The following is a 57,671-nucleotide window of genomic DNA, read 5'->3' on the forward strand; positions in this document are numbered from 1 at the left end:
CATGTTTTTTATCCTCTATTACTTCGCTAAAAGTTAGAGTTCAATTAACATGAGTAGATATTCAGGCAAAGCCTAATTGATGATAACCACCTACTGAAGTAGGTGGTTTAGGGCTGAAAACAAAAAAAAGCATCCCTGTGGGATGCTTTTTTGTTTTTTTGCCTAACATGAATGCAGACTTGTTAGGCTTATCAAAGTTACCCTAGGGTAGCTTTATTGGTATCCGATAGTGTTCGCAAGAGTCGGATTGAAAAGTAGTCCGGTCGAAGCTTCTAATAGCAATGCCTCAGCACTGTCGAATCCGGCTCAGCCAGCGGAGCGGGCTAATGACGAACTCCCAGTTGATTGAGTCTTCGTTATATCAATGAAAACCTCGACCTAAACTGCTAAGTTCACCCTAGCAAAAAAATGTGACCTACGTCAAACTTTCTTCAAAATTGGGTCAAAGTAAGACTTACTCGTATTTAGAATTAGACTCATTTTTGTATGCTTCAGCACAACTCTTGTTGAGTTGATAACTGAAGTTGCAAGCTTCAAACACATTTCCAAATGACAAACCAGCCAGAAGCTAAAACAAAAGAATGTATTAAGCCTTCATTCGAAGGCTCTCAGCTTGATGGTAAACCCCACTATCTGCTCATACAGCCAACGCAATGCAGGGTCATTCATACTCTGCCTGTGCCACACCAAACTATAAGCGACCTCACCATAATCAAAGGGCAGAGGCTTAGTCACTAACCCATCAGCTTGAAAAGCGTTTTCAGCCCAACGTCGAGAGCAAGTGAACAGCAGTTCACTGTGGTGACACATTAAAGCAGCACTACCAAAATCAGCCACAGATATGGGCACGGCTCGGCTGTACTCTTGCTGCGCAAGTTGCATCTCAAAGAATGGGGTATTGAGATCGGTATCGCTAATACCGACATGACTGTAGTTTAGGTAATCATCGATAGAGAGCTTCGACTTAATAGCAAGTGGGTGCGAAGCACTCATTAAGCACACCATCTCATCGTTAATCAGCGCCTCCCACACTAACTCGTTACGGGCGATAGGAGGTTGGCTTAAGTCGTGGGGTAAGATAATAAAGTCCAATGTTCCTTTTACCAGTCCATCGAAACCAACCGTATTTTTAGAGTGGATATCCAAACGAATATTCGGAGCTAAGTTAAGCACATGGGCGCTCAATTTGGCCGCAAGCAGTTCAAAGGTGCTCTCACGCATCGCCAGAGAAAAGCTGCCCTCATATACCGCCGGATTAAAAACCTCCTGAGTCATGATCTGATTCATGTCGTTGATGATCTGATGCACTGCGGGGCCTAAACGGCGGGCTAACTGTGTTGCCACCAACTTGTTGCCATGACGATAGAACAGCTCATCATCTAGGTTCAATCTTAACTGGCTTAAGGTTTTACTGACCGATGACGGGCTTAAGCATAGTCGCTCGGCACTGGCGGTTACACTTAAGGTGTCTAACATGACATGCAGGGTGATCAGATGTTTCATGCTGATCCGTGAGAGTTTAGCGAGATCCATACCTGTTTTACCCCATTTACCGCAAGGTCGATTCCACCGATGAAATATAAACAGATACGTCAATTGATACAAACCCTGATATGGGATCTATCCCATATTTTACGTATAATCACGGCTCATTATTTTATAGGCAGATTTATAGGCAGATCCGCATGTTTCATATCGCACTCTATGAGCCAGAGATAGCTCCAAATACAGGTAACATTATTCGTCTTTGCGCTAACAACGGCTGTCAGCTGCACCTCATCGAGCCTTTAGGTTTCGATCTGGAGGAAAAGAAACTGCGCCGAGCAGGTCTTGATTATAATGATCTCACTCGTGTGACCCGTCATAAAGATTTTGAGAGTTTTCTACAGGCTATGGAAGGTAAGCGCATTATGGCCTGCACCACTAAAGGCAGCCGTCATCACACTGAGCTGAGTTTTGAAAAAGAGGATGTGCTGCTATTTGGCCCTGAAACTCGCGGCCTGCCCATTGAGATCATAGAGTCATTGCCAACCAGTCAGCGACTAAAGATCCCCATGACACCTAACAGTCGCAGTTTGAATCTTTCCAATGCCGTGGCGATTATCAGTTATGAAGCTTGGAGACAGTTAGGATTTGAAGGGGCGGTCTAAGCATTTTAGCTTAAAGTAGTTCACTGCTCTGCGGCTGGGAGCATCTCTATTCCTCGATAGAAGAGGTAGCTATCTGTGTCATCATCTAAGTATTGGATATTTTGCAACCAGAGCCAGCCAACCTCCTTTTGATCGAATCTGAGTTGAATCATTGCTGGACGACTATTCAACTCTCCCTCTCCCAACAAGGAATAACTCCCTTGATGATGATACAGGCTAAATAGCTGACTCTTGTCTTCATCAACGCCGTCAAAATAGATAAGAGAGATGGCCTCTCCCCTAGCCCTAAACCACCATGTTTCACTTAAAGGATGCTTAGCACTGGGGTTGACGGTGAAAATGAGCTGACGTCGATCATCTGAACAGTTAGCGTTAATCTTGGTCTGGACCGGTTTCTGTTTTGGCTTAGCCGAACTTCCCTGCCACTGGCCATCAAGTGCACTGCAAAACTCGTTAAAATTTGCCCTCTCGGCCCATGACGTCATGGGGAAACATAAAAATAAACAGCAAAGTAATCCGTATTTAAAACAACTCAATATCATCTTCAGCCTCTTGCTGATACTCCTCTTTATAAAGCTTTAATGCTTCATGAACAGGCGTTCCTTTAAGAAGAAGATCAAACATCTTCCTCTCACAGTCAAGAGAATAACTCTTCTGAATCCCCTCCTGCAGCTCCTTCCATGCATCTTGAGATGTACGACGCTCTTTACTGCTTAGCACCTCCTCCATCAAAGCTAAGCCCATGATCACATGTTGAAGACGTTGTGATATACGATCGTAGAACTGAAAAGCCACCACTCCCTCATTCACTTTATCCACCAAAATGGTGCTATGTGCCATCACGAGAACGGGAGTATCGCTATGGGTAGATAGGAACTCATTTACCTCACCAAGATGGTCAGCCATATCGGTAAACAGTGCTCCCAAGTTAGTCACATTATGTTCACCGTCGGTCAATGACAGCTCTATCTGTGCCATGGCTAATATCAATACTTTTATACTTTCCCTGATATGACACCAATCAATAGCATCATCACCTTCGAAAGCGTGTATGTTCTCAAACATACTATCTGAGCTTTTAGTTACCACGTCTTTCTCCAATCCTTCATCTCTTTGAATTAAAGTGTAGAACAGCAAAGCAGAAATAACAGGATCCATAAATATCACTGATAAAAATAAAAAGGCTTGAAGCGATATCACTTCAAGCCTTCTCTTACAACTAGCTGATAACAGCTAGCAATGAGTCATCATTAGCCGCCAAATCCAACCGCTTCAATATCCACTTGGGTCATTTCGCCATATTCACTTGCAATATGTTTAATTTTTTCGGCGTTACCGATTAAGACAAACTGCAGATTCTTCTGAGGGAAATACTTCCCAATAAGCCTCTGAGTTTCCGCTAAAGTTAGGCCATCTACGTTGGATTGAAAGTCATTGATAAAGCTGTCATCAAAACCATACAGGTACATATCTGAGAGTAAGCCTGCTAATTGACCACTGGTCTCATATTTAGGCGGGAACTGGCCTTTCACATACGCTTTTGCCGAGTCCAGCGTCTGTTGGTCGATCCCAGTTTCCCATAATCTAGCATAGGTTTTTAACGCCAGATCTATGGTTTCTTTAGTGGTTTCAGTCTTAGTAAAGGTGCTGATTTTAAATACTCCACCTTCTGAATAAGCAACAAAACCTGAACGGGCACCATAGGTTAAACCTGCATTCACCCTTAACTCATCATTGAGCCAGGAGGTAAACCTGCCCCCTAAAATAGTGTTGATCACCTGTAGGCCAACATAGTCTGGGTTATCTCTGGCGATCCCTTTGCCGCCAATAAGAAAGGTCGACTCAACAGCATCGCCTTTATTCACCAACAAAACCTGACTCTTATCTAACTTAGGCTGCGCTGACTTTAGTTCAGCTTTAACAATCGGCTCTGACCCCTTCCACTGACCAAATAGTGCCTCTATCTTAGCCTTCATCTGGGCGGCATCGAAGTCACCCACTAAGGTAATGGCGGTATTTGAAGGTTGATAATAGCTTTTATAGAAAGCCCTTAACTGTGAAGCCTCAAGTTCTGCAAGTGAACTGCGATTACCAGAACTGACATTTCCATAGGGATGCTTACCGAAGATCAGCTTATCAAAGTAGCGGCTAATCACAGAGCGAGGGCTCTCTTTAGCTTGAGATAGGCCACCAATCTCACGCTGGCGGAGCTTTTCAAACTCCTTCCTATCGAAATTAGGGGAGAGCAGCAGGTTTTGAATAAGAGGTAACATAGTCTCGCTATCTTTTGCCATAAAATCGACTTCCAGGTAGCTCCCCTCTTTACCCGCACCAGCATCAATAGAAGCGCCTAAGAAATCGACCATCAACTCGATTTCACTCTTGCTCTTTCCGTTCGAGCCCAATAACAGACTCTTTGCCGTCATACTGGCAACACCCGCAGTAGTATCATTGACGGCTCCCGCCCTGACAACGGCATTAACGGTAATAAGTGGCACCTCTTTTTGCGGCATAAGATAGAGGGTCAAACCATTGTCTAACACATACTGCTCGTAGCTTGGAACATTAAAGCTTCCGGTATCGACCACCTTGTTAGGAGCCGTACTAGTACAAGCCGACAACATCAAGATGCTACCCAGCGCCATTGCAACCATCAGCTTGTTTGAACGATTAGATAGATTAGTTAACGTGTTCATTCATCAGCTTCCTCTGTAGCGGCTAAAACAGCAACGGTGCGATTTGCACGGCGTAGATAGGTTTGTGCAACTCGCTGAATATCAGCGGTGGTGACTTTGTTATAAGCCTCTGGCGCATTAAACAGCTTATCAAAACTCCCAAAATAGAGCTCATAAGTACCGATCGTATTCGCCTTACCGTTAATCGTCTCCATCGAACGATAGAACTCCATCAACTTAATATTTTTTACCTTTTCAAGCTCCTGCTCAGTCACGCCATCACGGGAAACTCTGTTAATTTCAGCAATGAGATTCAGCTCTAACTCTTTAGCCGTCACCCCAGAATTTGCCACAGCCATAACATAAAACAGGTTAGGATCGATTGCCATAGGCAGGTAAGCCATCACCTCTAATGCCAACTGCCTCTCAACCAAAGATTGGTAAAGTCGTGAGCTATTGCCTGTCGATAAAATATTAGAGAGCAGATTTAACGCATAGTAATCTTGATGAGAGGTGGCTGGAACATGGTAGCCCAACATCACATTTGGTGTACTGACAGAGGCTTTCTGTACAAACACCCTACGCTCACCCTTCTGCAGTGGTTCGACTGTTTTCACCTCTTTAGGTGGTGCCTGTGAAGGAATAGGCGCAAAGTATTTGTCAGCCAAAGCTTTCACTTCCGCCAACTTCACATCACCCGCAATAACCACAACCGCATTATTCGGCGCGTAGTAAGTTTTATGATATTGAACCAGGTCGTCTAAGCTCCAAGCTGCAATATCAGACTCATGGCCAATCACAGACCAGCTATAGGGATGCGCCCTAAAAGCGGCCCCCTTTAGCTCCTCTTGCAGGGTGCGCCAGTTAGAGTTTTCCAAACCTGTGAGACGCTCAGATGCCACCACGCCGCGCTCACTCTCCACCATCTTGGCATCGATATCTAACTTGCCGATACGATCGGCTTCGAGATCGAAAATCGTTTCAATGGCGTTTGAAGGAAACCAGTCGGTATAAACCGTTAAGTTCTCTGTGGTGTAAGCATTATTGGCGCCACCGGCTGCCTCCATGGTTCGGTCAAACATCTTGGGTCCATATTTTTCTGAACCATTAAACATCATATGTTCAAAAAAATGGGAGATACCTGTGATCCCAGGTACCTCATTACGTGAACCAACTTTCCAAAATAGGTACATGTTTGCATTGGGAATTGACGCATCCTCCAACACCATTATTTTCATGCCATTATCCAGCGTAAAGCTAGATATATCTTTCGCTTCAGTTGCCTGTACAGCCGCTGAAGTAAACAATACTCCCGCCGCCATCACCAGCCCAGTTAATCGACCGATCATCTGCTACTCCCTTATTCATCAATATCTAAAAATTTATCGCCACTTACTACAAGGACGTCACCGCGAGCTGGGTCAAGGCTTCAACCCCCACCACTAACGCACTCTCATCAACATAAAATCGAGGCGAGTGATTACTTGGTGCCGTCGTATGATCAGTCCCCTTAGGTGTGACCCCTAAAAAGAAAAATAGACCAGGGGTTTCCAGCGCATAGTAGGAGAAATCCTCCGCTCCGGTGATCAAACCGGGCTCAATCAACATCTCATCACCTACCACACCAGCCAAAACAGGCTTCATCTGTGCTACCAACTCGGGGTTATTGACCGTCACAGGATAACCTTGGTCAATTTTTGTTGTCGCCGAAGCGCCCATGCTTTGCGCTATCATGGTTGCAGAGTTAGCGAGTCTTAACTTAATATCCGCGCGTATATCCTGATCGAACGTGCGTATTGTGCCTATCAGCTCCACCTCATCGGGAATAATATTTGAGCGTATGCCACCATTAATGGCACCAAAACTGACAACAGCAGGCGCTGCTGTCACATCAACCTGACGACTGACAATGGTCTGCACCCCATTGATGATCTGTGCCGAGGTCACAATAGGATCGACACCATTCCAGGGACGAGAACCATGGGTTTGCTTACCGTTAACTGTGATAGTAAAGGAGTCTTCACTTGCCATGGCAGGTCCAGCACGCAGGCCGATCATCCCTGTTGGCATACTAGAGGTAACATGGAGACCGAATATCTTTTCCGGTTTTCTGTTGGCAAACAGCCCCTCTTTAAGCATCAACTCAGCACCGCCCTCCTCACCTGCTGGCGCGCCCTCCTCTGCAGGCTGGAAAATAAACATCACGTCACCGCTTAACTGCTCTTTTATCTTCACTAGGTTTTGTGCCACTCCCATTAAAATTGCAACATGGGTATCGTGACCACAGGCGTGCATAACACCGACCTCTTGACCCCTATAGGTGTCGGTGGCTTTAGAGGCAAAAGGCAGATCCACCTCCTCTTTAACAGGCAATCCGTCCATATCAGCGCGCAGCGCAATTAAGGGGCCGGGTTTGCCCCCCTTCAATATGCCAACCACACCGGTATGAGCAATATTACTAGTCACCTCTAAACCTAATGATTCCAAGTGTTGCTTAATCACTTTACTGGTACGAAACTCTCGGTTAGAGAGTTCAGGGTGTTGATGCAGATCCCTGCGCCATTCGATCACCTGATGTTCGATATCTTGGGAAAGTTGTTTTACATCGATTTCGCTATCAGCTTGCACCCCGAAAGCACAGGAGAGTGCCGCTCCAGCTAGCAGTAATTGCTTAGATGCCGCAATCAAGTCAGATCTGTTCATCACTATAATCCCTTATGAATTGTTATTGTCATTTATAGCGTTACAAGGTCAGCGCCACTCAGCAGAGGCTAACCTTGCCTAAAATTCAATCCATATAAGAAGGTAAATAGAGTGTAAAATCAAGCTGCAAATAAAGATAAGATTGTAACTGAATGCTGACAAAAGCCACTCAAATAAGGGCGGTGGTGACTTTCGAGAAAAGCTGAGGATAGTGTAAAGCCGTTACCATCACCTAAGTGAGAGGCGATGACTGCTATAACTAATGTTTATGAAAAAAGACCACATCTGAGTCGACAGTCTCTAAACGCCAACCAAACTGCTTAGCGATCCAATCGAAGGTCTCCATTGAGTAAAAGCAGATATGGGTTGGATCTCCCTTATAATACCACTGGCCAAACTCCATCTCTTTCTCTACAAGCTTAGTCATCACCACTAAGATCCCACCCGGATTTAGCAGTCGTTCTAAGCGCATTAACAGCGATTTGGGCTCGGCAATATGCTCAATCACCTCGGTCATGGTAATAAAGTCATAGGTGCGTGCTAGATTTTGTGGGACATTGTGATAATAGAGGTCATAGTTTTCCATCGCGAAGCCTGCTTCGGCTGCCATCACACTGATTGTGGGACCCGAACCACAACCAAAATCTAACCCATCAGCTCCCTGTGGTAGTTGACTAAAAAGTGGATTAACGGCTCTGCCAAGAAACTCGCGATACCTCATATCCTGAGGATCATTCCTATGCTGATCATAAGTCTCCTTCTCCTGCTCATCACACAGCAGATAGTGTTTAGGCACGACCACAAGATGGCAATTATCGCACCTTAGATAAACTCTCTTCTTGTCTTGGTGAAAGTGAGAGAGTTCATCACACTCACATAGGGGGCATAGACTCACAATATCTCCTATCAGTTAATAAATAATACCAATCAGTATAAGGTTAAGGTTTGTGAATTTTTCGCTCTTTCGCTGCGGCTTCTTTGGCTTCTCTAAGGTACTTATCCTGACGTGACTCACGTTCATGAAACTGTTTCTGCGCTTTCTCTCTCTGCTCAGCTTCCCAATCCCCAGACTCCTGCCGCTTTAAAATCTTCTTCTCCCGCGCTTGGGTATCACGAGCAGCCTCTTTCGCCTTCTGTAGCTGCTCTGACTCAAGAGCTTGTGAAAGCTTATCCGCCGCATCGGCTTTTTCACTTAAGCTCAATTTATCTTTAGCCAGCAACGTACTGGAAAAAAACAAAGTTGTGAGTATTAATACTGGGAATAACTTAAGCCAATTATTGATCGAAAACTCCATCTTTCTCTCCTAAATAGTAATATAATCTTAAACTTAGTTAACTCTATACATAAAACGAAATTTGAATAAGTTTCCCCGAAACGGTTCAAAAAGATGTATAAAGAGAGTGTTTTACCCATAAACCATAGATGATTAATCTGCTTTTTATCGATAATGCAGATGCAAAACAGGTATTCCCATTTGTTATACAGAACAAATCAGGTTACTTTTAACACTAAATCAATCTTATTCTAATAAATACGTTGCATGCATCACTGAATTTTGGCCTAAATTTCCAAATAATAGGAAATAGGACTTGTGACTAGGAAGCATTAAAATGACATCGTGGTCCACTTTATTGTCTAAGCTTACTTCGAGTAAGCCAAGCTTAATTTACCAACTTAATCTTTGGCAGCAAGAAGATTCACCTCCATTAGCCTTAATTCAAGATCATCAATTTATCGGTGCTAATTCGGCCGCGCTATCCTATTTTCAAACTCAATCAGATGGCTTTATTCAAGCTAGCCCGTACGACTTCTCGCCTCGCATTCAATCATCAGGGCGAAGCAGCGTAGAGTATACTCGACAGATGATAGAGCAAGCGTCTAAAGGCGATATCACAGAGTTCAACTGGCACTACATTAGTCGACAAGGAACAGACCTTCCCACTAAGGTAACTCTATTTCCATTTAAGCTCGATAAGCTTAATGTGCTCATTGCACAATTTGAATCGAAAAATCGACGTAGCCGAACCAGAGTCAAAGCCAGCAACGGCTTAGATACGCTACCAAAAGAGTTGATGTCACTGATTTTAGAAGATAATGCGGAAGCTGTGTATATCACAGATAGTGCTCACTCTATCCTTGCGGTAAATAAAGCCATGTGTCGTATCTGTGGCTATAGTAGCGAGCAGTTGATCGGTAGCAAAACAGATCTTATCAATATCGATGATCACCCACTGAACGTAACAGCCGAGTATAACAAAGCCATTGAGGAGCGTGGTAATTGGCAAGGAGAGGTGTGGAAGCTCAGATCTGATGGCTCGCAGTTCCCAGCTTGGAAAAGCTGCCGTAAGCTCACGGTTGAAAATCAGGTCTATTTTGTCACCATCTTTAGTGATATCAGCTCTAAAAAGCAGTTGGAGAGTAAACTCACCGAACAAGCTATGTTCGACTCCCTCACAGGGCTACCTAATCGATTCCATCTCAAAAAGCTGCTAAATCAAGCGATAAAACAGACAAAAATGAGTCCCGATACACTTGGGGCTGTGATGTTTCTCGATCTCAATGGCTTTAAAAACATTAACGACTGTTTTGGCCATGCTACCGGTGACAAGGTACTGCAATTGGTATCGGCTCGATTAGAAGCCAGTTGTATCGAAAATGCTGAGATTGCCCGCTTAGGTGGCGATGAGTTCACCTTAGTCGTGCAAAACTGCACAAGCCGCCAGGAGATAGAGGCGCTCTCTAAGCAGATCATGTCTCTATTTGATACTCCGTTCGAAATAGACGATCAAAAGCTCTATCTGGGCACCAGTATTGGTATTGCGCTGTTTCCAGAGCACAGTAACCACGCAGATAAGCTACTAAGCCTTGCAGATACTGCGATGTACAGCGCCAAAAAGAGTCCTAGCCACCTACTCTTTTACGATAAAAAAATGCATCAAGAGGCTGAACAGAAGCTCCACACGCTAAGTGAATTGCGCCATGCCCATAACCTAGATCAGTTTAAGCTGGCCTATCAAGTCATCGTCAATCTAGAGTGCAACTCACTCATAGGCGTTGAAGCACTGTTAAGATGGCAAAAGCCCGATGGTAAAGTGATTAATGCCAGTGACTTTGTTCCCCTGCTTGAAGAGACAGGCCTACTTATCACTATAGGTCAGTGGGCTATGCAGCTGGCTTGTGAACAGATGCTAGAGTGGCGAAAGTACTCACCTGATCTGAAAGTCTGCGTCAATATCTCGCCGATGCAGCTTGAACATCATGACTTTGTACAACAAGTCACACAGGTACTCCAATCCAGTAAACTACCAGCCGAAGCCTTGGTGCTTGAAATTACCGAGCTTGCCCTATTAAGGCAGCCTGAGACCGTGACAAAAACCTTACTCGCCCTCAAAGCGCTTGGTGTCAGTATCGCCATTGACGATTTCGGTGCCGGACTCTCATCATTAAGTAAGCTGGGCACCCTTCCCATTGACAGCTTAAAGATAGATGCAGGCTTTGCCCAAAGACTCAGTGAGCCGCAAGGTAAAGAACTTTGCCAAGCGATGATACAGTTAGCTCAAGCATTGGATATCAGCTTTGTTGTTGAGGGAGTTGAAACCCAGCAGCAAAAAGAGATATTAGAGAAGATGGGCAAAGGTTTTGGCCAAGGTTTCTTCTTCGGACATCCAGAAGATGCGGCTAAGTTTACTTTAGATAACTTCTCCAGAGACAAAACAGCTTAGCCCTAAGATAAAGACTGTTTTATTAAAGAGGGAAAGCTGTGTCAGTAGCCACTAATAAATTACTGGTACTGCCTCCCTGCATGGACAGTTAACTAACACAGCTTTCACATCACCTGTCATACAGATGATTCCTTATATTAGATACTATTTAATCTAAAATAAGCGTGATCAGAATATTATTTCACTCATAACAGACTGATATACATCACAGTAACGCCAATTGTATAAACCAATCAGACCTTACTCGTAGCGTTTTCTTACCTCTAGAGGCATAGAGCGAATACGCTGCTGAACCATAGCGTCTAAGGCGTTGGTTAACGGGGTGATCTGCAGATCAGGTTCAATGGCTTTCAGCATCATGGCCGCCGCTTCCAATGTCGATAGACTGTCCGCTCTACTGGCTTTGCGTATCTTATAATTGGATGCCGATGTCAGATCTAGATGCAGCGCGGGGTAGCTCTGTAACCAAGGATTTAACTGCAGCAGTTTATAGGCTTTTCGCCAGGTACCATCCAGCAGTAGTAGTACAGCTTGATCGGTAAAACTTGTCTCGGCAACATCAGAGCTCGAATCCGACGGATAAACCAGAAAAATAGGCTTACCACAGCTATCAAGATAGTGACGTAATGCTTGAAAATCTTGCGGCGTTTCTCCCACATAAACTTGTGTCTCGGGGATCACCAACTCCATCAAGCGTACACTATTTTTAGCATGGCCCACTTCACTAGGATCCTGCAGCACAATCAGCTCTGTCGATACCTGCATCCGTTCAATACTCGAGCACAGACAAGCGTTTAATGGGTAATGGCATTTAGGGCAAACGGGACGCGCCACAGCACTCTCTTCTATCAATCATGAATGTCGACAGTTTATACCAATCAATATAAGAAAGTGATATTAACGTGAGCAAAAAAATGCCCACTTCCTGTGGTTAGCAGTCAGCGGGCAAAGGGTGTCTCGTTTAAACTTAAAAGTCGCTCTCTATCTCTAACTTAATGAGCGTACTGCTCTTGATGCCAGTGATCGAAGCGTGACATCGCCATCACAATAAGTAAGCCAGAAGTCAAGGCGCCCATCACAACTGCGACCGCATAGGGAGCGGTCAGCTCCGTTTGCTGTACTAGACCGGCGATCAAGGAAGCGCCACTCATCTGAATAAAGCCTAATATCGCCGTTGCCGTTCCCGCTCGCTCGCCGAAGGCTGCCAGTGCCATGCTAGTTGCAGGACCCAATAAAAGAGCAAAGCCAATACAAAGCAACATCATAGGTAACATAAAGCTAAATGCAGCCGCTAAGCCTTGAGTCGGCCCAACTCCTTGCAATAACACTTGAATAAGCGCTGACGCTAGCATAGTAACCAGAGCCAGTATTACAGTCGGACGGTTACCTAATCGATTGATCACCATAGGCGCTGCAAAGCAGGCTGCGATATTAACGACCGCATTGAGTCCAAACAGACCACTAAAGGTCAATTCTGATACGCCCAAATTATCGATAAGCCAAACAGGTGCATATGAAACATAGCTTAAAATTGATGCCATACCAGCCATACAACACAGTGCATAGAAAACAAAGTGAGGCTCAACAAGCACTGGCTGATAGCGTGACCAACGATAGAGTGGGCCAGTCGTTACCGTATTGGCAGGACGAGTTTCAGGAAGGCGATAGCCAATCAAGATCATCATCACAATGGCGTAAAGTGTCATAAATACGAAGGTTGAACGCCAACCAAACTGCAGAGCGAGTAAGCCACCTAATGTAGGCGCTAATGCCGGAATAACACAGATAACCCCATTGAGATAACTATAGTAACGGGCTCCCTCTTTAGGCGTAAAGCAGTCGCGAACGGCACTAAACACCACTATCGAGGTGGAGCAAGCAGCCAGCCCCTGTAGTACCCTTGCTATCTGTAACCAGTGGAACTCCATAGCAACAGCAGCCAATATGCTACTGGCGATATACAACAACACACCACCCAGTGCGATTGGACGACGACCAAAACGATCCGCTAAGGGACCTATCACTATCTGACCCACACCCATCGCAAACAGGAAAAGAACTAAAGTTGACTGCACATCGCTGGCAGACACGGCAAACTCAGTGGCCATAGCAGGCATAGAGGGTAGATAGATATCGATGGCTAAAGGACTTAACACCACCATAGACATTAAGATAGGTAACAGATTACGACGCATGGGTTCTCTCAAGATGGAACAATTTTCAATAGAGAAATTTTAACTGACTCATGTTATGAACAGAAATGGTATAATTTCAAGAATGAATTTCCTTTTAGGAATATCTAATGAGTTTAGATAATTTATCGAGAATAGATCTTAACCTGCTGGTTATTTTGCAGGTGCTACTTGAAGAGCAAAGCGTGACTCGTGCGGCTAGCCGTCTTCATGTGAGTCAATCGGCATTGAGTAAGAGCCTTAATCGTTTGCGCGAAGCCCTTGGCGATCCTCTGTTTATTCGTACATCCCACGGACTCAAGCCCACCTCACACGCCATGCAGCTCGGCACTAAGTTACCCGATATGCTGCAGGGACTCTATCAACTCACACAACCTCCTAGTTTCGTGCCCGCAAGCAGTGATCGTCACTTCTCATTTGCCATGGTAGAGAGTGCCTATGAGACCTTACTCCCCTACTTTATCGGGCCTATTCTCAATAATGCTCCTAACCTAAAGCTGGATAGTTATGTGTGGATGGAGCAATCGATACAGTCACTTCAGAGTGGTCAGATAGATTTTGGAATATCAGGGCGAGATCTCCATCCCCAATCAGACTTCCAGATAGATCACTTGCCAGATGGTATCGCGCACCAAACCCTGTTTACCGACCATCAGGTCTGCCTTGTTAGAGAGGAGCACCCTATTCTTGCCGCCGTAGCCGCAAAGCAGTGGGACCTTCAGGTCTATCTTGAGATGTCTCATGTGCAAGTACGTTGTGAAGGTAACGACTGGTGGGCGCTGGATTATCATCTCGCCGAGCTGGGGCATAGACGCAGATTGAGTACCACAGTGCCTGACTTTTACGGCGCAGCAAGTGTATGTGCCCATAGCGATCTTATCTTTACACTCCCCTCTAGCTTTGCTCGACATGCCATAAAGCTATATCCACTCATGGAGTTGGCATTGCCGTTTGAGTTTATTCCACTAGCTTATGTGTTGCTGTGGCATGAGAGAAATGATGAGGAGCCAGGGCACAGATGGGTTAGAGAGACTATTTGTAAGAGTGTGGCCAAGGCCTTTAACTAAAGATGAGCCTGATATCAGGCTCATCTAATACTACTTTTACTACTTTATAGAATAAAAGTGGCGACCTTAGCGTTTAAATCATTGGCTCTTTGCTTAAGCTGTTGAGCATGCTCCAATGTATCCATGGCCGAACCAGTAATATCATCGGTGACATCTTTAATCGCTATGGTATTTTGGGTGATCTCAGCGGTCACCTGAGTCTGCTCCTCTGCCGCTGTCGCTATCTGTCCCGCCATATCAGAGATAAGTGACACAGCTTGAGTTATCTCCTCTAATGCCAGTGCTGCCTCATCGGCATCATTCACACTATTACCCGCCAACTCCTGACTGGTTTGCATCAGCTGTACCGCTCGTGCCGTCATCTGCTGCAGGGTATCTATGGTAGCGTGGATCTCTTGGGTTGAATCTTGAGTTCGACGAGACAATACACGTACCTCATCAGCTACCACAGCAAATCCGCGCCCCTGCTCTCCCGCTCTGGCAGCTTCAATCGCAGCATTGAGTGCTAACAGGTTAGTCTGCTCTGCTATCCCTTGAATCGTCGACAAGATCCCTGAGATTGACTGGGCATGTTGACTAAGATCACCAATTACTTCCGTTGCTAGAGTCACTTCGCTGGCCAGAGAGTTAATCGAGTGACGTGTCTGATCAACCTGATTCTTTCCCTGCTCACTGCTCGATGAGGATTGCTGAGCAGCCGTGGCTGTATTTTCGGCATTTGATGCAATCTCCTGCGTGGCACTGGCCATCTCTGTCACCGCGGTGGCAACCATGGCCACCTCCTGCTGCTGTCTCTGCAACTCCTGTACAGCAGCCTGATTCGTGTTTAGGCTTCGCTCAGCATCGAGATCCAGCTCAGTTGCCAACTGACGAATATGAGTGATAAGTTCATGTTGGCTACCTACGAAGCGGTTAAAACTCTCAGCAAGTACGCCCACTTCATCTCGACTTTCTACCTCGATTCTCTGGGTCAAATCGCCATTACCATCGGCAATTTTAGCCAGCGCCTGTGACACTTTGGAGAGTGGCCCCAGCAAGATATTCACCAACGCAGAGATAGCTAATACACTGGCAATTAAGATAATAAGAGACAGGCCTAACTGCTTAATCAAGAGTGAAGATAACGGCGCTTCAAGTGTCTGCTTATCCAACACCAATACCAGTTCCCAATCGGTATCAGGAATAGTCACGCCCCAGAGTAACTTTTCGCGGCTTTCACTTTCAAAGTAAGCTGGCGTGAAAGCATTGCTTGATTGACTCATCGCTGGCAATCCATGTGATAGTTCATTATCAATCTCATAAGCTGGGCGCATCGCTTTACCCGTATCTTTATAAGCGATAACGGTACCATCTTTGTGCATTAGCACAGCATAGCCATCAGCTGGGAGCGCCATGCGCTCAATATCATCGACAATGCCCGCGATCGGCAGATCTCCACCTACAACACCACCTGTGGTTGACTGTGCCAGCGTCACAACCTGAATATTATAAGCGACATCAACATAAGGCTTAGTCACAATTAAGCCACCTTGATTCATCGCTTCCCGGTACCAACCACGGCTGCGAGGGTCATAACCATCACGGTTAATCGATGGATCTGAGTCATACATCACGCCATCGTTTGAACCAAAATAGGTCAGCTCAAACTCTCCCGATACCTGTGCCTGCTTTAAAGGGTTAAGCGGGTTATACAGAGATTGCGAGCCTAAGGCTTTGATTATGTTTTCACGAACAGCAAACCACTGTTGAATATTATGGGCTTGTTGACTCCCCAGCCTCTGAACCTGCTCTAGACTGCTCTGCTGTAGTTGCTCCTTCTGGCTCAAATAGCTTTGCCAAGAGAGCAAAACGATCACTAGCGAGAGTGCGATAACGACAGAAAACAAGATTTTTTTCTTAAGCGAGTGAGATTTCATAATTTATCTGCAGATAAGTGAGATTAACGAACGGACATGGAGCGACTACCAATCAATATAAGCCCCATAACGCTAAATTAGCTTTTACGGCGAAGCCGTATAATATGATCCCATAAACCCATTCGAGAAAGTAGCATTCTGACTAAAATCAGTCTTTAGACAGAAGGATATGCTGCTTAGTTAAGCGAGACGCACAAGTTTCACACGAAATAGAGACTAAAAAAGACAATAAAAGACTGAACCTTTCCTGAATAGAAACAGAAAATCGATTAGGTTAACTGAAATTAACGTGATCTTAGATTAAAATTTATGCAAACTAGGGATCAGTTAATTTTTTGGAGCTCTTATGATCTATAGCCAATTTCAGCAATCACCTTTCCAGACTAGATTCTCCGGTGCCAGAGGCTGGATGGCGTTTGCCATTGGACTCGCTGTTATTACACTGACCTTAATCGCGCTTCCTTTCGTACTGTTAATCGGCGCCATCAGCTTTATTTTACTTAGCCTATTTGGCCGTATCTTTATGAAGAGGCAGCTTGCTCGCTTCCGTCAACAACAGTCCCAAGCGGGTCAAGCAAAGCAAGAGAGTGGTTTCTACCAATCTGATAATGCTCAAGAGCAGAGTCCCTTTCAAGAGGCGAGGTTTGGCACTGAGCGCCAACAAGCTAAGCCCCATCAAGGGCGCACATTTGAACACGATCCTAGTTAATATTTAGATATATCTATGGATAACACTAAAACGCTTGCCTTGGCAGGCGTTTTTCGTTTTACCAAACCTATTGTGTTAACTCACAAATTGCGAAGCCATTAATGGTCGTTTTAGTAAGGATTCAAACCGCTTCCAGCGTTCATTTTTATCTGCTCCTCCTCGCTCAACCCAGCGCGCAACACTATCCTCACCATGATTGTAATTAATCACATAGGCTCTATTTGCTTGATAAAATTTGACTCTTTGCTTAGCGCGGGATGCACAGTACAAGCCAAACTGGATCAAGAGGCTCTCAGCTTCATTTGGTGAAATCTCGCCATCGGTCAACTGCTGACAAACCGTATTGTCTAGGTGTACCAGCTGCTTATAACACCTTAATACCCTATGATAATGCTCAATATCTCCCGTCATTCCAGCCAGTGGCATCAAATAATCACGCTCAAATTCAATCAGCTCACAATCTGACATGATAAGGCTCAAGCCATAGTTTGCGCTTCCCTCAGAAAGAAAAGAGATCGGGCTATACAGGGGATAAATGGCGTATTCAGGCCAGTGAGATTTCCTTACCAGCTCTCTCTCCTGTAGGAGGTTAAATAGATGGTGGCCGGGGTAGCCTTCATGACTGGCAAGCTGCATACAACGCTCTAGGTAGAGGGGTTGATCTTGATTCAGCTGAATTAGGCTCTGATAATCTCCCTGATACCAGTTATAAGCACTCCACACCTTGTCATTGACAAACTCGATACGAAAGCTCTCATCTTCAGGCAGGTTAATATAGGCCGAAGTGAGCTCACGGGACTTTTCAACCGCGGCAGAAAACACCTTAGGGATCTTATGTTCAGGCACAATGAACTGTGCCCGATAGGTATCGAAGCGCCCTGTTAGCTCTCCGCTGCCGGGCAACAAACTATCGATATCATCAAGCACAGGTTGAAAGCTCTCAGGAGAGAAGATCTCAGCTTGGGTGTCATACAGGCCTATTGACTCAACGGAAAAACAGCTTTCACTCCCCAACAGGTGGTTAATGTAATACTCAACCGAGGCGAGCTGCTTACTCAAGAACTCCTGACGCTCAAGCAAACATCTCCCCTCGCCAGTAAAATTAAGAGCACCAAGGCTATCTAGCAGAGCTGCAACATTGAGTTTAAGTGACGGTAATGGTTGCAGCTTGCACGCCTCACGCCAAGATTCAGGGCCATAGTAAGCATCAACATAGCTAGCATCATGCAAGCCAACAGCAAGCACCAGTTTGACATAATCCTTGGCAATATCATCAAGCTGCTGATTATCGAAGGTTCTGTTCACAATAGCCTCTTTCTCGGCCATTACGACCATGATAAATGAAAGCTTAATGTAATCATTTAGGATATTGCATGCAATACTTGTTTGACTTTTTCAACATGAATATGATGAAGCTAAGCCAGTATCTCTTGTGCCCGCTTTAACGCAACCAACTCAGCCTTGTTCTTAGTCACCGCAATCACATTTTCAACTTGCTGAGAAAGTGAGTGCCACAGAGGGGAGATCACAGATAGCTCATGCTCATTGCCATGTTCACGGGCCAACTTGAGCAAGGATGCACTTCCAACCACATCAATTCTGCCCAATACTCCATCAGCAAGGGCGATACTAAGCTCAATCATTGCCGGCACACTATGTCCATACTTGATCACCTCACGAAGATAAAGCTCAGCTTGAGAGAGATCGGTTCCAAATGCATTATCATCGTTTAGCATGGATTGCGCACGGGAGAACATGGCATCTACCTGACCAAGTTCAGCCGCTTCCGCCATCCACTGCTCACTCCCAAGGGGGTCGACTTCACAACCTTCACCTCTGGCGAGCATTAAAGCCAGATGGTATTGAGCATGAGGAAAACCTGCCTGAGCCGCTTTAGCAATAAATTGATAAGCCTGAGTCAATGCACCCTCTTGATAATAGAGTACACCAAGATTCGCCATCGCTTCTGATTGCTCAAGATCGGCGGCCCGTTGCAGATAATCAAGCGCCTTATTCTTGTCGACAGCTAAGCTCTTGCCTCCCACGAGATAGAAGTAACCCAGCAGCGCCATGGCATTCACAACTCCCGCTTCGGCCGCCTGGGCTATCGCCTCTTCTCCGGCTATAACATCAGGTTCACCGCTGTAGCCATGGATCTTAGCAACACCATACTCATATCGAGCATCCATCTCACTTGTTGATGCTAAGCCAAACCAATATTCCGCTTGTTTAAGGGTCTCAGAGGAGGAGCCTAGCTCAGCTCCCTTTTCATCATGTTCATCACCTAGAGCCAGCTCTTGCTCTCGCTGCATCAAGGCTCGCGTCTTGAGCGACATTCCCACAAGGTACTGAGCTTGGGGATCCGACTCCATCACCGCTCGGTAGCAGAGATCCCGTCCGGCCAAAGAGTCGAAGGCTTCAAAGTGGTATTTGGGAAGCGATTTTCCCGTTACTTGAACGAAGAGAGACTCGATTAAACTCAACACTCTCTCTATAGATTTCTCGCTTAATTGCTGTAACTGCTCAGAAGTGAGGTGGTATTTTTCTGGGTGTGCCCCACGATTCCCATCCCCGCGCAGCTTATGCATCGCCCTTGTAACACGGACATTGATAACCCGCCTACTGTTTAGGGTCTCAATTCTGTCATAAAGATTAGGACTATCAAAAGTAATCCCCATAGGTAGGGCCAGCAGCTCGGTGAGCTTATGGGTAAGACTACGTATTTGAAGCAGTGCTTGGGTTGGTACATCGGTCACATAACTTTTTGCAACACGATAATCCTGACCCAACTCAGGTGAGAAACGAGCAACGAATTCGACATCAGTTAGCAAAACAGACACTCCAGAGCATCCAGCTCCTGGGAACAGTGGCCCAGAAGCTCACTTTGACTTCTAAACCTGCTCTTCCACGTTAGGGCGTGAAACCATATACAGGCGAAACAGAGCAACATTAACGAACAGGCCGATAAACGCCACAAACACTTCAACAACCAGCTGTAGAGGGAAGCCAACAGATTGAGCCAGCGATGATAGTGACCCACCAATGAGAGAGATTGGAATATAAAGCATCAACACCATCAAGGTTTTAAATGCGATAGGTCCGCTGAATTTAAAACTTCCCTTAATCGCCTCCAGCGGAGTTAAACGCTCAACCACCACCATAAAGTTCACATAGGCAAGACGGGCAAAGATATAGATGCTCATGGTCAGTCCCACTAACCAGAGAGGACCAAAGGCTGCAAATAACATAACAGGCGCAAGAATCGCTAAACCAGAAAAGACACCAGCAAGCAGTAAACCTGGTACAAAACTCAAACTAGTTTTAAGGATCAGGGCCGTATTCGCCTCATGACCTTGTGAGCGAATCTCCAAAAAGATAGTTAATGAGGCGATGAGTAGCGAAAAAACCAATAAAAGTGCCATCACAGCAGCCATATGAATGCCGCCAAATTGCGGGTTTTCCATATCTGCATTAGCCATCTCCATTCCCAGCCATAACTGAATACCAACTTGAACAAATAAAATAGGTACGGTAAGCGCTGCTAACTGACTAATATGATTGCGAAAGAAGTTATAAGCTTCGGTAAATATCGCGGACAATGGCATGGGAGTTTCCAATAGATAAAAGTAAATATATTAATAGGCCAAATAGGATACCCAAAAATCAGTTTTTTTGCACAGGGGAATTGAACATTAGGTGAACTACATAACGTAAAATCGATGGGGACTGATTGTTAAAATTGATGCAATACCTATGTTAAAAAAGCTAGAATGTCTGCCACGACTGGATATATACACCACAGGAACCGGAAAAATGAAACTATCTGCTATATTTGGCTTACTAATAAGTAGCACTCTACTAACCGCACCAGCAACAGCGGGTTGGTTTGACGATCTCTTCGGCAAAGAGGAGGCGAAACCTGCTGTCACTCAGACCCAAGGCACTGATCTTGTAAGCAATGTGATGTCTCAACTCGATCTAAATCAATCTCAAGCAGAGGGCGGACTTGGCAGCCTGTTATCTTTAGCACAATCCACCCTTGGTGGAGATGATTTTGGTCCCATAGCCAATGCGATTCCTGGTATTGAGGGGTTACTCTCGGCTGCACCTGAAGTTGATAAAGACTCAGGAATGTCTGGACTGCTTTCAAAAGCTGGCGATCTGGGTGCATCACTTCAGGGCGGAGCTGAAGTTTACGATGCTTTCGAAAAGCTTGGGATCTCCAAAGAGCTTGCAGCTCCTATGGTAAACATAGTTAAAGGTTACCTAGATACCAATGCGGGTGAAGGCACCAGCGATCTCCTTATGAAAGGCTTAAGCGCTATTTTGTAAGGATTTAATCGCTAATTTGAGTTTATCCTATAGGATTGGTATTAACTTTTATTAATCAAGATAGGATGAACTCACCTCCCTTTTTTTACTCTAAACGTATAAGCTTATTTGTAGAATCACTCATTGGCGGGTCTAATTATGATCGCAAAACTAAAACAGTTTCTCACCTCACACTCTCAAGCCGTCACCCCAGAAGAGCAGACGCGCCAGCTTAATTTAGCGGCAGTGAGTTTGTTACTTGAAGTGGTTTTTGCCGATGAGACCCTCTCAAATGAAGAGGCTAAACTACTCCCCTCTATGTTGACCGATACACTCTCTTTAACTCAATCAGAGGCCGAAGAGCTTATAGAGGAAGCCACCAAGATACAGGGAAACTCCACCTCACTTTATGAGTTTACCAGCGAGATCAATGAGCAATGCAGTGTTGAGCAGAAACAGAAATTGATACTGGCGATGTGGAAGCTTGCCTATGCCGATGGCCAACTCTGTCGATATGAGGATCAGATAATTCGTCGTACTGCAGAGCTGCTTTACCTAAAACACAGTGAACTGATTCAGATGCGTAATATTGCAATGGAAAATAGGCCGTAGAGCACAGAGAACTTAATGATAATAAAACCAATAAAAAGATTAAGTTTTCAAGTTAACTGCTTAGCAATCTCAAAGCCTTTGCCTCTCAACTCTTCGAGTTTTTCACTCAAATTTCCCATCTCCATCTTTAATCCTGCTGAGGTTGCTTGTTGAGATAACCAGCATGTCTTCTCACTTGCCTCAACACCATCCCATTCAAGCAAAATAGTATGGGAGAGGTTCAATATGGCGGCTTGAAAGGAGAAAGGCTCAGCTTCCTTAGGTGCTTTTTGAAACTTAATCCCTTGCACTAATTCCAACGAAAATTTCCAGTTCTGCGCCAGTAGTGCAGCCACCTCTGAGGAGGTATAACCTAAGAGCTCAAGTTCAATCTTGGTTTTATCGGTGCCATTGGCGACAGAAACTTGGATCTGCGATGCTTTCTCCGGCTCCGTAATTGCAATCAAGAGATCACCGATATCATGGAGGATCCCGCAGGTAAATGCAGTTTCAGGATCTGCACCGCAACGCTTAGCGAACTCCTGACCATAGAGTGAGACCTCAAAACTTCTCCCCCAAAACTGACCGATATCAATCCCAGCGACCGTGGGAATAGTCCCAATAACAGCCGAAGCGATCACCAAAGTTCTTAGGGTTTGCTGCCCAAGTCTCACTACTGCTTCATCGATAGAACCAACTTCCCTGCTACGGCCATAGTGTGCAGAGTTAACCAAGCGTAATATTCTTGCACTCACCAGAGGATCACGAGAGATTTTTTCAGAAACTTCACCAATTGAAGCCTGCTCATCATTGACCACATCCAACAGCTCGCTCACCGCTTTAGGTAAACGTGGAAGCTTATCTATATTATTCAATAAAGCCGCTGTTCCCATCATCTATCTCCTGATCGCCGAGTATTCTATATGCTAAAAATATAGAACAGGATCTGAAACCTTGCAGTCAATGGACGCTCAATATTCTCACCTTAATTAAGGTTCCGAAAACTTCAGATTTGTAAGAAAAGATATCGAAATAGGAAAATATTCTGCTGTTTTATTAGCCAAGAAAGGAAATAAATGGTAACAATATTTAAGTGACTTCACTTGAGTAAGGATACTTTTATGATATCGATTTCACTTTTAAGAAGAACATCAATAGCTCTAGTAGCAGCCGTTATCACCCTATCTCTATTTGCATTTATGGCGAAAATTATAGATGCCGAACACCCACAACAGATAGAAACCGTTCAAGTTCCTGAGTTTGAAATAGCGCCAATTATCAAAGATAAAGAGCCCATTAAGAAACAGATCGAACTCAAACCGAAAGAGGAGCTTGTTGAGCCCACTATTCCGCAACGAACAGTATCAGGAACAGATACAGGAATAACAGCACAGACAATTGAAACCATCAAGATGCCGACGCTATCCACTGAATACAACAGAGATTCGATCACATCAGAAGCGCTCCCAATCGTTCAGGTATCTCCAAGATATCCGATAAGTGCAGCACAAAATGGCAAGGAGGGCTACGTTATCTTAGGGTTTGATATTACTAAGATGGGCACAGTCACTAACGTTAAAGTACTAGAAGCAAACCCAAAACGCATCTTCAATAAGGCTGCCATTCAGGCAATTAAAAACTGGAAATATAAGCCTAAAATGGAAAAAGGGGTTGCGGTTATCCAATCTAATCAACAAGTACAGCTCGACTTTACCTTAGAGCAGCAGATCTAATACCATCTATTCATCTGAGCAGGTAACCATGAGCCCAGACTTTCTGGGCTCAATACCTATCAGTATAAGAAGTTGATCTACTCAGAGTGTCTTTTGGCAAACTAATTCAAGGCGAATGGATAGATAACCAAGGCTAACGCCCCATATTACATAAGCTCCCCCTTTGCAGGGCGTAGCGTTTATTGAGCTGCTCCCATGCCTGCAGCACGCAGTTAGCCCTCTTAAGGAGCTCTGCTCTGGTTGGAAGCTCCTCTGCCATCTCCCCACTCTCGGCTTGTAGTAACGTCTTAGCCATTAACTCGCCATAATACCGACTAAGCTGCAAAATAAGCCTCTCAGCCTGACTCAGGTTGTTGTGCTCTAACTCCTTAATAAACAGCAGGTAGAAACTATCAAAGAAGAGAGAGAAAACCAGCTCCTCATCAAGCGTGTCAGATTGGAATCTTGCATCTCCCTCTTGAAAACTCAATGCAGCTAGTAGATTAGCCACAGTCGTTATCGAGGTGGCACCAGTAAACAACTGACGCACATCGGGGTCTTTATTCAAAAAGCCCTGTAGCCGATGCGCAAATTCCGCTTTGATATTTTGTTGGCCTATGGCTTGAAGAACACTCATATGAGGCTTAACGATGCAGACGAACTGGCATAGGGATCACTTGAAATAACACTGCCAACACTTGTTGAAAATCCAGCGCTAAGTGAGCAATACCTCGATAAAAATCAGTTTGGGCATGTTCAATCGCAAGTTCAAAACAGCGGTGTGACCAGGGCAACATATGCTGCTGCATAAGAACCGCCAAGGTGCGGCGCACAGACTCATCATCGGGTTTTAATACTAGCTGACCTAGAAGACTATCTATCACAGCAAAAAACAGTGCAATATGATCGAGAGGCTGGGCAAACTCCAGCTCAAAACTGATCCCTTGCTGCTTGTAAAACGCCATTAAGTCTAAGGTAGACTTGTCATTAAGTAGCTGCTGCTCACCTAGGTATACCGAGCCCCAAGGCATAGCATTAGGCTCACCAGGACCAAAAAACAACTGACCATAATCCAATTTCAACTCATTGAGCTGTTCAGCAGACCACTGAGACAAGTAGCTAGTCAGTGCAGCTCTGCCCGCGATATTGTCTGCTGAGAGACCAAACTCAGGCCAGCTTTGCGCTACGCTATGGGCTTTTAGGTTGTCTAAGGTCTCAACCGTCGGATAGTTAAGCAAAACATGGTGCAAAATCCGCGCTAGACCTTGACCCGCTTCAAAATCAAACCTGTTATCTAATGACATAAAAATCTCGATTAAAGGCGCCCTTAGGCGCCTTTTGTACAAACAAGAAGCGAGTTACACTTCTGAGAAGTTTAAGATCTGCCCTTCACCACTACCCGCTGGACGACCATTCACATTGGCCTTGATAATTAGGTTAGGAGAGGTGATTGAAGGTGATGGCAGCGGCGCAATATGACCATCTCCATCACCATATTTAGCACGTAGGTTATCCATGGTATCGAAATCCAGTGCTCGCAGTGGACAAGACTCTACACACACAGGCTTGCGACCTTCAGCGATACGCTCGAAACAACCATCACACTTGGTCATCACTTTACGCTCACTGTCGATCTGCGGTGCATCATAAGGACACGCACGAGCACAGCTTTCACAGCCGATACACAGGTCTTGAGCAACATGAACTAGACCATCTTGGCGACGCTTATGCATAGCACCGGTCGGACACGCTTTAACACACACAGGCTCAGAGCAGTGGTTACAGCCAATTGACATGTAATAAGCAAACACGTTTTGCTCAAAACAGCCATTGTTACCTACGGTCCACTCTCCACCACCATATTCATACACACGGCGCCACGTTACCCCTTCAAGCGTAGGTAGAGCGTTGCCTTCTGGGTTACTGTTGTTACGAATTTCATTACTTTGGCGATCTTTGCAAGACACATGGCAAGCTTTACAGCCAGAGCACTTAGTGCTGTCTACATAAAAACCATATTGAGTTGGTTGAGTCATAATTAACGAGTCTCTTAAATCTTTTTAATGGCAACACGGTTAGTGTGCTGTGGATTGCCTTTAGCGACAGGGCTTGGCTGATAGCGAGTTAGCGAGTTAATCGCGCCACCTTCATCGATAATATGGCCAGTACTGCCTAGTGTGTTACCAGGCTTGAACCAAGCTCCCTGCCCCAGCGCTAACACGCCAGGTGCAACACGTGGAGTGATACGTACCTTCACGGCAATCGATCCGCGATCGTTGTACATCTCAATCTCATCACCAGAGTTGAGGCCCTGCTCAGACGCATCCATTGGGTTAACCCAAACGGCATCCTCGACCGCTTCACGAAGCCAAGGCACATTGTGATAACTTGAGTGAGTGCGCCCCTTAGTATGGTACCCCGCTAACTGGAATGGAAAATCAGTGCTGGTATCCGTGTCTTCATAACCATCCCAAGTCACTGTGTACTGAGGAATAGCGGTAATGGTGTCGCCCTTAACTTGGGTGGTTGACTCTTGATCCCAGTTAGCAGCACGCCATGCAAGCTCAGCTGAGTAGATCTCAATCTTGCCACTTGGGGTCGATAGCGGCTTGCCACCTTTAATGTAGCTCTCAAGCGCAACATGCTTGTCGTTCATGTTCTTACGGAAGAAGCCAATCTCTTGCGCCTCTTTGTAAGTGGCAGGGAATGCAGGGTAAACCCCTAGATTGTTACTGTTATCTTTGGTTTTTTGGTAAAGCTCTTCAAGCCACTGCTCTTCAGTCTTGCCTTCGGTGAATTCAGCTTCACAACCCATATATTTAGCGATAAGAGCAGCCGCTTCATACATAGACTTGCAGTCCCACATAGGCTCAATCGCCGACTTCATCGCGGTGATATAACCCAGCGCACCAGATGCGTAACTGTCGTTAACGAGATCGTTTGACTCCAACCAGCTGGTATCAGGAAGAATAATGTCGGCAAATTTAGCACCCGGCGTCATCCAGCAATCACAGCTAACAATCAGCTCAACACCGGTTTCATCTTCTAAGATCTTGGCAGTGTTGTTGATCTCAGCATGTTGGTTCAGCAATGAACTGTCAGATGCAGAGATGATCACCTTGATGTTAGTGCCAAGCGGCGAGTCTAAACCGTCAGTGCCACGAACGCCGTGACTACGCGCCGTCATGGTTTCGCCATGGTGAATCGCTTCAGACCAGGTAAAGAAGGAGATACTCTCTTTAACTGGGTTGCTGCCTGTTGGGATACCCGCACGAGACATGCTGCTCATGTATGGCAACTCACCGTTAGATGAACCTAAAGTACCTAACTTACCCGTGAGTACCGACAGCATATACAGAGCACGCATGCTCTGCTCACCGTTAGCTTGGCGGTTAACACCCGCACCAACAACGATATACGGCGCTTTAGCATTCTGTAAGTCAGTGGCAATCTGCTCTAGCTGCACCGCTGGAATACCGGTGATCTTTTCAGCCCACTCTGGCGTTTTTAACGGCTGCCCCGCATAAATTCCTTGGCTTAGGATGTAATCACGGTAGTTCTCTTCAGGCTTCATCACCTTGGCGTATTCTTGCTTAGTCGCATCACCACTTGCTGCAAACAGCGCTTGCTGGGCTGCGATAGAATCGGCGTCGAAACCTACGGCATACTTGTTGATAAAATCAAGCGAGTTAGCATCAACCCAACCTGAGCTGATCATCTGATACGCAATCGCCTCAGCAAACGCCGCATCGGTGCCAGGACGAATTGGTAGCCACTTAGACTCTTTACCTAACATAGAGTCGGTATAGCGTGGATCGATCATCACCACTTTTAGACCCTTGCTCTTTTGCAGCGCCTTTAAGTAGTCATAACCTTCTCCTGAACCCGACTGGCGAATTTCGCTTGGGTTATAAGCAACGCCTAATAGGAAGTCACTGTTCGATAAAGTAACAGTTGAGGAGCCAGTGGTACTGCCTGTACCGAAGGTGTGTTTAGCCGCCTCCATCTGCTGAGCCCAAGAGTAGTTACCATAGGCATTTAAACAGCCGCCGTTTAGGTTAAACAGACGGTTGAAACACGCATTCGAGGCAAATCCATAGTAAGCACCAGAGCCGTAGCTACGGAAAATCGCTTTGTTACCATGCTCATTGATCACAGACGATAGCTTAGTACCAATAGTCTTAGCCGCTTCATCCCAGCTAATTGGCACAAACTTACCTTCACCACGTTTACCAACGCGCTTCATCGGCGTCTTTAAACGATCGACAGCATAGGTGCGCTGGCGCAGTGAACGACCACGAGCACAGGCGCGAACTTGGTAGATATCATCACCATCAAGCACATCGTGATCGGTTTCCACACGGGTAATAACGCCATCACGGCTGAACACTTTAACTGGACAGTTAGAACCACAGTTAACTAAGCAAGATGACCAAGTGATCTGCTCTTCACCTACTGGTGGTGTTGGCGGCACGACATTGGCGTCATCTGAACTGGTTTTACAGCCAGTCACACTTGCTGCACAGCCCAGAGCTGCACTCATTTTTAAGAAACTTCTACGTTCCATCAATATATCCTCTTGCGATTGCTCTAGCGCAATAAATAGCTAAACGACAACATCACTTGGTGCGCGTTATAGTCATGATTAAGCTCACCTAAAGTGGTTAGCCCTGGCACAGTGTTGATCCCCACTTGGGCGCCATCTGTGTCGTAATAACGCTCGTATTGATAGCTCAGCTTTAAGGCCATCTTTGGGCTTAAAGCGTAATCGGCATACATACGCACGCTGTGGTTATAGGAGAAGTAATCACCATATTGAAGATCGCTGCCAACAAGGGCGCTGCCGTCTAGGTAGGTATCACTGATTGAGTTACTGAACAGGTAATCACCGCCTAACGTGAGCTTGTCTTCCATCAGGCCGCTATAGCTAAAACCCGCTCCTAAGTTAATAAACTCATCTTGAATATCCGCTTGCCAATCGGGAGAGCTAAAGCTCTGGCTACCCGCTTGTGTTGAATCGATCCATTGCTGACCAGCAAACCCATACGCGGTTAAGTTTTTACTCAATTGCAAATTGATGTTGAGGTCGTAGCCATAGTCCTTAGACTCAGTCAAACCTATGATGGTGGCGTCATAGTCATCAAGAGCATAACGTCCAGTCAGATCGATACTCATCCAAGAGAGCGGTGAGTGGTTAAACTTAAGCTCAAGCGCATTTCGAGTTCTATCAGCCAAGTAGTACTTACGCATCAAGATATTATCTTCAGATGATGTCAGCTCATTGACCTGATACTCACTGCCACCACGAACCCCATGGCTCGCTTTCAGATTGATATTAACCTGATCGAATGCGGACACATTCAGCTTGGCCCACAGATTATTCTCATCTGTTTGCTCACGCTCGCTGTAGCTACGGTCCACCTCTTTTCTGTCAAATCCCGCTTGCACACGGTACCCACTAGCGAGCCTGTAACTGGCATTCAATTTATAGGTGTTACGCTTAATATCCTGTGGCACATTTTGCTTAAAGGCGCCGCTTAACGCGTTATAGCTGTATTGAGTGAACTCCCAACTTGAACTCTTATTGTCTCGCTTTGAATGATCGACACTGGCCCCAACACGCAAGCGGTTACTCAACATAGAGGTCACGGCAAAACGACCATCTAAGGTTTCAATCTCACCATCCCAGCTCTGTAGTGGATTACCACTCATCTGGATCAGAGAGTCATCTTGGATCATTCTCCCCGTCACTAAACGGCCTGACATTACCGTCCTATCGAGTTGATACTGACCCGAGAGCGACACTTGATGGGCTTGGTTATCAGGTGCTGCCGAGTAGACATCACTTAGATATGGCAGACTTAAGTCTTGAATATTGTTGCTGTAGTAACTGCCAAAATAGCTCAGCTCTGTTAGCCAGTTGTCACCCGCTAATGAAGCACCTGCATCAAGCTGTTTAGTGGTTGAGTCCACGGGCAAACCAAAGTTAGTTGGACGTGGCGCCACTAAGCTGGCTGATTGAGTGCCAGTTTTCTCCTCTTGGCTGTAGCGAAGGAAAGTGTTGTATCTCCCCTCGCCATAGTTCAAGCCGATAGCCGACTTTTCACGTTGCAGCGCAAGGTCGAATTGGTTTGGATAGACACTTGGGGTTAACATGCCATCGTTTTGCCAAAGCTGACTGCGGGCATCACCAGACTCATAGGTTTTTATGGCCTGATAATCCAGTTCCAGCTCATACAAACCTGACTTACCCACTTTGAGATTGGCAAAACCATTATCCAGTCCCAACTGATGCGCTTGCATACTCGCTTTATAGCCAGTGCTGTTGAGGTAGCGCAGCTCACCACTTATCGCGGCAATAGCACCATCCTCTGCAGTACCTAATGCATTACCAGCATGGAGATCATCAGGACTGTTATAGCCTGTGAGTAGAGTGACTTTTCCCGAGTAGCCAGTCTCAGAAACACAGCGCTTACACTGGTATTTCTCCATATTGACCGACTCAGTGTTTGCTTGTCCTACACCAAAGTTTGCCGCCATCACAGAGCCAGACATAGCCAATAGAGACACAGTGATAATATTCAATTTAAACATCATAATTTTAGTTCCAGTTATCTCTGAAATAGGCTGCCTGAAGGATGGTTAGAACCGTGGATCTTGTTATGGCAATTTAGGCAACTCTTGCCGCCACCAAATGCATCCATTCCCGGCTCTGGTACTACACGACTGGCGTGGCCATCTGGGGCGTGGCACTGCTGGCAAAGCTGAGGTGCACGGCTATTAAGCAGATCATCATTCACGCTGCCATGGGGGTTATGGCAGGTCACACAGTTTTCAGTCACAGGTGCATGCTCCCACAGCACAGGGCCGCGTTTCTCAGCGTGGCAGCTATAACAGGTGTCATTAATGGTGGGCTTATTCAAGGCACTTTCATTCATGGAACCATGGGGAGAGTGACAGTCAATACAGGTCATCTGATCCCACTTTAGAGGATGAGATGAGCGCTTATTCATATCTGCTTTTTCTTTACTATGACAAGAGGTGCAAGTGTCATTGATCGTCAGCTTATCCAAAGCCGAGTCTTTAGCACTATGCACATTATGACAATCGGCGCAGGCTATCTCTTCCAGATTATGGGTACTGGTATGCCAAGCCATCTGTTTAGGATCGTTATGACAGCCCTGACACACACTGTTTTGTGCCGATGCAGAAAGCTTACTCTCCGCACCAAAGGCGATCATCGGCTCTTTGCCGCCTTTATTATGTTTGCCTTGAGGTCCATGGCAGGCTTCACACTGCAGACCCGCCATCGGTGATTGTTTATTATTCATCGAGCCATGCACACCATCGAAAATCGCCATCACAGCCTCATTTTTACGGTGGCACATAAGGCATGAGTCAGCACCTTTAGGGGAGTATTGCCCTTGAGTGAACTTTTCAGTGAGCTTCTGCTCCAGCTGCTCACCAGTGAGGTGATCCCACGGCGCGGCATTCACGCTAACAGATACCCACGCAAGTGCGGCTATCCCCACTAATACCCTTTTAACAAGACGACAGATCATTAATCGAACCTTTCATAATTAACACGTTTGTTAAACCACCCGCTGGAACAGGAGGTTAACCAATTAAGATGTCAATATTTTAAGATAAACAAGGGCCGATTCTTGATTGTTAAACGGGTCGGAAACAGTTTTGAGATAGGTTCAATGAATATGCGAAAACTGTGAGCTGACACATAAATCAATTAAGAATGAATATTATTTAGCTCACTGAGTAAATCAGGTATAACCGTATGAATAGTATGGTTATGATTAAATAACAAACTAAATACAAGGTAAGAGATGTTAATGGCTGAATATCAAGATGTTAAACCATGAACTACTACTTAAGGGATATCAAATGATGAAGTTCAAATTTATAAGAATTACTTATAAATCCAATTTCCTTAAACTAAACAAGTGTATAGTAGTCTCACCTCTAAACTTTCATCATTATCTAGAAGTGGAACACTCCAACTAACAACCCTTTGTTGATTGGGATCTAAGAAACCAAGCACAAAGGCTAATTAAGATAGAACTAATTTTAGCGACTCACATTTTGCCTATATCCAAAGATAGAGGTTTCACTAACCCTTTCACTCTCAAGCTTATCAAAACCAATAATTTTCCTTTAAACCCATTAGGGGTACACTATAGTCAATCAAGATCAGGTACCTATCCATGCAAATTGAAAAGACTGCTGAGCTGAACCTATTATGGGGCACGCTTATTTTAGAAGAGCTATCCCGCTTAGGCGTGCAACATATCTGTATAGCACCGGGGTCACGCTCGACACCGCTCACCTTAGCCGCGGCAAAACAGAGCAAGTTAAAGCAACATCTGCACTTCGATGAGCGTGGACTCGGCTTTATGGCACTAGGATTGGCTAAGGCCAGCCAAGCTCCCGTTGCAGTTGTTACCACTTCAGGTACTGCGGTAGCGAATCTATACCCAGCAGTGATTGAAGCCTGGTTAACCCATGTCCCGCTAATCGTATTATCAGGTGACAGACCGCCGGAGCTTATCGATTGCGGTGCCAATCAAGCTATCATTCAGCCCGCTATCTTTGCTCAATATGCAAAACAGATAAATCTACCGACACCAGATCTGGCGATCCGCCCCGAAGCACTACTGACCTTGCTCGATGAAGCCGTTAGTAACCAAAGCCAACCTCTTCACATTAACTGCATGTACAGAGAGCCACTTTACCCATCGACCATGAGTGCTAACTTTACCCAATACCTGAGCACACTCGGCAACTGGCAGCACACCAATCATGCTTATAATCAGTATGGAAAACCTAACCTAAGCAGCTTGCCCAGCAGTGATGCCATGGCACGTTTTGTTCACGGTAAAGGCGTTATTATTGCTGGCACACTCACACCAGATTGTGACCCACAAGCTCTGGTTGCCCTGTCGCAAAAGCTTGGCTGGCCACTACTCACCGACGCTCAATCTCAGCTCAGGCAGCATCCAGGGGTAATAGGAAATATCGATCAACTTCTGCATCAACCAAAGGCCAAGGCACTACTGATGCAAGCTGAGCGAGTACTTGTTATTGGTGGTCGTCTGCTCTCTAAGCGCCTGATCGACTATCTAGCCCAAAATAAGTGGAAGAGCTATTGGCAAGTATTGCCGCAACAGAAGAGGTTAGACCCTAGCCATAGCGCCAAGCAGATCTGGCATGCCAGTGTTACCGCTATCGCTTCACTCTCCTGGCCACGCTCATCGGATACCAACTGGGCGCTTCAGCTTACCCAGCAAAATGATGAGATGGAGAGATTATTTGAGCAGCTGATAGATAACGCTGAGTTTGGAGAAGCCATGGTGGTTCGCGCCATCGCAAAATCACAAACTAAGCAGCAACAGCTATTTATTGGCAACAGCCTCCCAATCCGGCTTTATGATATGTTTGCCCCCATCACCACAGAGCAGGGGTCGACTTTTACCAATCGTGGCGCATCTGGCATCGATGGGCTACTGGCGAGTGCTTGCGGCATCGCCATGCATCAAGGCAGGGCAACAACCTTGATTATTGGTGATATCTCCCAGCTGCACGATCTAAACTCACTGGCTATTGCCAGCCGCTGCGCAAGCCCGCTGGTGATCGTTATCCTAAACAATGACGGCGGTAACATCTTTAATCTACTGCCTGTACCGGATGAAAAGCTTAGAAGCGATTACTATCGTCTCGCCCATGGGTTCGAGTTTGGCTATGGTGCCGCTATGTTTGGTATTCCCTATAACAGAGTGGAGGAGCTTGAGAGCTTTGAAGAGTCATATCAAGATGCTATCCACTATGAAGGCGCCTCGGTAATTGAAGTCATCGTCACACAGGAGCAAGCTAGCGATCAGATTGCCCGTATTGCCAGCTGGATAAAGCAGAGCTAACGGACTTAGTTCATCTACAAAGGTATTATAAACAAGCCAATGATAGCCTTCATATTAACAACCTGGATAAAACAGAGCTGATGCTGGCACTTTCATCTTATGGAGATAAGAGCAAGCCTGCACTGGTGATGTTACATGGCTTTTTGGGCGCTCAAACAGACTGGCAAGCTATCCTTGAGCAGTTAACTGATCAGTTCTACTGTGTCTGTATCGACTTGCCAGGCCATGGTCTGAGCCCCTCACTGACACTGCCAACACCCGGCTTTGATCTTATCGCCAAGCATATTCAAGCGGCGATAGACTCACTCTCCATCGAGAAATACCACTTACTGGGGTACTCGCTTGGCGGACGTATTGCCCTGCATCTGGCCCGAAATAATACGCAGAAACTTCTTAGCCTCTCGCTAGAATCTTGCCATCCGGGGTTACCTACTCTAGAGGAGAAACAGTTAAGAGCGAAAAACGATCTTAGCTGGAGTAAAAAACTCACTGACTTGCCTATCGAAGCGTTTCTCGCATTGTGGTACCAACAAGGTGTGTTTGCCGAACTCTCTAACGAAGCACGTCAGCAGTTGATCGAAAAACGCAGACACAACAACCCAGTCGGTCTACTCAATATTTATCAGGCAAGCTCACTTGCAGAGCAAGGCAACCTCTGGGAAATGCCTGCCTCTCTCCCTTTTCCCTGCCACTACATTGTCGGCGGTGATGACAGCAAATTTTTAGCCTTAGCCACACGTTGGCAACAGCAATCCCCCGTTAAACTAAGCGTGGTGAAACAAGCGGGTCATAACGTGCATTTGGCTGCACCTCAGGAATATAGCAACTGGCTAATCCAAACCTTAATCGAGGATAAATAGTGAAAATCAATACGCTGGAACTCTATCAATATCAGCTTCCTCTGGATAAATGCCTGCCTGTGGGAAAACAGAGGATCGATGGACGAAAAGGAGTGGTTCTTAGTCTTGGAGTCTTAGATGAAGCGATGACACCTCATATTGAACAGGTAGAGCTAGCTCCCCTTTCGGGTTTAGATATAGAGGGCAATCCAATCAACGGGTTTAGTCAGGAGACCTTGGAGCAGATCATTGATGAGCTAGCGATAACCTTGCCACAACTGATAGGAAAACCAGTAGATCTCTTGCTGGAACACTCAGAAAAGACCCTATATCCCTCCCTCGCCTTCGGCCTAAGTCTGCTTCACGCTAAAATTAACGATCAGCTAACCGGTCATCATATCTCTTTGCAAAACATGAAATCCATTCCACTTATCTACCGCGCTCAAGATGAGGCATTAAGTGTACTTCACGACCGAGTTCGTTCATTAGCAGCGGAGGTGCATTCGATTAAGGTGAAGGTAGCGCAAACTTCACTAGAGGAGGAGATCAAGCTTATCCACGAGATCTTAGCCATACGTCCAGATCTCAAACTTAGGCTTGACGCCAACCGGGGTTTCACTCTCGAGCAAGCCATAGAGTTTGCCGCTTGCTTGCCTCTGCATGCCATCGAGTACATTGAGGAGCCTTGCATAAACCCTCAAGATAATCCTGCTTTTTACCAAGCTATCGAGATGCCTTGGGCCTTAGATGAGAGCCTAAATGATCCTGACTATCAGTTCGAAATGCATGACGGACTGACCGCCTTGGTCGTTAAACCTATGCTGATCGGCAGCCTCGAAAAACTGCAAAGACTGCAATCTGAAGCTGAGCATGCTGGCGTCAGATTTATTCTCAGCTCAAGCCTAGAATCTAGCCTTGGCATAGAGGCGTTAGCTAAGCTAAGTCAAAGCATGACCCCAGATGAGGTCCCAGGGCTCGATACTTTAAGTGCCTTTAGCGCCGACATATTGATCTCGTCAGGTAAGCCTCATCTGCTAGGCTTAGATTCAATCAAGCTGATAAATCGATACCAATAGGAAAACAGTTGGCTACAGACAAGTTTGAATTACGCGCCCTCTCTCCACTGCATCAAGCAGCTGTGGACTATCCAGAGCGTGATGCACTCGTATGGCATCAAGATGGGGTGAAGCATCAGCTAAGCTACAGCACACTAAGTCAAAAAGTGGTCGCTATTGGTGAGCAGTTAACTGCTCAGGGTCTCTTGTCTGGTGATCGTTTAGCTTGTGTCGATGCTAATTCGATAGAGTTAATCCTACTCTACTGGGCCTGTATCGACACAGGTGTCATTTTTTGTCCGCTATCGCCACGATTTCCTATTAAGCAACTCTCTAAGCTGATTAAGCAGCACAGGCTCAACTATATCTGGAGCGGAGCGCACTACAGTCAGCTATTTTCATCTCATCAAGCTAAACCACAAACACCTGAACTGCTGTTCTCGGATAATGGTCTCTCCACTGCTAAATTAACCGTGGACTTCAATAGCAGCAGTAGAGCCAAAGCGGTAGAGGTGAGTATTGAGTCTCCCGCTAATCTTATTTTAACATCTGGCAGCAGCGGTCACCCTAAGGCGGCGGCCCACAGCCTTAGTAACCATATCGTCAGCGCCACTGGCTCTGCAGATCTGATCCCACTCGAGGCTGGAGATGCTTGGTTGCTCTCCTTGCCACTATTTCATATCGGCGGCTTGGCCATCGTAAACCGTTGCGCCTTAGCTGGCGCCGCTGTGGTGATGCAAGATAAAGCGATCAGCCTTGCCGCTCAACTAAAACAAACGCCTATTACTCACCTATCGCTGGTTTCTACACAACTAGCCCACTTGCTAGAGAGCCAAAGCGCTACCAAGGAAAGCTCGCCTCTACAGGGAGTCAAGTCACTGCTACTAGGAGGCGGGGCTATCTCCTTAGATCTTATTGATAGACTTAATACCCTGAATATTAATAGCTTTACCAGCTACGGCATGACTGAGATGTCTTCGCAGATCACTACAGGTACGGCAAATGCGGACGGCAGTTGTGGACAGACAATCGCTGGCAGAGAGCTCAAGATTGTCGATGAACAGCTCTATGTCAGAGGCGACACACTGTTTTTAGGCTATCTGGAGTGGAGCGACAACCAAGCTAAGTTCAATCTGCCACTAGAGGATGGCTGGTTCCCCACCAAAGATAGAGGTTACTGGGATAAACAGGGCAAGCTACATATCTTAGGACGTTGCGACAACATGTTTGTCTGTGGCGGCGAGAACGTGCAACCAGAAGAGATAGAGGCAGCACTTAAACTTCATCCCCAGATAGACGACGCGATTGTATTCCCCCAAGCTGATAGTGAGTTTGGCCACTTACCTGCAGCAGTGATTAAACTCTCCCTCCTCTGCACAGAGGGGTTAGAGCAACTCACCGCAAGTCATGAATTTGAGCTGTTTTTATGTGACAAGATAGCTCGCTTTAAACGCCCACGCATCTACTACCCTTGGCCGGAGATCGAGTCAGTAAGCCTGAAAGTATCAAGAAAGCGAGTGATAGAGACGGTGTTGAAGAGTTAAGTTTCGAGTTTCGGTACGAAAGGATAAATGTTCTAAATACAAAAACAAAAAAACCTGCCGCGGCAGGTTTTTTTATTGAGACTTAGAAAACAGTTACGCTTCCATCCGTCCCTTAAGCTTGTTCATGGCATTCTTTTCAAGTTGCCTGATACGCTCAGCAGAGACTTGGTATGTTGCAGCAAGCTCTTGTAGCGTTGTCTTATCTTCATTTAACCAACGTGCTTGCAGAATATGCTGACTACGCTCATCTAAGGTTTTGATGGCTGACAGTAGGCGCGCTTGGTTATTTGACTCTAAGTTATCATTTTCAACTTGTGATGCCAGATCTGAGGAGTGATCCTCTAAATAGTGAACCGGAGAGAAGTCCTGGTCATCATCGTTATCGCTGGCAAGATCAAATGCAGGATCTTGTGCCGCCATGCGAGATTCCATCTCAGTCACATCGGCTTTAGAGACACCAAGGTTATCGGCAACCATGCCAACCTCTTCATCACTAAACCAACCAAGACGTTTTTTAGACTTACGAAGGTTAAAGAACAACTTACGTTGTGCTTTAGTTGTTGCTACTTTCACTATGCGCCAGTTTTTCAGCACATATTCATGAATTTCAGCTTTGATCCAATGCACAGCAAATGAAACCAACCGAACGCCCACATCTGGGTCGAAACGCTTCACCGCTTTCATCAAACCAATATTACCCTCTTGGATAAGGTCAGCCTGAGGAAGACCATAACCTGAGTAACCTTTAGCAACGTGCACTACAAAACGTAAGTGAGACATAATCAGCTGTTTCGCAGCCTGAAGATCACCCGTTTCTTGTAGACGCTTAGCTAACTCATACTCCTGTTCTGGCTCCAACATTGAGATGTTGTGCGCTGAGTGGACATAAGCCTCTAAGCTACCGCTTCCGTGAGGAACCGTAAGTGCCATTGATTGATTAGTCATTCATGCTCCTACATTTTCTTACTTAAATTCTAACAATTACAGTGAACTAATTCTGTTCACTTCTGGTTGTCTATGCTCAATTCAAATATAAGGACACAGCGTAACACCGATTTCTTACAATAAAATTAAGTAAAAACTAAACCAGCTCACCTTTTAGACTAAAACGGCAAGGTGACGAACTATCCTAGATTTGACAACTTATGTCAACCTCAAGACTAACACCAATTAATTTTCGAAAGTTATTTTTGCTCTATGGGAATAGACAAAGCAAATGAAACTTAGTTCATAATGCCCCAAGTGTCATTAAATAAGGCAATAAAAATTTATGGGTCCCTGAAATCAAGCTAAGAGGGCTCTATCGCTCTTAAGTGCTGTCGTACTGAGAGGTATGACCCCAACCAACCTAAAAAGGAAGCCAAGCAGACAAGTTGACCCAACTCGACCAAAGTCAAAGTTTGCATCTCTAACTGACTGCCATACAGGCCCAAGAGTTCAGCCAAAGCCGAGTCCAGATACCAGACCAACAGGTTAATGATGATCCAGGCCAGTACCCCGCCTATGATGCCAAACCATATTCCCGTATAGAGGAAGGGACGCTGAATAAAGGCTTCTGTTGCCCCTACTAGTTTCATCACCTCAATCTCAGTACGGCGATTCATGATGGCCAAACGAATCGTATTACCTATCACTAACACCACGGCTAATACTAACAGCGCCGCAATAGCCAGTACCGTGCGCTCCAGCAATCTCACCACAGCTTGTAGGCGTTCGAGCCACTCTATGTCTAACCGGCCAAAGCTGACCTCTGGCTCCTGCTCCAGCTTTTTAAGCAGCTCTCTAGCGCCTGTCGGGCTTGAGTACTTAAGTGTAGGCGTCACGGTCACCACTGCAGGCAGCGGATTGGTGTCCAGATAGGATATCGCCTCACCAAATCCCGATAAGCTCTGAAACTCCTCCAGCGCTTGATCACGATTGATATAATTAACTTCACTTACCTCTGAATAGACCTTCACTCGACTGATCAGACTCTGAATCGTCTTGTCACTGCGAGCATCATCGATAAACAGTGAAATTTCAGCTGCGCTATTCCAAGATTGAGTAATGGCTTCGGCATTTTTAACCAGTACCTGCAGCGCAGCTGGTAAACTTAAGCTCACACCAAGAACAGCCATGGTCATCAAGGATGAAACAGGGTTACGCCACAACTCACCCATGCTTCCCATGGCATGTTGAATATGGCGAATGAAAAACATCACAATACGACCAGAGATTGGCAGTTTACTTCTGACTAACTGAGGCTTGTTGCTCATGTTATTCCCTATGCTCCACTGTGAGGTTAAATCTTAGGTGAGTAGGTGGTGGATGCTGACAGCTCATCGCTCCCCAACACACGGCCCTGTTTCAAGGTCAAAGTGCGATACTTCATTCTCGCAATAAGCCCAAGATCATGGGTAGCAATTAAAACAGTGGTGCCTGAATCATTAAAGGTTTCGAAAAGGCGCAAGATATCCATCGACAGCTTAGGATCTAAGTTACCCGTCGGCTCATCGGCTAATAGTAGCGGAGGTTTGTTAACAATTGCGCGAGCGATGCCGACGCGTTGCTGCTCACCGCCAGATAACATAATGGGTTTATGGCGCTCTTTGCCATATAGCCCCACCATATCTAACGCTGCATGGACACGCTTCTTAATCTCGCCATGGGAGAAACCTTCAATAACCAGAGGCAGAGCCACATTATCGAAAACACTCTTCTCCATCAGCAGGTGATGATTTTGAAATATCATGCCGATATCGCGTCTTAAATAGGGAACATCCTTAGCAGACAGGTCGGCAATATTATGGCCATTAATCAGCACACGGCCAGCATTGGCACGCTCTATCACAGTGATTAACTTGAGCAAGGTACTTTTACCTGCACCTGAGTGGCCCGTTAAAAACGCCATCTCTCCACGCTGGAGGTGAAAATTTACATCTGACAAGGCCTTTTGCCCGCCGGGGTAAACCTTACTCACTTGCTCAAATTGAATCATCTAAGTTGGCTGTCCATTTATTATTTATTGTGGATATGAACTACTTTTTCTCGTCGGCTTCTTGTGTGAATAGCGCATCAATAAAGTCTTTAGCATCGAAAGTACGCAGATCGTCAATCTGTTCACCGACACCAATATGACGAATAGGAATACCAAACTTATCAGCTATTGCGAAAATAACACCACCTTTCGCAGTACCATCCAATTTACTGATGGTGATACCTGTCACTCCTACTGCTTGCTTAAACAACTCGGCCTGACTAATAGCATTCTGACCTGTGCTCGCATCTAAGGTTAACATCACCTCGTGAGGGGCATTCTCATCTTGCTTCTTCATCACACGAACAACTTTTTTAAGCTCGTCCATCAAGTGAGATTTATTCTGCAATCGACCTGCGGTATCGGCAATCAATACATCCACATTACGAGCGCGAGCGGCTTGAAGCGCATCAAATAGCACAGACGCACTGTCGGCACCGGTATGCTGAGCCACAACAGGGATATCATTTCTCTGTCCCCATACTTGTAGCTGTTCAACTGCAGCGGCGCGGAAAGTGTCCCCTGCCGCTAACATAACTGATTTACCTTGAGCCTGATACTGTTTAGCCAACTTACCGATTGTGGTGGTTTTACCTACACCGTTCACGCCCACCATCAAGATAACAAATGGACCATCTGCGTTTTCAGGCACAAGTGGGATAGAGACTGGCTCTAAGGTTTTTTGCATCTCTTCACGAAGCAGCTCATACAGAGCTTCACCATCTTTAAGCTGCTTACGGCTCGCTTGCTCTGTTAGGCTGCTAATCAAACGAGTCGTGGTTTCAACGCCCACATCGGCGATCAACAGCTGCTCCTCTAACTCCTCGAACAGATCATCATCGATCTTCTTGCCCTTAAACAAGCCGATAAAGCCACTACCGATATTCTCACTGGTCCGCTTAAGCCCACGTTTAAGACGAGCAAAAAAGCCCTCTTTCGCCGGCTTTTCCTGAGGCTCAGGTTGACGCTCCTCGGTAACAACTTCAGCCTGCTCTGCCGCTTCCGCATCATTGCGCGCCTGCTCTACCGCTTCAGCTTCAATACGCGCCTGCTCTGCCGCTTCCGCTTCAATACGCGCCTGCTCTGCCGCTTCCGCTTCAATACGCGCCTGCTCTGCCGCTTCCGCTTCAATACGCGCCTGCTCTGCCGCTTCGACACGCGCCTGCTCTGCTGCTTTCGCGTCGATACGTGCCTGCTCTTGAGACTCCGTTACACTCTCAACTTCCTGAGTTTGCACTTCATCTTGTGACTTATCTTTACGAAACCAGGAGAAAAAACCTTTCTTTGCCATGTGTGATACCGATACTCAACTAGCTTTCATTTCAAATGGAGGACTGATAACAGTCACCCATTCATTTAATTTGGGGCACATTATAACCAAAACATGGATGCAAATATGCAGCAAAACCACCGATTTTTCGCTTTAAACCACAGGAATGCACCATTTAAAATTTCTTTGAGTTAAAATGGAGGGCTTAAGCAAAGCGAGACAGTCTAGCACTTTCTTTCTTCAGGCAAAATCACAGTACAATTTACCAGCATATTTAAATAAGCAGGATTAAGATGGCTAAAAATCGCCCCTCTAGCGGTCAAGTTCGGATCATTTCAGGACAATGGCGTTCAAGACGTTTACCGATCCAAGATCTTGAAGGTCTTAGACCGACCACAGATCGTGTCCGAGAGACCCTATTTAACTGGTTAGCGGGTGATCTTGTCGGCGCCCGTATTTTAGACTGTTTTGGTGGCAGTGGCGCACTTTGTCTTGAATCTCTCTCCCGCTATGCAAGCTACGCTAAGGTTTTTGAGCTACAAGCAAGTGCCGCCCAACAGTTAAAAGAGAACCTTAACACCCTAAAATGCTCATCAGATGTGGCCGAGGTGATCAAAGGTGACACACTAGCCTTACTTACAGTTGCGCCTACAGAGGCGTTCGATATCGTCTATATCGATCCTCCGTTTAGAAAAGAGCTGGCTGAGAAGACCATCACACTGCTCGCGCAAAACAGCTGGCTTAAAGAGAATGCACAGATCTATGTGGAAACAGAAAGCGAGCTCGTTCATTTAAACGTGCCTAGGGACTGGGTTCAACTTAAAGAGAAGAGAGCTGGGCAGGTGATCTACAGGTTGTATCAATATCAGCCTTAAGCTTAAGGTACGAGGTACGAGGTACGAGGTACGATTAAGCAGGCTAGCATCACTTATGAGTTTACCAACATTGATGAGAAAAATATGAAATTTATTGTGACCACAGGCAAAGCCATTACCATTTTAGCCTGGTGTATGATGGGTTATAACCTAGTGATGCCATTTAACGGTGAGATATCTTTGATACTTAATACCTTACTGCTACTGACATTAGTGATGCACGGCATACAAACACTGATCTTTCATCGTCTATTTAAAACACTATTACCCTTAAACCACAGTGATTACCTCAACGTCTTCGCCTTCGGCGTATTTAGCCTACTCGCCTATAGAAGAGAAGTGATAGAAAAGAGCTAAGTTTTAACCACATACACATTGACTCTGACACCAGTAATGGACACTGGTGTCGCAGATCAAGTGGCAACTCATCATTTCACCACTGAAAGTCGCTACTTTCAATCAAATATCAGCCTCAAAGCCTGCTTTAAAGGATTCAATCAGCTTTCGTGCAATCTAGAGCATTGAACATCGACAGCAGGGCCATTATGTTATTGATTAATAATGGCTGACTTGATTTATTTCTTATTCAATTTAATCTATTCCTATTATCTGAAATTTTATGAAAAAGCTGTTCAAGGAAGAAAACACGTGGTCAAAATATTAGCTATTTTCTTATTAGCCGTTGCGTTATCAGGGTGTAAATCAACCGTCGCAGACTTAAAAACGAAATCAGGAAGATGCTACCAAGTAGAGTACATTGCTAAACCGAATTATACTCCTAGTGTCTCTCAAAAAGTCGTGGCAGCAATCAATCGATTTAATAGTTGTGATTTTATTGAAGCGAATACGATATTACGATCTACCAGAGTTTTTACTGCTATTGATTCGATGCTTGTCGCATCATATAGTGCGCAACTCGGTGCCCTTGATATGATGCAAGTCAGCCTGCAAAGAGGAAATTATGAACAAGTAGTAAGCTCCAGTGAGATATGGACAAATTTAGTCAAAATTGACAATGACCCTCGCATCACAAAAGAGTTATATATAGCCCACCGAATGCTAGAAAACAAAGAGCAAACAAGTCAGTTAACAACTCTAGCTTTTGAAACTCCTGAGGCTGCAGAAAGATACTTTTCTCAATGGCACCAAAAAAGCTTCCCTCAACTTTATAAAGAGCCAAAGAGCAAACTCAACGCAACGACCTCCATGCAAGATCTTATGCATGAGCAACTGGTATCTAAAACAGAAATACCAAGGCCAAGATACCCTGGAGAGACTGTAAACGATAGATTAAACCGCTCAGATCTTAGTGAGCCTTTTTCAATATATAAGGTAGCACCTGAAGCAATATCACCAGGTTGGGTGCTTTTATCCTTCTCTGTAAATCGAAAAGGCAGAACAGAAGATATAAAAGTGATTGATGTAAGCCCTGAAGGTGGCTTTGAAGCCGATGCCATCAATACAATTTCAAAGTGGCTCTATTTACCAGCGGAGTCTAAAGATGGAAAACCTATTAAAACAGAGGGCTTAAAAGTTAAACTTGAAGTTTCTAATTCAAACGATTGCAACGTATGAATAAATTATTTCTATAGGTAGACATATTAGATCTATTTAGCCATCTACCAAAAATGCTTAGCTCAAGAAATCCATGCACAAATCCACTCCTACACCGTCCATGGTGTTCGGGGATAACCACATCCGTATGCAAACACTGCTCGTAAACCGTCCGTGGCGAGCAGCATAAGTGTTCCAGGCACAGAAAAGCCCCGCTAGATAGCGAGGCTTTTAAAGTTAACTAAACTGCAAATGGCTTAGTCTAGACAAGTATCAAGATACTTAGCCTTTTGGATATACGTGTGCAACGCCTTTATGACAGTCGACACAGGTCTTACGCTTGTCAGGCTCTTTCTGGAAGTTACGCTCGTGCATTCTCTTCGCCATCTTCTTCATCGTTTCAGGCTGATTTTCATAGATACGAGTGTGACAGTGCTGACAGTTAGCAGAATCGGTATCTTTAAAGTACTTAAGTGCAAGATCTGCTTGCTCTTTACGGTTTTCATCTAACCACTCTTGAGTATTAAAACCGTCAATTGTTAAGTAACCATATAGATCTTTAGATACGATGATCTTCTTAACTAGGTATTTAACTGGGTTATGTGGCAGGTGACAATCTTGACATTGTACCGTCACACCAGAGCTTCCTCCGCCATGAGCGGATGCAAGCACTTCATCTTTCAAAGAGTGGTTGCTGTGACAGCTCATACAGAACTCATCTGTACTTGTCGCATGTAAAGTTTGTTGTGTAGCAAAATAGCCAACGACACCAACAACAATACCGACCACTAACAGGGCGAATATCGAATATTTTGCGCTTGGCTTAAACAGTGCCCGTAAGTTCATCACTCATCTCCAGATTTTGAATTATTTTATTGAAACTTATTTTACTTCATCTCTTTAAGTCCAAATTATAAACCAGAACTTGCTCATTAATCTGGCTGCAATAGTACAAAATGAGACCTAGCTCTAACTCTATTTTGATAAATATAGAAATTAGCGCTCTGTTCAATTTATATTCACAATCGCTAAAGTTAAACCAACACCCTAAAATTCGCAAGGTTATAGCCTTAATGCTTTGATATAGAAATGTTTTAATCTTTTTTTAGCTATTTTTAGACCTCTTTCACCTCTCAAACACAACTTTATTTATTCAAAATTAAATTTTTTCACTTAACGTGAAACTTTTTCTGAACCACTTAGGTCTATTATCACTAAGGGTTAGGTAGTCATACATTCACGTAAGAGTTAAAGACGGAAAAATATGTCGAAGCAATTAGCACATTTGGTATTAATCATCTCTCTGGTGGGGCAATTTTTGCTGACACCAGCGATGGCTATGCCGCGTCTATTGCATACATATAGTCATACTCAGATGAATGCTATGGAGCATAATTCAGATATAAACACTGAGATACTAGCAACACAGTTACAAAGTGAGTTCCCCCCCCTACAAACACTTACGTTAACGAATAGCCCTGACAGTGAGCAAAGCTGCAGTACTATGGTTAACATCAAAAAATCTAGCAATTTAGATATCAGCATAGATTGTGATGCTCTATGTGAAATGATGGGTGTTGGAGAGTGTATTTCACACTGTTCCAGTGCAACAGGGATCTTAATTCAAGCTCACATCTCTCTTCTATCACCTGAATCCAGTGGACCGATTCAAACAGGTTTCTGGTCAACACAAACAGCTGAACCCGCCCCTTTCAATCCCCCTCCAATTAGAACGGTATAGCTACACCTATATCAATTTAGCGCTGTCACTGTGGTGAGTTGCGCACAAAAATCAATTTTTAAATATTTTTAGCTTTAGGCAGAGAATAGCCAACGGTGTCAGTTTAAGTCGTCCATATATTGTTAGCTGACTTAATGATCCCACTACAAGGCCGCCTTACAACTTTTATATGTCTAAAGCGAGTTCTAAATGGAGTTCCACATGAAAACATTAATGACAGCTGTAGCCTTAACTTTTGCTAGTTTCACCTCGCTTGCTGCGAGCGTTTCATTCCCTGAATCGATAGATGTCACAGGGGTAAATGGTAAGAGTCAATTCAGTAATCATCAGATAGAGCTTACTAAAGGCGATAACCTTATTGAGCTTAAATACTATGATATCTTCGAAGCCAATGCCGATGACTCAGGTGCCTGGGTAAAGTCTCAGCCTCTGTATCTGTTAATGACCGCAGATAACCAAGATCAATATCGAGCCTTTACGCCAAAGATTGACACTGAGGAGGAAGCTTACGACTTTATTGATAACCCAGTACTCACTCTGACAAATACTGTGGGAAAAGAGAAAGAGGTCACTCTGCTAACCCACCACCAGCTTATGGCTAAGCTCCTATTCGCTAAGCAGTAAACTTAATAAGAAGCCGGTTTTAACTGGCTTCTACAACTTTGTCTAAATGAGCAATAGGTTAATAGCCAGTACATCGATAGATAATACGCAAGCACTTAATATTAAGTAAAAAATGTGAATTCTGTCGATGTACTTCTTAAAACTCGTGATAAACTGGTCATAACTCATTATTGGAAGCTTTATGTTTACGTTTCTGCGCCGTCATACACTATTAGTCTTTACCCTGCTCGCGATGTTGAGCCAAGGGGTATTTGCTAGTGGCTCTATGATAGGTATGTCACCAACGCATGAAGTCATGATGTCAGGTGCACACCATGGCCAGATGATGAGCATGAAAAATGGAGACACTTGCCACACTGAGCAAAAAATCACACCATCCCACTGCTGTGAACTTGAGCAAACTATGCTTCCCGGCGCTGCTCAAAGCTGCTGTGACGGTGAGGGTTTATGTAAAGGTGATTGCAATCATTGTCTTGTTATCTCAATGACAGGCACTCTATTCAGTTCTAAATCTTGGTCAGGATTTAGTCCCTCTGAGTTCGTTATGGCCACTCAAATGCCTCATTTCCACTCTATATCTTTGCCTCAAGATATTAGACCTCCAATAGCATAGTTTAGGTGGCTTTACGCCCCTTGATTTCCACAGTCACATCGACTGAAACGCTATATTTTTAATTATTATTTTATCAATCTAATTGATAATATTGATGAACTCAGTAAACCGTATGCTATTCAGATTATACGGATATTCAGTTCATTAAATTATCTATTGTGATTGGCATAATACCGAACAGTATTAGCCCTTGCTCTTAAATAGCTCTCATACCTCAGGCAACCGCTTAAGGGTGAAGACGAACGCAAGGGTCAAGACGGAGTTATTCAATGAAAACCCTTTTAAGTCTTATTTTATCGGCCTTTATCTTAATCTCTGCAGCGCCCTTGGCCACTGCTCATGAGCATTCACAACATAAAGCAGATAACCAACACCATCAGATGGAAGCAGATCACGCCTGCCCTATGCATCCAGAAGTCGCAGGAAAGCAAGGAGATACTTGTCCAAAATGCGGCATGAACCTCACAAAAGTACAAGCTAGCTCAGAGCAACATAAAAATTGTGCTTCTTGCCCAAAGCATAAAGCTCATGAGCATAAGCATGACAAAGCTGCTCATACCCATGCATGCCCCATGAACTCATCGATCACCGGAAAAGAGGGTGACACTTGCCCTAAATGCGGTATGAACTTAGAACCTATGCAGGCAAAAGCAGACAGCAAGTCAGCGGGTCACCACAAGCACTAATTTAGGCTGGAGATGAGGCATTATGAGTCAATTAGATATGAACAATAAACGCAACAAACTGGCCTATCTGCTGAGCCTATTTATGGTGGTTACTCCGCAGCTAGCCCACTCTCAATCGTTACTAGCGCAAACGGCGCCTGAGACAAAACATGCAGTTCATGATCACAGTCATGGCACAGCGGCTTATGTGTGTCCTATGCATCCTAATGAAACTAGTCATGAAGCGGGCAGCCGCTGCTCTATCTGCAATATGTTCCTTGTGGAAGCAGAGGAGGAAGAGGAGAAGGGGTCACATGATGATCACTTAGCCATGGAGCAGAAAACCTACGTCTGCCCTATGCACCCTGATGAAACCAGCCATGAAGCAGGCAGTCGCTGCTCTATCTGTAATATGTTCCTTGTGGAAGCAGAGGAGGAAGAAGAGAAGGGGTCATATGATGATCACTTAGCCATGGAGCAGAAAACCTACGTCTGCCCTATGCACCCTGATGAAACCAGCCATGAAGCAGGCAGTCGCTGCTCCATCTGCAACATGTTCCTTGTCGAAGATGAAGAGGAGGAGGAAAAAGGTGAAATGGATCACTCAGGTCACGATATGAGCTCCATGCCTACAGATGAACACGCAGGGCACTCACACCAAGCAGCAAGCACTCCAGCAGGTGCTGTATTTAATGCGGCAGAGCCTGCTTCACTAAACGATGGTGGCAGTATCAAGTATGTCTGCCCTATGCATGCTCATATCATCAGCGATGTACCAGGGACGTGTCCTATCTGTGGCATGAACTTAGAAAAAGTTGAGGTAGGAGGCAGCAGTAAAGATATACAGATAGATGTATCCGGTGGCATGCAGCAGGCGCTCGCCCTAAAAGTTGCGCGAGTCGAGAAAGATACCCTATGGAAGTTTGTTCAAACCGTAGGTCAGGTCGATTACGATGAGAGCCAGATCAATCATATACATGCACGTGTCAATGGCTGGATTGAGAAGCTAACTATCACCTCTGTCGGTGACAAGATAACCAAAGGTCAGCTTCTCTATGAGATCTACTCCCCCGAGCTTATCAACGCACAGGATGATTTCCTGCTTGCTCAGGATACCGTCAAACGAGCAGGCAAAGATGCAAATTATCAAGATCTCGTCAGAAAAGCTGGGCTCAGATTGGAGCTTCTCGGTTTTCAACCTTATCAGATAAAAGCCTTAGCAAAATCGAAAAAAACCCAATACCGGGTTCCTTTTTACGCCAAGAGTGATGGCATAGTAAAGGCATTAAATGTCAGAGATGGCATGTATATCCAGCCCGCCACCGAAGTCATGTCAGTCGTCGACCTTTCTAAAGTTTGGGTTATTGCCGACGTGTTTGAAAATGAGCAGAGCTGGTTAGCCGTTGGACAAAAAGCGGAGATCTCCGTCCCAGCGATGGGAATTAAAGATATTGAAGGTGAGATTGACTACATCTACCCCGAACTTGATCCCGTCACCCGAAGCTTAAGGGTTCGTATCGTGGTATCAAACGCTGATATTGAGCTCAGACCCAATACTCTAGCTAAAATCGGGATCTTCGGTGGTCCGAATGAAGATGTGCTTGTCATTCCTCAAGAGGCGCTGATCCAAACCGGCAAAGAGAATCGTGTCATCGTTAAACTCGAAGACAATAGCTTTACCGCCCGCAAAGTGACTGTTGGCATGTTAAGTCAAGGGAAAGCGGAGATAAAAGAGGGGCTTGCCGAAAATGAGCGTGTCGTGACCTCTGGTCAGTTCCTGCTCGATTCAGAAGCCAGCCTAAAAGGCAGCTTAATGCGCCTTAGCAGCGGCCACCAGCACTAGGAGGCGAGATTATTATGCTTAAGAAAATCATTGAAGCCTCAATTAAACAGCGATTTATGGTGTTAATTATCACCATAATGATCACTGTTTGGGGCATACAGGAGTTAAGAAACACTCCACTTGATGCCCTGCCCGATCTCTCGGATGTGCAGGTGATCATCAAGACCCCTTTCCCTGGCCAAGCACCTAAACTGGTTGAGGAACAAGTCACCTACCCGTTATCAACTGCCATGCTCGCGGTGCCGGGAGCCAAGACCGTTCGCGGTTACTCCTTCTTCGGCGACTCCTATGTCTATGTCATCTTTGAGGATGGCACTGATATCTATTGGGCTCGCTCCCGAGTATTAGAGTATCTCAATCAAGTCAGCAGCCGACTCCCTCAAGGGGTACAACCTTCTTTAGGTCCTGATGCATCTGGTGTTGGCTGGATATTTGAGTATGCTCTTGTCGACCGCTCAGGTAACTTAGACCTTTCACAACTCAAAAGTCTGCAGGATTGGTACCTCAAACTTGAACTACAAAGTGTCGCAGGGGTTTCTGAGGTTGCTACCGTTGGTGGCATGGAGCAAACCTACCAGATAGTGATAGAGCCAGATAAACTAGCTATCTATAAACTTGATATCGCATCCATAAAAAATGCCATCGCCAAATCCAACACTGAAGCTGGCGGCTCCGTGATAGAGATGGCTGAAGCTGAGTACATGGTGCGAGCCAAAGGGTACCGTCAAACCTTAGACGATTTCAGAGAGATCCCACTCGGGATAACCAGCCCATCTGGAACTGGCTTGTTACTCAAAGATGTTGCTACCATACGTAAAGGTCCCGCATCACGACGAGGTATTGCCGAGCTCGATGGTGAGGGAGAGGTCGTGGGCGGCATCATAGTGATGCGCTACGGCGAGAATGCGTTAGCAACGATAGAAGCTGTCAAGAGTAAGCTTGAACAACTAAAATCTGGTCTGCCGGAAGGGGTCGAGATCATCCCGACCTATGACCGCTCTCAATTGATCGAGAGTTCTGTCGAAAACCTTTTCAACAAGGTCATCGAAGAGATGTTTGTTGTCGGTTTAGTCTGCTTGCTCTTCCTTTTGCATGCACGCTCAACCTTAGTCGCAGTGATCACACTTCCTTTAGCCATCCTTATCGCCTTTATTGTGATGAATAAGATGGGAGTGAATGCCAACATCATGAGCTTAGGTGGCATCGCGATTGCCATCGGCGCCGTGGTCGACGGTGCAATTGTGATGATTGAAAACATGCATAAGCATCTGGAGCACTTTAGAGAGGAGAATAATCGTTCCCCTAATAATATTGAGCACTGGAAAATTGTTTCTGAGGCTTCTATTGAGGTGGGACCCGCCCTCTTCTTCTCCCTTGTGATTATTACTCTCAGCTTTGTGCCCGTGTTTGCACTTGAAGCTCAAGAGGGTCGCCTGTTTAGCCCACTCGCTTACACTAAAACATTTGCAATGGCTGCGGCTGCAGTGCTTTCAATCACCTTAGTGCCTATTCTTATGGGGTTCTTTATTAAGGGGAAAATACCAAAAGAGAGCAGTAACCCAATTAGCCGCTTTTTGATTGCCATCTATAAGCCTTCGCTCACATTGGTATTGAGGTTTCCTAAGATGACACTGGTTGTCGCCTTAGTAGCCTTAATGAGCGCCTGGTACCCGCTAAGTAATATCGGCAGTGAGTTTATGCCTGAACTTGAGGAGGGGGATCTGCTCTATATGCCAACGGCTTTACCAGGGATCAGTGCCAGTAAAGCGGCTGAAATTCTGCAGCAAACCGATCGTTTAATCAAAACGGTTCCTGAGGTTAAACGTGTTTTTGGTAAAGTCGGCCGCGCAGAAACAGCCACAGATCCAGCGCCGTTAACTATGCTGGAAACCACCATCATGCTGAAACCACGGGATGAGTGGCGCGAAGGGTTTGAGCTTAACGATATCATAGAGCAGCTGCAGCAAACCGTGAAAGTACCGGGGCTGACCAATGCTTGGGTGCAGCCCATTAAAACTCGTATCGATATGCTCTCTACAGGAATAAAAACCCCAGTCGGCATTAAGATCACCGGGGCCGATGTTGATGAACTGCAGAAGATAGGCACCAATATCGAAGCGGTTTTAAGCAAGCTCCCGAATACCAAATCAGCCTATGCTGAACGTGTTGGCGGTGGACGCTATATCGATATCACACCTAAGTTAGATGTGGCTTCTCGCTACGATATGACCCTAACCGATATTCAAGATGTGGTGCGTTATGCCATAGGCGGTATGGATATAGGAGAGTCAGTTCAAGGCGCTGAACGTTACCCCATTAATCTACGCTATCCGCGGGAGTTAAGGGATAATATCGAGAAGCTCAGAGAGTTACCTGTAATAACTAAGACAGGGCACTACTTACCGCTGCGAAATCTGGCAGATATCGAAATCACAGACGGTGCGCCCATGCTGAAAAGCGAAAATGGTCGACTAATCTCATGGGTCTTTGTCGATATAGAGGGCACCTCGATTGGTGAGTATATCGAGCAAGCAAAAGACGCACTGGATAATGAGCTTGTCGTGCCACCAAGATATAGCTACGTTTTTGCTGGCCAATATGAGTATATGCAGCGGGTAGATGCCAAGTTACAGAAGGTGATCCCTATGGCACTAGGAGTGATCTTTATCCTACTGATGCTCACCTTTGGCTCAACGCTGCAGGCGACTATTATCATGCTAAGTTTGCCATTCGCTTTAGTGGGCAGTACCTGGCTTCTCTACCTCTTAGAGTTCAATATGTCGGTTGCAGTTGCTGTGGGTATGATAGCGCTAGCCGGTGTTGCCGCAGAGTTTGGGGTTGTGATGCTGGTCTATCTCAATAATGCGATTAAACATAGAAAAGAGAGCGGTGGTTATGAGGCTGTCAGCGATCTCAAAGAGGCCCTCATTGAGGGTGCTGTGATGCGGATCCGTCCTAAAGCGATGACAGTCGCGACCATCTTCTTCGGACTCCTACCCATCATGTGGGGAGCGGGGTCGGGCAACGATGTGATGCAGAAGATAGCAGCACCTATGGTTGGTGGTATGGTCACAGCACCACTGTTGTCACTGTTTGTACTACCTGCACTTTATCTGCTTATCTATTCTCGCAAACTGAAGAAAGACTAGCAAATAGGTTATAAAACACCTGCTCACATGAGCAGGCGTTTTTCATTGGGCTGAGATTAATGATTAGCTTTTTGAATTAAGCGTTATCACAGAAAAGAAGCCACCTTGAGGATCGCTAATTACACTAAAACGCCCCACCTCAGGTATATTGGTTGGAGGAACACAAATTTTGGCCCCTAGGCCTGTCGCCACCTCTACTGTTTTATCGCAATCCTCAACGGCAAAATAGAGCATCCAATGGGCAGGCATCTCTCCCCACTCTTCGGTCATCTCCATCATACCGCCAAAGGGGACATCTTCGACCAGCCACTCAGTATAGGTAAAGTCTGGCATTGAATCTTGACGAGAATCCCACCCCAGTGAGGAGGTATAAAATGCCTTAGCATCCTGACTATCTCGGCTCGCCAGCTCCACCCAACATAAGCTGCCATCTTCACCGTTACGTTTAGCACCAATATGATCACCGGCTTGCCAAATAGCAAAACGAGCCCCTTCTGGATCGCTTAACAGAGCCATTCGCCCAGCCGTGCCTACATCATGAGGGCCTAACTCTAAGTTGCCACCATTTGAGATCACTGCAGCCACAGTCGCATCGACATTATCGACAGCAAAATAGACTGTCCAGGTAGTTGGTGCACCTTGCTCTGACATAGCTTCAGGCATCTGGTAAGCAGCACCAATATCTGAACACTCTCCCTCAACCTCAAGGGCAAGCATAGAGTAGACCCCATTGGGGATTGGCATATCTTGCACCTTCCAACCAAAGAGAGTGCTATAAAATTGTTTGCCGGCATGGGCGTCACGACTTGCAAGCTCAACCCAGCAAGGTTGCCCATGAACGTATTGATTTACCTTCATTGCTCTATCCTCAACGAAATGGTTCCTGTCGTTATAAAATATGTGTGTTTTAATGTATTTAGTTAAGCTTGTTTTAGGTTTTCTGTCTATGCTAAATGAGATAAGGAAAATAATTCGCGATAGTGAACATATTAAAAGCAGGCTTAATGACAAACCTAACAATCTCTCTCACTTGCTAGATTTTAGATAAATTAGGTCTTGAACTGAGGATAGAGCATGGCACTGACACAAAGGCAAATTCAGCTGGTTCAACACTCGTTTAGCTTAGTTGAACCTATCTCTGAACAGGCTGCAGATCTTTTTTATGACTCACTGTTTAAGATAGATCCCTCTTTAAAGCCTCTGTTTAGGAACAACATCAAAGTGCAGGGGCGTAAACTCATCGCCATGTTAAAAGCCGCCGTTGATGGCTTAGATGATCTCAACACTTTAGTCCCGGTTCTGCAACAGCTTGCTCAGCGACATAACGCTTATGGGGTCAAAAAGAGTCATTTTACTCCTGTGGGTAATGCGCTGCTTTACACCCTAAAAACAGGATTAGGCAACGAATACACAGATGAAGTTAGGCAGGCATGGATCATAGTAATACATATTGTTGCGGATACCATGAAACCTGAAATAGAAAACTAAAAACTAAACATTAAAAACTAGGCTCACATTTTCCCCCAAGCTCAATCACAAGCAGTCTCGAGCGATAAAAACGTACCCAAATCATCAAATTCTGTATATGGTATTGCATCAGGTAACCTACTTTTTAACTAAGGTTACATCTAAATTAAACTCTAATTCGGCGTCGATTTTCGGTTGCTAGATAACTTCCCTAACAGAGTCATCTATTAGCCAGATTAATTATTGAGGTTTGTTTTGTCGGCTTTTTACCACAGATGTCGTTTCCTATTTCTGCCACTTCTTGTCACTGGCCTGTCGCTGGCTATCTTTCAATTTTCTCAACCTCGCTTAAATGCTTGGCAAGAAACAATAACGCTCCTCCCTTTTTGGCTGCTATCCATTAGCATAGTAATAGCGATTCAGTTTAACCGTAGCCGTTTAGCCTACCTTGCAGCTCTATTGCTGGCCTATTACCTATTTACCAGCTCCGCTCAATTTACTATTGAGGGGCTAAATGACTATTCAGAGCAGCTTCTACTTGGCGGCGTTTTCACTATCACTTGGTTTGCTTTCATTAAGGATAGAGGCCTCTTATCTCCTCATAGTCTGATACGTACTTTAGGCATTATACTCAGCTTCAGCGCTGCATTTGGCTGGCAGTGGGCCAATGCATATTTCAATAATGATTTTAAACTCTACCTCCCCGAATTTTTCACTATGGAGATCCGCACATTAATCTTACTCTCCCTATGTGTGCTACTGGTATTTCTGCGCGGGCTTTGGTTATCAAATCTCGTCAGTACCGCTATCGTCATAACCTTGATCCTATGGGGAGTGAACTTTTTACTGCCGAACTATCTCCCAAGTGCTGTATCTCTCTCAATGTTGGCCATCATCTATCTGCTAACAGTATTGGCCGACTCCTATTTTCTAGCCTACCGTGATGAGTTAACAGGCTTAGCCTCTCGGCGAGCACTCTATAATCTGGTGCTCTCTTTAGGGCGAAAATACTCAGTTGCCATGCTGGATATCGATCACTTTAAAAAGTTTAACGACACCTATGGTCATGATGTTGGCGATCAAGTATTGAAGTTAGTCGCTAGTAAGATTGCAGAGGTAACTGGAGGGGGTAAGGCGTTTAGGTATGGCGGCGAGGAGTTCACGATTGTTTTCTCCCGCAAAGATCTCTCATCGGTACTGCCCCACCTAGAGGAGGTGCGCAAAGAGATAGAGGAGTATGACATCGTACTGCGAGATGAGAAGCGTAAGAAACAAACAAAGGCCAAACGCAATAAAGCTCAAGAAAGCAACAGCAAACGAGTCGTTAATGTCACCATCTCCATCGGAGTAGCCGACCATCAACATCGTGAAAGTTTCGAGCAAACGATGAAAAATGCCGATCTGGCCCTCTATCGTGCAAAGAAGAAAGGGCGTAATCAACTATCGAAATAACCCTCAACAAACACCAACAAAAAGCCCAACCCTGCGGTCTTAAGGTTGGGCTATATCTTAGATTGAATAAAAGTAGTATATCTGTGACTTCATTCGGATAATAATGCCGCGGATCACATCGAGAAAACTCAGCAGTGCAGTTGGCTTCTCTGCTGATATCCAAGCTAACCCAACAGCACCAACGGGAAGATCATACTCCCCCTCCTCCAACTTCAACCGGACAAAGTGATGTTTATTATTAAGGTTCTGTCCCGTCGTTTGGCGTACATTATCATCACGAGCTAACAAGCTTCCCTGAGCTTCACCTGTTGCCTCGACAATTCCTTCAACTTGAGCACGAAACACCTTACCGGGATAAACAGCAGAGGCGAACTCTGCACTTTGGCCTACTTTGACATTACGTATCGCCTGATGATTAACCCGCATCAAGACATACTTCTCATCTGTGTACATCGCAATACGTGGAGCAAGGCCGACAAACTGCCCCTCTCGCATAATAAAGTTAGTCAAATACCCATCTGCTGGGGCATAAACCTTAGTGCTGTCCAGATCCCATTGTGCCTTTGCTAATGTTTCAGCTTGGCTAGCGAGATCCGATTGGCGACTGGCAACGGCTAGGTGCGCCTTCTCAATCTCAAGTCCCGCTTTATGCTCTGCAAACGTCGCTTTTTCAACACTGGCAAGATAACTTGCTAGCTGAGATTGAGCTAAAGCGACAGCAGTTTGTTGCTCGTCCAGCTGGCTCTTAGTGATAGTATCTGGCACAACTCTATTCTGCTCAACATAGCGAGTCAGGGTTTTCTCCTTCCAGCTAAGATCTTTCTGTGCAGCCAAAACCTGGCTCTGGCTAATCTTAGTATCAGCCAAGACACTCTGATGCTGCTTCATAGCAAGCTTCACATCTTCATTGGCAAGCTTTAATGCAACCTCAGCGGCATTGAGATCCACCTTGGCCTTATTTAACGCAATTTGATAGGGCTCATCATCAAGCTCGTACACAAGCTGCCCCTTCTCAATACGTTGATTCGGCTCGACATAGATATGTTTGACTGAGCCTTTAATCTGAGTCGATGCGGGACGCAGTTGAATATGGGGAGATTGAACCAGTGAACCACCTGAGAGATCCATGGGGGTAAAGTTAAGTAGGCCGACCCAAACAAATAGCAACCAACCTCCACCACCGATATAGGCAAACGCCTTAGAAAATTTATTCCACGGCATCCCAACTAAACGAAGTAGGTAGATAAATAGAGCCCAAACAGCCAAACCTTCAAGCATTGTTCACAACCTCTCTATCTGACTGAGGAGTTTCTACCACTTGCTGTTTTAAGTTTTCCGGTTGTTCATGCCAGATATCTCTTAACTTTCTTAGTGCTTTCTCACCATCGACAAACGCAACGAATACGGCTAACACCCACACCCAATGCCACACAAACCCAATCCATGTGAGCGCAGTAATGAGTCCTATTTGATGGTGCTCCTCTTTGTGCGCCTTATTGATAGGCATCTCATGTATCTTCCAAAAACCGACAGCAACAGCAGAGACTGTGGCGACCATCACAACCAAGGCAACAACATGGAGCGCAGTATCAGCGCCCGTATCGACAAACGGCATACCGAGTAAACTCATGTAGAATGGCCTCCTATAAACTAAAAAGTATATTGTCTGGCCTTTATCCATATACGAGCAATAGATACAGGCTAATCATATCAATTTTGCGTCATTAATGATTTAATTAGCCCTCAACTAGCGAATCAAAACCCTATGAAATTTAACACTTCATTTATTCGAGTTTGTTATTTAAAGCCTGTATTTGATGGTATGGAGCAGATATTTGGGATCGGTTATCAAGATCTACATATTCCAGAAGCACTTATGCAGGAACCTATGGCCCTAATCCCATTTACTCAAGTCGGCCACTGGTTAACTCAGCTTGCAGAGCTTAGCCAAGACCCTTGCTATATGGTTAAACTCAGCGAGTATCTGCATTTTAATAGGTTAGAGATCAGTGGAATTGATCCACTCGCCACTCCAGATGTGGCGATGAGCATACGCAGGATCAATTACGGAGTCGTCAGTCTACACTCCGGAGCCAGTTACTATGTCAGCCAATCGGCTAAGATCATGAAATGGTGTTATAAAAATCCCTACGTCTTCAAGCAACAAAAGAGTCTGGACTCCCTCAGGGTGGCTATCACCTTACTCAATGCTCAGCGACACTTTCTAGGCAAAGATTATCGGCCAATTCGGGTACAACTCAGTGGTTCAGCAATAGGTCATGAACA

The 57,671-nt window shown here is 45.3% G+C and carries 52 protein-coding genes (1 of these 52 running past the window's edge); 23 read left to right on the plus strand and 29 right to left on the minus strand.

Annotated features, from left to right (window positions below; translation table 11 throughout):
• Positions 1-594: 594 nt before the first annotated feature.
• On the minus strand, positions 595-1,533 hold the full coding sequence (locus K0625_RS16580) for a LysR family transcriptional regulator (RefSeq protein WP_220110712.1): 939 nt from the start codon (positions 1,531-1,533) through the stop codon (positions 595-597).
• A 152-nt stretch (positions 1,534-1,685) separates the two neighbouring features.
• Here K0625_RS16580 and trmL point away from each other — a divergent pair, with 152 nt between their 5' ends.
• Positions 1,686-2,150: a tRNA (uridine(34)/cytosine(34)/5-carboxymethylaminomethyluridine(34)-2'-O)-methyltransferase TrmL gene (trmL, locus tag K0625_RS16585; protein ID WP_220110713.1), complete on the plus strand. Its 465-nt coding sequence runs from the start codon at positions 1,686-1,688 to the stop codon at positions 2,148-2,150.
• 20 nt (positions 2,151-2,170) lie between these two features.
• Here the strand turns inward: trmL and K0625_RS16590 are convergent, their stop codons facing one another.
• The 7 genes from K0625_RS16590 to K0625_RS16620 all read right to left on the minus strand — a co-directional run bounded on the left by K0625_RS16590 (position 2,171) and on the right by K0625_RS16620 (position 8,823).
• Positions 2,171-2,692, minus strand: coding sequence for a hypothetical protein (locus K0625_RS16590; protein WP_220110714.1), 522 nt, complete (start codon positions 2,690-2,692; stop codon positions 2,171-2,173).
• A complete protein-coding gene (locus tag K0625_RS16595; RefSeq protein WP_232847147.1) occupies positions 2,673-3,308 on the minus strand; it encodes a hypothetical protein in 636 nt (211 codons plus the stop codon). Before K0625_RS16595 ends, K0625_RS16590 begins: the two co-directional genes overlap by 20 nt.
• A 92-nt stretch (positions 3,309-3,400) precedes the next feature.
• Positions 3,401-4,846 carry a M16 family metallopeptidase gene (locus tag K0625_RS16600; RefSeq protein ID WP_220110716.1) on the minus strand — a complete coding sequence of 482 codons (1,446 nt, stop codon included), beginning with the start codon at positions 4,844-4,846 and terminating at the stop codon, positions 3,401-3,403.
• A complete protein-coding gene (locus K0625_RS16605; protein ID WP_220110717.1) occupies positions 4,843-6,174 on the minus strand; it encodes a M16 family metallopeptidase in 1,332 nt (443 codons plus the stop codon). Before K0625_RS16605 ends, K0625_RS16600 begins: the two co-directional genes overlap by 4 nt.
• A gap of 46 nt (positions 6,175-6,220) precedes the next feature.
• The gene (locus tag K0625_RS16610; protein ID WP_220110718.1) at positions 6,221-7,528 is read right to left on the minus strand and encodes an amidohydrolase; all 1,308 of its coding nucleotides are present in this window, start codon (positions 7,526-7,528) and stop codon (positions 6,221-6,223) included.
• A 259-nt stretch (positions 7,529-7,787) separates the two neighbouring features.
• Positions 7,788-8,423 (minus strand): class I SAM-dependent methyltransferase, encoded by a 636-nt coding sequence (locus K0625_RS16615; RefSeq protein WP_220110719.1) that lies wholly within the window; start codon positions 8,421-8,423, stop codon positions 7,788-7,790.
• Between the two features lie 43 nt (positions 8,424-8,466).
• Entirely contained in the window at positions 8,467-8,823 is a 357-nt protein-coding gene (locus tag K0625_RS16620) for a hypothetical protein (protein WP_220110720.1), read from the minus strand.
• A gap of 316 nt (positions 8,824-9,139) precedes the next feature.
• Between K0625_RS16620 and K0625_RS16625 the strand changes: the two genes are divergently transcribed.
• Entirely contained in the window at positions 9,140-11,251 is a 2,112-nt protein-coding gene (locus tag K0625_RS16625; RefSeq protein WP_220110721.1) for an EAL domain-containing protein, read from the plus strand.
• 240 nt (positions 11,252-11,491) lie between these two features.
• Here the strand turns inward: K0625_RS16625 and K0625_RS16630 are convergent, their stop codons facing one another.
• A complete protein-coding gene (locus tag K0625_RS16630) occupies positions 11,492-12,085 on the minus strand; it encodes a tRNA-uridine aminocarboxypropyltransferase (RefSeq protein WP_220110722.1) in 594 nt (197 codons plus the stop codon).
• A 158-nt stretch (positions 12,086-12,243) separates the two neighbouring features.
• Positions 12,244-13,446, minus strand: coding sequence for a multidrug effflux MFS transporter (locus K0625_RS16635; RefSeq protein ID WP_220110723.1), 1,203 nt, complete (start codon positions 13,444-13,446; stop codon positions 12,244-12,246).
• A gap of 107 nt (positions 13,447-13,553) precedes the next feature.
• On the opposite strand from K0625_RS16635, the gene K0625_RS16640 reads away from it, so the two are divergent.
• Positions 13,554-14,510 carry a LysR substrate-binding domain-containing protein gene (locus K0625_RS16640; RefSeq protein ID WP_220110724.1) on the plus strand — a complete coding sequence of 319 codons (957 nt, stop codon included), beginning with the start codon at positions 13,554-13,556 and terminating at the stop codon, positions 14,508-14,510.
• A 44-nt stretch (positions 14,511-14,554) separates the two neighbouring features.
• Here K0625_RS16640 and K0625_RS16645 read toward each other — a convergent pair whose 3' ends face one another.
• Complete coding sequence (locus K0625_RS16645) at positions 14,555-16,426, minus strand: methyl-accepting chemotaxis protein (protein WP_220110725.1); 1,872 nt, start codon at positions 16,424-16,426, stop codon at positions 14,555-14,557.
• 346 nt (positions 16,427-16,772) lie between these two features.
• Here K0625_RS16645 and K0625_RS16650 point away from each other — a divergent pair, with 346 nt between their 5' ends.
• The gene (locus tag K0625_RS16650; protein WP_220110726.1) at positions 16,773-17,135 is read left to right on the plus strand and encodes a hypothetical protein; all 363 of its coding nucleotides are present in this window, start codon (positions 16,773-16,775) and stop codon (positions 17,133-17,135) included.
• 75 nt (positions 17,136-17,210) lie between these two features.
• Here the strand turns inward: K0625_RS16650 and K0625_RS16655 are convergent, their stop codons facing one another.
• The 3 genes from K0625_RS16655 to K0625_RS16665 form a co-directional block, all read right to left on the minus strand.
• Positions 17,211-18,440: a hypothetical protein gene (locus tag K0625_RS16655; protein WP_333473865.1), complete on the minus strand. Its 1,230-nt coding sequence runs from the start codon at positions 18,438-18,440 to the stop codon at positions 17,211-17,213.
• Between the two features lie 110 nt (positions 18,441-18,550).
• A complete protein-coding gene (locus K0625_RS16660; RefSeq protein ID WP_220110825.1) occupies positions 18,551-19,966 on the minus strand; it encodes a tetratricopeptide repeat protein in 1,416 nt (471 codons plus the stop codon).
• Between the two features lie 60 nt (positions 19,967-20,026).
• A complete protein-coding gene (locus K0625_RS16665; RefSeq protein WP_012322898.1) occupies positions 20,027-20,740 on the minus strand; it encodes a hypothetical protein in 714 nt (237 codons plus the stop codon).
• A gap of 208 nt (positions 20,741-20,948) precedes the next feature.
• Here K0625_RS16665 and K0625_RS16670 point away from each other — a divergent pair, with 208 nt between their 5' ends.
• Both K0625_RS16670 and K0625_RS16675 read left to right on the plus strand, forming a co-directional pair.
• Entirely contained in the window at positions 20,949-21,467 is a 519-nt protein-coding gene (locus K0625_RS16670; protein ID WP_220110728.1) for a DUF2780 domain-containing protein, read from the plus strand.
• Between the two features lie 138 nt (positions 21,468-21,605).
• Positions 21,606-22,058, plus strand: coding sequence for a tellurite resistance TerB family protein (locus K0625_RS16675; RefSeq protein WP_220110729.1), 453 nt, complete (start codon positions 21,606-21,608; stop codon positions 22,056-22,058).
• A 47-nt stretch (positions 22,059-22,105) separates the two neighbouring features.
• Here the strand turns inward: K0625_RS16675 and K0625_RS16680 are convergent, their stop codons facing one another.
• On the minus strand, positions 22,106-22,930 hold the full coding sequence (locus tag K0625_RS16680; RefSeq protein WP_220110826.1) for an HDOD domain-containing protein: 825 nt from the start codon (positions 22,928-22,930) through the stop codon (positions 22,106-22,108).
• 228 nt (positions 22,931-23,158) lie between these two features.
• Here K0625_RS16680 and K0625_RS16685 point away from each other — a divergent pair, with 228 nt between their 5' ends.
• Positions 23,159-23,770: an energy transducer TonB gene (locus K0625_RS16685; RefSeq protein WP_220110730.1), complete on the plus strand. Its 612-nt coding sequence runs from the start codon at positions 23,159-23,161 to the stop codon at positions 23,768-23,770.
• A 133-nt stretch (positions 23,771-23,903) separates the two neighbouring features.
• Here the strand turns inward: K0625_RS16685 and K0625_RS16690 are convergent, their stop codons facing one another.
• Genes K0625_RS16690 through K0625_RS16715 form a run of 6 tightly spaced genes read right to left on the minus strand, consistent with a single transcriptional unit; the run spans position 23,904 to position 31,311 of the window.
• Entirely contained in the window at positions 23,904-24,386 is a 483-nt protein-coding gene (locus tag K0625_RS16690; protein WP_220110731.1) for a hypothetical protein, read from the minus strand.
• Between the two features lie 7 nt (positions 24,387-24,393).
• Entirely contained in the window at positions 24,394-25,053 is a 660-nt protein-coding gene (locus tag K0625_RS16695; RefSeq protein WP_220110732.1) for a TorD/DmsD family molecular chaperone, read from the minus strand.
• Between the two features lie 54 nt (positions 25,054-25,107).
• Positions 25,108-25,785, minus strand: a complete 678-nt coding sequence (locus K0625_RS16700) for a DMSO/selenate family reductase complex B subunit (protein WP_220110733.1) — start codon at positions 25,783-25,785, stop codon at positions 25,108-25,110.
• Between the two features lie 14 nt (positions 25,786-25,799).
• Entirely contained in the window at positions 25,800-28,316 is a 2,517-nt protein-coding gene (locus K0625_RS16705; protein ID WP_220110734.1) for a DMSO/selenate family reductase complex A subunit, read from the minus strand.
• Between the two features lie 23 nt (positions 28,317-28,339).
• Positions 28,340-30,346, minus strand: a complete 2,007-nt coding sequence (locus tag K0625_RS16710; RefSeq protein ID WP_220110735.1) for an MtrB/PioB family decaheme-associated outer membrane protein — start codon at positions 30,344-30,346, stop codon at positions 28,340-28,342.
• A 14-nt stretch (positions 30,347-30,360) separates the two neighbouring features.
• A complete protein-coding gene (locus tag K0625_RS16715) occupies positions 30,361-31,311 on the minus strand; it encodes a DmsE family decaheme c-type cytochrome (protein ID WP_220110736.1) in 951 nt (316 codons plus the stop codon).
• A gap of 657 nt (positions 31,312-31,968) precedes the next feature.
• Here K0625_RS16715 and menD point away from each other — a divergent pair.
• The 4 genes from menD to menE all read left to right on the plus strand — a co-directional run bounded on the left by menD (position 31,969) and on the right by menE (position 37,116).
• Positions 31,969-33,678 (plus strand): 2-succinyl-5-enolpyruvyl-6-hydroxy-3-cyclohexene-1-carboxylic-acid synthase, encoded by a 1,710-nt coding sequence (gene menD / locus K0625_RS16720; protein ID WP_220110737.1) that lies wholly within the window; start codon positions 31,969-31,971, stop codon positions 33,676-33,678.
• 80 nt (positions 33,679-33,758) lie between these two features.
• Positions 33,759-34,538, plus strand: a complete 780-nt coding sequence (menH, locus tag K0625_RS16725; protein ID WP_220110738.1) for a 2-succinyl-6-hydroxy-2,4-cyclohexadiene-1-carboxylate synthase — start codon at positions 33,759-33,761, stop codon at positions 34,536-34,538.
• Positions 34,538-35,593: an o-succinylbenzoate synthase gene (gene menC / locus K0625_RS16730; protein ID WP_220110739.1), complete on the plus strand. Its 1,056-nt coding sequence runs from the start codon at positions 34,538-34,540 to the stop codon at positions 35,591-35,593. The genes menH and menC overlap by 1 nt, the downstream gene beginning before the upstream one ends.
• Positions 35,594-35,601: 8 nt before the next feature.
• Entirely contained in the window at positions 35,602-37,116 is a 1,515-nt protein-coding gene (menE, locus tag K0625_RS16735; RefSeq protein ID WP_220110740.1) for an o-succinylbenzoate--CoA ligase, read from the plus strand.
• A 93-nt stretch (positions 37,117-37,209) separates the two neighbouring features.
• Here the strand turns inward: menE and rpoH are convergent, their stop codons facing one another.
• The 4 genes from rpoH to ftsY all read right to left on the minus strand — a co-directional run bounded on the left by rpoH (position 37,210) and on the right by ftsY (position 41,423).
• Complete coding sequence (gene rpoH / locus K0625_RS16740; RefSeq protein WP_012322854.1) at positions 37,210-38,061, minus strand: RNA polymerase sigma factor RpoH; 852 nt, start codon at positions 38,059-38,061, stop codon at positions 37,210-37,212.
• A gap of 344 nt (positions 38,062-38,405) precedes the next feature.
• On the minus strand, positions 38,406-39,371 hold the full coding sequence (gene ftsX, locus K0625_RS16745; protein WP_012322853.1) for a permease-like cell division protein FtsX: 966 nt from the start codon (positions 39,369-39,371) through the stop codon (positions 38,406-38,408).
• A gap of 26 nt (positions 39,372-39,397) precedes the next feature.
• Positions 39,398-40,093, minus strand: coding sequence for a cell division ATP-binding protein FtsE (gene ftsE / locus K0625_RS16750; protein WP_220110741.1), 696 nt, complete (start codon positions 40,091-40,093; stop codon positions 39,398-39,400).
• A gap of 40 nt (positions 40,094-40,133) precedes the next feature.
• Positions 40,134-41,423 carry a signal recognition particle-docking protein FtsY gene (gene ftsY, locus K0625_RS16755; RefSeq protein ID WP_220110742.1) on the minus strand — a complete coding sequence of 430 codons (1,290 nt, stop codon included), beginning with the start codon at positions 41,421-41,423 and terminating at the stop codon, positions 40,134-40,136.
• A gap of 272 nt (positions 41,424-41,695) precedes the next feature.
• Between ftsY and rsmD the strand changes: the two genes are divergently transcribed.
• The 3 genes from rsmD (at position 41,696) to K0625_RS16770 (ending at position 43,852) form a co-directional block, all read left to right on the plus strand.
• Positions 41,696-42,277 (plus strand): 16S rRNA (guanine(966)-N(2))-methyltransferase RsmD, encoded by a 582-nt coding sequence (gene rsmD / locus K0625_RS16760; RefSeq protein ID WP_220110743.1) that lies wholly within the window; start codon positions 41,696-41,698, stop codon positions 42,275-42,277.
• Positions 42,278-42,361: 84 nt separating this feature from the next.
• On the plus strand, positions 42,362-42,634 hold the full coding sequence (locus tag K0625_RS16765) for a DUF1145 domain-containing protein (RefSeq protein WP_220110744.1): 273 nt from the start codon (positions 42,362-42,364) through the stop codon (positions 42,632-42,634).
• Positions 42,635-42,838: 204 nt separating this feature from the next.
• A complete protein-coding gene (locus K0625_RS16770) occupies positions 42,839-43,852 on the plus strand; it encodes an energy transducer TonB (protein WP_220110745.1) in 1,014 nt (337 codons plus the stop codon).
• A 261-nt stretch (positions 43,853-44,113) separates the two neighbouring features.
• Here the strand turns inward: K0625_RS16770 and K0625_RS16775 are convergent, their stop codons facing one another.
• Complete coding sequence (locus K0625_RS16775; RefSeq protein ID WP_065188753.1) at positions 44,114-44,677, minus strand: NapC/NirT family cytochrome c; 564 nt, start codon at positions 44,675-44,677, stop codon at positions 44,114-44,116.
• Positions 44,678-45,095: 418 nt separating this feature from the next.
• Here K0625_RS16775 and K0625_RS16780 point away from each other — a divergent pair, with 418 nt between their 5' ends.
• From K0625_RS16780 to K0625_RS16805, 6 genes are all read left to right on the plus strand, one after another.
• Positions 45,096-45,572, plus strand: coding sequence for a hypothetical protein (locus K0625_RS16780; RefSeq protein WP_220110746.1), 477 nt, complete (start codon positions 45,096-45,098; stop codon positions 45,570-45,572).
• 201 nt (positions 45,573-45,773) lie between these two features.
• A complete protein-coding gene (locus tag K0625_RS16785) occupies positions 45,774-46,196 on the plus strand; it encodes a DUF2057 family protein (RefSeq protein WP_220110747.1) in 423 nt (140 codons plus the stop codon).
• A 181-nt stretch (positions 46,197-46,377) separates the two neighbouring features.
• The gene (locus tag K0625_RS16790; RefSeq protein WP_220110748.1) at positions 46,378-46,809 is read left to right on the plus strand and encodes a hypothetical protein; all 432 of its coding nucleotides are present in this window, start codon (positions 46,378-46,380) and stop codon (positions 46,807-46,809) included.
• 269 nt (positions 46,810-47,078) lie between these two features.
• A complete protein-coding gene (locus K0625_RS16795) occupies positions 47,079-47,495 on the plus strand; it encodes a heavy metal-binding domain-containing protein (protein ID WP_220110749.1) in 417 nt (138 codons plus the stop codon).
• A gap of 22 nt (positions 47,496-47,517) precedes the next feature.
• Positions 47,518-49,317, plus strand: coding sequence for an efflux RND transporter periplasmic adaptor subunit (locus K0625_RS16800; RefSeq protein ID WP_220110750.1), 1,800 nt, complete (start codon positions 47,518-47,520; stop codon positions 49,315-49,317).
• 14 nt (positions 49,318-49,331) lie between these two features.
• On the plus strand, positions 49,332-52,466 hold the full coding sequence (locus K0625_RS16805) for an efflux RND transporter permease subunit (protein WP_220110751.1): 3,135 nt from the start codon (positions 49,332-49,334) through the stop codon (positions 52,464-52,466).
• A gap of 63 nt (positions 52,467-52,529) precedes the next feature.
• Here the strand turns inward: K0625_RS16805 and K0625_RS16810 are convergent, their stop codons facing one another.
• Positions 52,530-53,324, minus strand: coding sequence for a VOC family protein (locus tag K0625_RS16810; RefSeq protein ID WP_220110752.1), 795 nt, complete (start codon positions 53,322-53,324; stop codon positions 52,530-52,532).
• Between the two features lie 216 nt (positions 53,325-53,540).
• Here K0625_RS16810 and K0625_RS16815 point away from each other — a divergent pair, with 216 nt between their 5' ends.
• The gene (locus K0625_RS16815; protein WP_220110753.1) at positions 53,541-53,954 is read left to right on the plus strand and encodes a globin family protein; all 414 of its coding nucleotides are present in this window, start codon (positions 53,541-53,543) and stop codon (positions 53,952-53,954) included.
• A 234-nt stretch (positions 53,955-54,188) separates the two neighbouring features.
• Entirely contained in the window at positions 54,189-55,385 is a 1,197-nt protein-coding gene (locus K0625_RS16820) for a GGDEF domain-containing protein (RefSeq protein WP_220110754.1), read from the plus strand.
• A 57-nt stretch (positions 55,386-55,442) separates the two neighbouring features.
• Here K0625_RS16820 and K0625_RS16825 read toward each other — a convergent pair whose 3' ends face one another.
• Together K0625_RS16825 and K0625_RS16830 are read right to left on the minus strand one after the other, a co-directional pair.
• Complete coding sequence (locus K0625_RS16825; RefSeq protein ID WP_220110755.1) at positions 55,443-56,663, minus strand: HlyD family secretion protein; 1,221 nt, start codon at positions 56,661-56,663, stop codon at positions 55,443-55,445.
• Positions 56,656-57,015 (minus strand): MFS transporter, encoded by a 360-nt coding sequence (locus K0625_RS16830; RefSeq protein ID WP_220110756.1) that lies wholly within the window; start codon positions 57,013-57,015, stop codon positions 56,656-56,658. The genes K0625_RS16825 and K0625_RS16830 overlap by 8 nt, the downstream gene beginning before the upstream one ends.
• 135 nt (positions 57,016-57,150) lie before the next feature.
• Here K0625_RS16830 and K0625_RS16835 point away from each other — a divergent pair, with 135 nt between their 5' ends.
• A protein-coding gene (locus tag K0625_RS16835; RefSeq protein ID WP_220110757.1) for an AraC family transcriptional regulator crosses the window boundary here: on the plus strand, positions 57,151-57,671 show its 5' portion. Its footprint extends 499 nt past the window's final position; 521 of the gene's 1,020 nt are visible here — the first part of the coding sequence; it begins with the start codon at positions 57,151-57,153; the stop codon falls past the right edge of the window.

Source organism: Shewanella nanhaiensis (assembly GCF_019457885.1).
In the GTDB taxonomy this organism is placed as follows: domain Bacteria; phylum Pseudomonadota; class Gammaproteobacteria; order Enterobacterales; family Shewanellaceae; genus Shewanella; species Shewanella nanhaiensis.

Coding starts and splice junctions, on each gene's coding strand:
- K0625_RS16700 (WP_220110733.1), bottom strand. CDS start 25,785: ATGACTCAACCAACTCAATATGGTTTTTATGTAGACAGCACTAAGTGC.
- K0625_RS16610 (WP_220110718.1), bottom strand. CDS start 7,528: ATGAACAGATCTGACTTGATTGCGGCATCTAAGCAATTACTGCTAGCT.
- K0625_RS16795 (WP_220110749.1), top strand. CDS start 47,079: ATGAAAACCCTTTTAAGTCTTATTTTATCGGCCTTTATCTTAATCTCT.
- K0625_RS16625 (WP_220110721.1), top strand. CDS start 9,140: ATGACATCGTGGTCCACTTTATTGTCTAAGCTTACTTCGAGTAAGCCA.
- K0625_RS16800 (WP_220110750.1), top strand. CDS start 47,518: ATGAGTCAATTAGATATGAACAATAAACGCAACAAACTGGCCTATCTG.
- K0625_RS16780 (WP_220110746.1), top strand. CDS start 45,096: ATGTCGAAGCAATTAGCACATTTGGTATTAATCATCTCTCTGGTGGGG.
- K0625_RS16645 (WP_220110725.1), bottom strand. CDS start 16,426: ATGAAATCTCACTCGCTTAAGAAAAAAATCTTGTTTTCTGTCGTTATC.
- rpoH (WP_012322854.1), bottom strand. CDS start 38,061: ATGACTAATCAATCAATGGCACTTACGGTTCCTCACGGAAGCGGTAGC.
- K0625_RS16665 (WP_012322898.1), bottom strand. CDS start 20,740: ATGCCATTGTCCGCGATATTTACCGAAGCTTATAACTTCTTTCGCAAT.
- K0625_RS16670 (WP_220110728.1), top strand. CDS start 20,949: ATGAAACTATCTGCTATATTTGGCTTACTAATAAGTAGCACTCTACTA.
- K0625_RS16805 (WP_220110751.1), top strand. CDS start 49,332: ATGCTTAAGAAAATCATTGAAGCCTCAATTAAACAGCGATTTATGGTG.
- rsmD (WP_220110743.1), top strand. CDS start 41,696: ATGGCTAAAAATCGCCCCTCTAGCGGTCAAGTTCGGATCATTTCAGGA.
- K0625_RS16695 (WP_220110732.1), bottom strand. CDS start 25,053: ATGTCATTAGATAACAGGTTTGATTTTGAAGCGGGTCAAGGTCTAGCG.
- menD (WP_220110737.1), top strand. CDS start 31,969: ATGCAAATTGAAAAGACTGCTGAGCTGAACCTATTATGGGGCACGCTT.
- K0625_RS16785 (WP_220110747.1), top strand. CDS start 45,774: ATGAAAACATTAATGACAGCTGTAGCCTTAACTTTTGCTAGTTTCACC.
- K0625_RS16825 (WP_220110755.1), bottom strand. CDS start 56,663: ATGCTTGAAGGTTTGGCTGTTTGGGCTCTATTTATCTACCTACTTCGT.
- K0625_RS16815 (WP_220110753.1), top strand. CDS start 53,541: ATGGCACTGACACAAAGGCAAATTCAGCTGGTTCAACACTCGTTTAGC.
- K0625_RS16640 (WP_220110724.1), top strand. CDS start 13,554: ATGAGTTTAGATAATTTATCGAGAATAGATCTTAACCTGCTGGTTATT.
- K0625_RS16650 (WP_220110726.1), top strand. CDS start 16,773: ATGATCTATAGCCAATTTCAGCAATCACCTTTCCAGACTAGATTCTCC.
- K0625_RS16710 (WP_220110735.1), bottom strand. CDS start 30,346: ATGATGTTTAAATTGAATATTATCACTGTGTCTCTATTGGCTATGTCT.
- menH (WP_220110738.1), top strand. CDS start 33,759: ATGCTGGCACTTTCATCTTATGGAGATAAGAGCAAGCCTGCACTGGTG.
- K0625_RS16620 (WP_220110720.1), bottom strand. CDS start 8,823: ATGGAGTTTTCGATCAATAATTGGCTTAAGTTATTCCCAGTATTAATA.
- K0625_RS16605 (WP_220110717.1), bottom strand. CDS start 6,174: ATGATCGGTCGATTAACTGGGCTGGTGATGGCGGCGGGAGTATTGTTT.
- ftsY (WP_220110742.1), bottom strand. CDS start 41,423: ATGGCAAAGAAAGGTTTTTTCTCCTGGTTTCGTAAAGATAAGTCACAA.
- K0625_RS16685 (WP_220110730.1), top strand. CDS start 23,159: ATGATATCGATTTCACTTTTAAGAAGAACATCAATAGCTCTAGTAGCA.
- K0625_RS16690 (WP_220110731.1), bottom strand. CDS start 24,386: ATGAGTGTTCTTCAAGCCATAGGCCAACAAAATATCAAAGCGGAATTT.
- K0625_RS16775 (WP_065188753.1), bottom strand. CDS start 44,677: ATGAACTTACGGGCACTGTTTAAGCCAAGCGCAAAATATTCGATATTC.
- K0625_RS16675 (WP_220110729.1), top strand. CDS start 21,606: ATGATCGCAAAACTAAAACAGTTTCTCACCTCACACTCTCAAGCCGTC.
- trmL (WP_220110713.1), top strand. CDS start 1,686: ATGTTTCATATCGCACTCTATGAGCCAGAGATAGCTCCAAATACAGGT.
- K0625_RS16600 (WP_220110716.1), bottom strand. CDS start 4,846: ATGAACACGTTAACTAATCTATCTAATCGTTCAAACAAGCTGATGGTT.
- K0625_RS16810 (WP_220110752.1), bottom strand. CDS start 53,324: ATGAAGGTAAATCAATACGTTCATGGGCAACCTTGCTGGGTTGAGCTT.
- K0625_RS16790 (WP_220110748.1), top strand. CDS start 46,378: ATGTTTACGTTTCTGCGCCGTCATACACTATTAGTCTTTACCCTGCTC.
- K0625_RS16680 (WP_220110826.1), bottom strand. CDS start 22,930: ATGGGAACAGCGGCTTTATTGAATAATATAGATAAGCTTCCACGTTTA.
- K0625_RS16595 (WP_232847147.1), bottom strand. CDS start 3,308: ATGGATCCTGTTATTTCTGCTTTGCTGTTCTACACTTTAATTCAAAGA.
- K0625_RS16770 (WP_220110745.1), top strand. CDS start 42,839: ATGGCTGACTTGATTTATTTCTTATTCAATTTAATCTATTCCTATTAT.
- ftsE (WP_220110741.1), bottom strand. CDS start 40,093: ATGATTCAATTTGAGCAAGTGAGTAAGGTTTACCCCGGCGGGCAAAAG.
- K0625_RS16590 (WP_220110714.1), bottom strand. CDS start 2,692: ATGATATTGAGTTGTTTTAAATACGGATTACTTTGCTGTTTATTTTTA.
- K0625_RS16765 (WP_220110744.1), top strand. CDS start 42,362: ATGAAATTTATTGTGACCACAGGCAAAGCCATTACCATTTTAGCCTGG.
- K0625_RS16705 (WP_220110734.1), bottom strand. CDS start 28,316: ATGGAACGTAGAAGTTTCTTAAAAATGAGTGCAGCTCTGGGCTGTGCA.
- K0625_RS16580 (WP_220110712.1), bottom strand. CDS start 1,533: ATGGATCTCGCTAAACTCTCACGGATCAGCATGAAACATCTGATCACC.
- K0625_RS16715 (WP_220110736.1), bottom strand. CDS start 31,311: ATGATCTGTCGTCTTGTTAAAAGGGTATTAGTGGGGATAGCCGCACTT.
- ftsX (WP_012322853.1), bottom strand. CDS start 39,371: ATGAGCAACAAGCCTCAGTTAGTCAGAAGTAAACTGCCAATCTCTGGT.
- K0625_RS16830 (WP_220110756.1), bottom strand. CDS start 57,015: ATGAGTTTACTCGGTATGCCGTTTGTCGATACGGGCGCTGATACTGCG.
- K0625_RS16635 (WP_220110723.1), bottom strand. CDS start 13,446: ATGCGTCGTAATCTGTTACCTATCTTAATGTCTATGGTGGTGTTAAGT.